General features: G+C 63.8%; 45 protein-coding genes and 3 pseudogenes (1 of these 48 running past the window's edge). 19 read left to right on the plus strand and 29 right to left on the minus strand.

Features of this window, described 5'->3' with window-relative positions:
- Positions 1-34: 34 nt before the first annotated feature.
- The 4 genes and pseudogenes from SIN08_RS14715 to SIN08_RS14730 form a co-directional block, all read right to left on the minus strand.
- Positions 35-337: a hypothetical protein gene (locus SIN08_RS14715; protein WP_322452356.1), complete on the minus strand. Its 303-nt coding sequence runs from the start codon at positions 335-337 to the stop codon at positions 35-37.
- 257 nt (positions 338-594) lie between these two features.
- On the minus strand, positions 595-1,188 hold the full coding sequence (locus SIN08_RS14720) for a TetR/AcrR family transcriptional regulator (RefSeq protein ID WP_322452357.1): 594 nt from the start codon (positions 1,186-1,188) through the stop codon (positions 595-597).
- Positions 1,189-1,332: 144 nt separating this feature from the next.
- Positions 1,333-1,698 (minus strand): hypothetical protein, encoded by a 366-nt coding sequence (locus SIN08_RS14725; RefSeq protein ID WP_322452358.1) that lies wholly within the window; start codon positions 1,696-1,698, stop codon positions 1,333-1,335.
- A 234-nt stretch (positions 1,699-1,932) separates the two neighbouring features.
- A pseudogene (locus tag SIN08_RS14730) lies at positions 1,933-2,043 on the minus strand (IS5/IS1182 family transposase); the annotation flags it as partial.
- A 453-nt stretch (positions 2,044-2,496) separates the two neighbouring features.
- On the opposite strand from SIN08_RS14730, the gene SIN08_RS14735 reads away from it, so the two are divergent.
- Positions 2,497-2,682, plus strand: a complete 186-nt coding sequence (locus SIN08_RS14735) for a hypothetical protein (protein ID WP_322452359.1) — start codon at positions 2,497-2,499, stop codon at positions 2,680-2,682.
- Between the two features lie 38 nt (positions 2,683-2,720).
- Here SIN08_RS14735 and SIN08_RS14740 read toward each other — a convergent pair whose 3' ends face one another.
- Genes SIN08_RS14740 through SIN08_RS14750 form a run of 3 tightly spaced genes read right to left on the minus strand, consistent with a single transcriptional unit; the run spans position 2,721 to position 5,430 of the window.
- Positions 2,721-3,068 (minus strand): TraR/DksA family transcriptional regulator, encoded by a 348-nt coding sequence (locus SIN08_RS14740; RefSeq protein ID WP_322452360.1) that lies wholly within the window; start codon positions 3,066-3,068, stop codon positions 2,721-2,723.
- 20 nt (positions 3,069-3,088) lie between these two features.
- The gene (locus SIN08_RS14745) at positions 3,089-3,937 is read right to left on the minus strand and encodes a universal stress protein (RefSeq protein ID WP_322452361.1); all 849 of its coding nucleotides are present in this window, start codon (positions 3,935-3,937) and stop codon (positions 3,089-3,091) included.
- Between the two features lie 11 nt (positions 3,938-3,948).
- Entirely contained in the window at positions 3,949-5,430 is a 1,482-nt protein-coding gene (locus SIN08_RS14750; RefSeq protein ID WP_322452362.1) for a SulP family inorganic anion transporter, read from the minus strand.
- Positions 5,431-6,122: 692 nt separating this feature from the next.
- Here SIN08_RS14750 and SIN08_RS14755 point away from each other — a divergent pair.
- Positions 6,123-6,854 carry a spermidine synthase gene (locus SIN08_RS14755; RefSeq protein WP_322452363.1) on the plus strand — a complete coding sequence of 244 codons (732 nt, stop codon included), beginning with the start codon at positions 6,123-6,125 and terminating at the stop codon, positions 6,852-6,854.
- A 290-nt stretch (positions 6,855-7,144) separates the two neighbouring features.
- On the opposite strand, the gene SIN08_RS14760 is transcribed toward SIN08_RS14755, so the two are convergent.
- From SIN08_RS14760 to SIN08_RS14770, 3 genes are all read right to left on the minus strand, one after another.
- On the minus strand, positions 7,145-7,870 hold the full coding sequence (locus SIN08_RS14760) for an SDR family oxidoreductase (protein WP_322452364.1): 726 nt from the start codon (positions 7,868-7,870) through the stop codon (positions 7,145-7,147).
- A gap of 10 nt (positions 7,871-7,880) precedes the next feature.
- On the minus strand, positions 7,881-8,957 hold the full coding sequence (locus SIN08_RS14765) for an NAD(P)-dependent alcohol dehydrogenase (protein WP_322452365.1): 1,077 nt from the start codon (positions 8,955-8,957) through the stop codon (positions 7,881-7,883).
- A gap of 122 nt (positions 8,958-9,079) precedes the next feature.
- Complete coding sequence (locus tag SIN08_RS14770) at positions 9,080-9,970, minus strand: AraC family transcriptional regulator (RefSeq protein ID WP_322452366.1); 891 nt, start codon at positions 9,968-9,970, stop codon at positions 9,080-9,082.
- Between the two features lie 261 nt (positions 9,971-10,231).
- Here SIN08_RS14770 and SIN08_RS14775 point away from each other — a divergent pair, with 261 nt between their 5' ends.
- The 3 genes from SIN08_RS14775 to SIN08_RS14785 are packed head-to-tail and all read left to right on the plus strand — an operon-like array spanning position 10,232 to position 13,072.
- Positions 10,232-10,999: an ATP-binding cassette domain-containing protein gene (locus SIN08_RS14775; RefSeq protein ID WP_322452367.1), complete on the plus strand. Its 768-nt coding sequence runs from the start codon at positions 10,232-10,234 to the stop codon at positions 10,997-10,999.
- 15 nt (positions 11,000-11,014) lie between these two features.
- Positions 11,015-12,046 carry an ABC transporter permease gene (locus tag SIN08_RS14780; protein WP_322452368.1) on the plus strand — a complete coding sequence of 344 codons (1,032 nt, stop codon included), beginning with the start codon at positions 11,015-11,017 and terminating at the stop codon, positions 12,044-12,046.
- A 30-nt stretch (positions 12,047-12,076) separates the two neighbouring features.
- Entirely contained in the window at positions 12,077-13,072 is a 996-nt protein-coding gene (locus SIN08_RS14785; RefSeq protein ID WP_322452369.1) for a sugar ABC transporter substrate-binding protein, read from the plus strand.
- Positions 13,073-13,585: 513 nt separating this feature from the next.
- On the opposite strand, the gene SIN08_RS14790 is transcribed toward SIN08_RS14785, so the two are convergent.
- From SIN08_RS14790 to cysK, 5 genes and pseudogenes are all read right to left on the minus strand, one after another.
- Positions 13,586-13,894: a hypothetical protein gene (locus tag SIN08_RS14790; RefSeq protein WP_322452370.1), complete on the minus strand. Its 309-nt coding sequence runs from the start codon at positions 13,892-13,894 to the stop codon at positions 13,586-13,588.
- A gap of 156 nt (positions 13,895-14,050) precedes the next feature.
- Entirely contained in the window at positions 14,051-14,884 is an 834-nt protein-coding gene (locus SIN08_RS14795) for a thiosulfate oxidation carrier protein SoxY (protein ID WP_322452371.1), read from the minus strand.
- Positions 14,878-16,308, minus strand: a complete 1,431-nt coding sequence (locus SIN08_RS14800) for a pyridoxal phosphate-dependent decarboxylase family protein (protein WP_322452372.1) — start codon at positions 16,306-16,308, stop codon at positions 14,878-14,880. The genes SIN08_RS14795 and SIN08_RS14800 overlap by 7 nt, the downstream gene beginning before the upstream one ends.
- Positions 16,290-16,697, minus strand: coding sequence for a glutaredoxin (locus SIN08_RS23665; protein WP_416208082.1), 408 nt, complete (start codon positions 16,695-16,697; stop codon positions 16,290-16,292). Before SIN08_RS23665 ends, SIN08_RS14800 begins: the two co-directional genes overlap by 19 nt.
- Before the next feature lie 36 nt (positions 16,698-16,733).
- Positions 16,734-17,825 (minus strand): annotated as a pseudogene (gene cysK, locus SIN08_RS14805) (cysteine synthase A); the annotation flags it as partial.
- A gap of 684 nt (positions 17,826-18,509) precedes the next feature.
- Between cysK and SIN08_RS14810 the strand changes: the two are divergent.
- From SIN08_RS14810 to SIN08_RS14825, 4 genes are all read left to right on the plus strand, one after another.
- Positions 18,510-21,242 (plus strand): xanthine dehydrogenase family protein molybdopterin-binding subunit, encoded by a 2,733-nt coding sequence (locus tag SIN08_RS14810; RefSeq protein WP_322452374.1) that lies wholly within the window; start codon positions 18,510-18,512, stop codon positions 21,240-21,242.
- Positions 21,239-21,778: a (2Fe-2S)-binding protein gene (locus SIN08_RS14815; protein ID WP_322452375.1), complete on the plus strand. Its 540-nt coding sequence runs from the start codon at positions 21,239-21,241 to the stop codon at positions 21,776-21,778. The genes SIN08_RS14810 and SIN08_RS14815 overlap by 4 nt, the downstream gene beginning before the upstream one ends.
- Positions 21,778-23,043, plus strand: coding sequence for a cytochrome c (locus SIN08_RS14820; RefSeq protein WP_322452376.1), 1,266 nt, complete (start codon positions 21,778-21,780; stop codon positions 23,041-23,043). Before SIN08_RS14815 ends, SIN08_RS14820 begins: the two co-directional genes overlap by 1 nt.
- 78 nt (positions 23,044-23,121) lie before the next feature.
- Entirely contained in the window at positions 23,122-25,116 is a 1,995-nt protein-coding gene (locus tag SIN08_RS14825; protein WP_322452555.1) for a BCCT family transporter, read from the plus strand.
- Between the two features lie 206 nt (positions 25,117-25,322).
- Here SIN08_RS14825 and SIN08_RS14830 read toward each other — a convergent pair whose 3' ends face one another.
- From SIN08_RS14830 to SIN08_RS14840, 3 genes are all read right to left on the minus strand, one after another.
- Positions 25,323-28,544 carry an efflux RND transporter permease subunit gene (locus SIN08_RS14830; RefSeq protein WP_322452377.1) on the minus strand — a complete coding sequence of 1,074 codons (3,222 nt, stop codon included), beginning with the start codon at positions 28,542-28,544 and terminating at the stop codon, positions 25,323-25,325.
- A gap of 130 nt (positions 28,545-28,674) precedes the next feature.
- Positions 28,675-29,892, minus strand: coding sequence for an efflux RND transporter periplasmic adaptor subunit (locus SIN08_RS14835; RefSeq protein WP_322452378.1), 1,218 nt, complete (start codon positions 29,890-29,892; stop codon positions 28,675-28,677).
- 31 nt (positions 29,893-29,923) lie between these two features.
- On the minus strand, positions 29,924-30,751 hold the full coding sequence (locus SIN08_RS14840) for an alpha/beta hydrolase (protein WP_322452556.1): 828 nt from the start codon (positions 30,749-30,751) through the stop codon (positions 29,924-29,926).
- A gap of 183 nt (positions 30,752-30,934) precedes the next feature.
- Between SIN08_RS14840 and SIN08_RS14845 the strand changes: the two genes are divergently transcribed.
- The 8 genes from SIN08_RS14845 (at position 30,935) to SIN08_RS14880 (ending at position 40,900) form a co-directional block, all read left to right on the plus strand.
- Positions 30,935-31,927: a LysR family transcriptional regulator gene (locus SIN08_RS14845; protein ID WP_322452379.1), complete on the plus strand. Its 993-nt coding sequence runs from the start codon at positions 30,935-30,937 to the stop codon at positions 31,925-31,927.
- Between the two features lie 88 nt (positions 31,928-32,015).
- Positions 32,016-32,867: an AraC family transcriptional regulator gene (locus SIN08_RS14850; protein WP_322452380.1), complete on the plus strand. Its 852-nt coding sequence runs from the start codon at positions 32,016-32,018 to the stop codon at positions 32,865-32,867.
- 102 nt (positions 32,868-32,969) lie between these two features.
- The gene (locus SIN08_RS14855; protein WP_322452381.1) at positions 32,970-35,939 is read left to right on the plus strand and encodes a xanthine dehydrogenase family protein molybdopterin-binding subunit; all 2,970 of its coding nucleotides are present in this window, start codon (positions 32,970-32,972) and stop codon (positions 35,937-35,939) included.
- Complete coding sequence (locus SIN08_RS14860) at positions 35,936-36,766, plus strand: FAD binding domain-containing protein (RefSeq protein ID WP_322452382.1); 831 nt, start codon at positions 35,936-35,938, stop codon at positions 36,764-36,766. Before SIN08_RS14855 ends, SIN08_RS14860 begins: the two co-directional genes overlap by 4 nt.
- Complete coding sequence (locus tag SIN08_RS14865) at positions 36,754-37,266, plus strand: (2Fe-2S)-binding protein (protein ID WP_322452383.1); 513 nt, start codon at positions 36,754-36,756, stop codon at positions 37,264-37,266. The genes SIN08_RS14860 and SIN08_RS14865 overlap by 13 nt, the downstream gene beginning before the upstream one ends.
- Positions 37,259-38,788: an AMP-binding protein gene (locus SIN08_RS14870; protein WP_322452384.1), complete on the plus strand. Its 1,530-nt coding sequence runs from the start codon at positions 37,259-37,261 to the stop codon at positions 38,786-38,788. Before SIN08_RS14865 ends, SIN08_RS14870 begins: the two co-directional genes overlap by 8 nt.
- A 26-nt stretch (positions 38,789-38,814) precedes the next feature.
- A complete protein-coding gene (locus SIN08_RS14875) occupies positions 38,815-39,621 on the plus strand; it encodes an enoyl-CoA hydratase/isomerase family protein (RefSeq protein ID WP_322452385.1) in 807 nt (268 codons plus the stop codon).
- 22 nt (positions 39,622-39,643) lie between these two features.
- Positions 39,644-40,900, plus strand: a complete 1,257-nt coding sequence (locus SIN08_RS14880) for a benzoate/H(+) symporter BenE family transporter (protein WP_322452386.1) — start codon at positions 39,644-39,646, stop codon at positions 40,898-40,900.
- A gap of 376 nt (positions 40,901-41,276) precedes the next feature.
- Here the strand turns inward: SIN08_RS14880 and SIN08_RS14885 are convergent, their stop codons facing one another.
- Complete coding sequence (locus tag SIN08_RS14885) at positions 41,277-42,335, minus strand: AraC family transcriptional regulator (protein WP_322452387.1); 1,059 nt, start codon at positions 42,333-42,335, stop codon at positions 41,277-41,279.
- A 121-nt stretch (positions 42,336-42,456) separates the two neighbouring features.
- Here SIN08_RS14885 and SIN08_RS14890 point away from each other — a divergent pair, with 121 nt between their 5' ends.
- Complete coding sequence (locus tag SIN08_RS14890) at positions 42,457-43,254, plus strand: methyltransferase domain-containing protein (protein ID WP_322452388.1); 798 nt, start codon at positions 42,457-42,459, stop codon at positions 43,252-43,254.
- Positions 43,255-43,302: 48 nt separating this feature from the next.
- On the opposite strand, the gene SIN08_RS14895 is transcribed toward SIN08_RS14890, so the two are convergent.
- The 10 genes and pseudogenes from SIN08_RS14895 to SIN08_RS14940 all read right to left on the minus strand — a co-directional run bounded on the left by SIN08_RS14895 (position 43,303) and on the right by SIN08_RS14940 (position 56,894).
- Positions 43,303-44,163, minus strand: a complete 861-nt coding sequence (locus tag SIN08_RS14895) for a VOC family protein (protein WP_322452389.1) — start codon at positions 44,161-44,163, stop codon at positions 43,303-43,305.
- A 148-nt stretch (positions 44,164-44,311) separates the two neighbouring features.
- Positions 44,312-45,457 (minus strand): alpha-hydroxy acid oxidase, encoded by a 1,146-nt coding sequence (locus SIN08_RS14900; protein ID WP_322452390.1) that lies wholly within the window; start codon positions 45,455-45,457, stop codon positions 44,312-44,314.
- Positions 45,458-45,724: 267 nt separating this feature from the next.
- Complete coding sequence (gene ahcY, locus SIN08_RS14905; RefSeq protein WP_322452391.1) at positions 45,725-47,137, minus strand: adenosylhomocysteinase; 1,413 nt, start codon at positions 47,135-47,137, stop codon at positions 45,725-45,727.
- Positions 47,138-47,170: 33 nt separating this feature from the next.
- On the minus strand, positions 47,171-48,355 hold the full coding sequence (metK, locus tag SIN08_RS14910; RefSeq protein ID WP_322452392.1) for a methionine adenosyltransferase: 1,185 nt from the start codon (positions 48,353-48,355) through the stop codon (positions 47,171-47,173).
- 46 nt (positions 48,356-48,401) lie between these two features.
- A pseudogene (gene metH / locus SIN08_RS14915) lies at positions 48,402-52,141 on the minus strand (methionine synthase).
- Between the two features lie 13 nt (positions 52,142-52,154).
- Positions 52,155-53,033 (minus strand): methylenetetrahydrofolate reductase [NAD(P)H], encoded by an 879-nt coding sequence (metF, locus tag SIN08_RS14920; RefSeq protein WP_322452393.1) that lies wholly within the window; start codon positions 53,031-53,033, stop codon positions 52,155-52,157.
- Positions 53,034-53,116: 83 nt separating this feature from the next.
- Positions 53,117-54,805, minus strand: a complete 1,689-nt coding sequence (locus tag SIN08_RS14925; protein WP_322452394.1) for a methyltransferase domain-containing protein — start codon at positions 54,803-54,805, stop codon at positions 53,117-53,119.
- A 1,013-nt stretch (positions 54,806-55,818) separates the two neighbouring features.
- Positions 55,819-56,229: a lysozyme inhibitor LprI family protein gene (locus SIN08_RS14930; RefSeq protein WP_322452395.1), complete on the minus strand. Its 411-nt coding sequence runs from the start codon at positions 56,227-56,229 to the stop codon at positions 55,819-55,821.
- 48 nt (positions 56,230-56,277) lie between these two features.
- Positions 56,278-56,631, minus strand: a complete 354-nt coding sequence (locus tag SIN08_RS14935; RefSeq protein ID WP_322452396.1) for an EF-hand domain-containing protein — start codon at positions 56,629-56,631, stop codon at positions 56,278-56,280.
- Between the two features lie 17 nt (positions 56,632-56,648).
- Positions 56,649-56,894, minus strand: coding sequence for a hypothetical protein (locus tag SIN08_RS14940; RefSeq protein WP_322452397.1), 246 nt, complete (start codon positions 56,892-56,894; stop codon positions 56,649-56,651).
- A gap of 424 nt (positions 56,895-57,318) precedes the next feature.
- Between SIN08_RS14940 and SIN08_RS14945 the strand changes: the two genes are divergently transcribed.
- Positions 57,319-57,671: the start of a helix-turn-helix domain-containing protein gene (locus SIN08_RS14945; RefSeq protein ID WP_322452398.1), read on the plus strand. 535 nt of this gene lie beyond the right edge of the window; 353 of the gene's 888 nt are visible here — the first part of the coding sequence; the start codon lies at positions 57,319-57,321; the stop codon falls past the right edge of the window.

The following is a 57,671-nucleotide window of genomic DNA, read 5'->3' on the forward strand; positions in this document are numbered from 1 at the left end:
CGCGATCCGATGATGTCGCCGGCGACGGCGCCGATCACGACCCCTCTCCCGTCGGGACGGCGACGATGTACTGGGGAAGCTTTGCCTCGAACTCGGGGAAATAGCGGGCGATCACGGTAATATCGAAGCTCGAGAGAATGGCTTCCTTCGGCTCGCGATCCAGCAGGAAGCGAAAGGCGGCTTCCACGCAGTGGTCCGGCAGGCAGGCGCCATTCGTGAGCCGGTCGTAATCCGCGCGCGACATGGTCACCCGGTGGTGCGTCTCACTGCCGGATTCGCGGATCACGACATCGAACGTGAACGGATCCGAATGGCCGGTTTGCTTCACAGCGATCATGATTTCGCCTCCAATACCTCAGCAGTCCACATTTTCCGAGCGCCTTTTGGCCCCCGGAACAGTCCCAACCTCACGGATATCGAGGTCCGGTCGCAACTGAACCGTATAGCTACGCGCTCCGGATCCCGACTGCGCCTTGTCTCGTCGGAATGCCCGAGATAACACAAGGTTCAGATGAGGCAGCTAGAGGCGAACGACATATTTCCGCCCGACTGCGGCATTCCCAACGACACTGCAGATCACCGCGTTCGGGACTTCTACGCCGGTGTGCTGGGCGACGAGGCGACGGAAGCAAAGTAGAAGTCGAGCATGGTATCGAGAGGTGTCGGATCGCGACGCAGCCGGCTGCGCAGGGCGGCCCCCTCCCAGCAATTCACCACTAGGTCGGCCAATAACTGCAGGTCCGAGCCGGAAGGCAGATCGCCCCGGTCGCGCGCCTCCTCCAGGCAGTCCTTGATGCGGCCCGCGATGATGGACAGGCATGACTCGATCTTCTGCTGAAAAACAGGGCTGATCCCGGACAACTCCTGACCCAGGCCGCCGAGCATGCAGCCGAGGTACCCTTCCTCCTGGTACTTGTCTCGTGTCGATTCGAAGAACTTCCGCACACGATCCAGTGGCGGCAGGGAGCGGTCGCCCAAGGAATCGTCCAGCCCATTGTGCACTTCGCTCATATAGAGGTCGATGACCTGAAGGGCGAAATCCTCCTTGCTCTTGAAGTGGTGGTAGAACGACCCTTTCGGCATGCCCGTCTCCTGCAGCACGGCCTGGATGCCGAGATCATTGTAGCCATGGCGCAGGAGCATCCTCAGCCCCGCGTCGAGCATGCGCTCCTTGGTGGAATCGCTCATCGAGAACATCCAGCTCGTGGTCCTTGGGGAGCGAAAATCGGCTCCCGGGCGCCGAAGGTCAAGGCCGCCCCGCTGGTTCGCCGGGCGGCCTTACAGATTGCGGGCCGCGCCGACGCCAAGCGTGAGTATCGGGCGCGCCGCGGGTCAGTGTTGGTGTTCGGGCGGCGCGAAGAGGATCAGTTCCACGCGATCGTCGCCTTCGACATAGGCGTCGTGGCCCGGCGGAATTTCAAAAAAATCGCCGGGCGCGATTTTCGTTTTCGCTCCGGTATCGAGCATGCGGACGACGAGAGTGCCGGCGATGCAATAACCGGTGTGGTGCATCGGACAAGAGTCCGGGTTGCCGAGAAGAGGCTTTTCATCCTTCTCCCAGGTCCAGCCAGGTTCGAATACGGCGTGCATTCCGGTCGCTCCGGTCCCCATCTTGATGATGGCGATACCACCGCATTCTTTCATATCGAGCAGGTCGTCGGGCTTGTCGAAGCGCCGGGTTTCAATGGCTGTGGTCATCACGATATTTCCTTTCTAGCCGAGGGTGAAAGCAGCGGCCTGTTCCGATGCAGCGTTCCGTTCAGTCGGATCGTCGGCGTCGGAGGACAGGCGATGCCGGAGTCGGATGGACTGCTTCGTCATGAGTGCTCTCCCTCGTCGATGTTAAGAATAGACCGGTCGGTCTAATGGAAATGTCACACAAGATGTGACGCGCGTCAATCCCGGCCAGGTCCAAGGTTCGTTCAAACCCAGGAAAGCGATGAGCGCTGCGAGAGCGGCGACGGACAGGGCGTTCCTGACGAATTCGTCGTAGCGGGTGACGATGCGACGGAAATCCTTGAACCTGCGGAACGCGGCTTCGATGCGCCAGCAGTAGCGAAGCCCAATAGTCTCTCTCGGCCGCGCTGCCGGTTGAAGTGTACCGGAGGATGGCTTATTTCTCGCTCATCCCCTTGTATTCATGCAGGGACCGGAGAGACCGGACAGGTCGGCACAGGGCGTTTCGCGCCTGCCATGGCTCCGGTGAGCCAATCCGGATTTTACCGATCGGCGCTCGTGGTCCTTGCCGCCTGAGCGCTCAAAGCCGTGGCTTTGCCGGGCGGCGAACGCGTTCGGATTCTCCTGGCTATTACTCCAACGTGCGGCTCTTCTCGGCCGTAGGCTTCGAGCACCGAGGAACGAGGCGAGGCTATGAAATTCCTTCTGGACCGCGATGCTGGACAGGCTGTCGTTCGCCAGATCGGAAGTTATCTGCGCAGATACGGTTCCGGCCATCAGGCGCGGACGTAGTCCCAATTACCCGACAGGAGTCGAGAGATGTACGATGACATGGATCTTGCCGAAGAGCTGGAGCACATCGCAGACAACGCCGGCCGCTTCACCAAAAAGGAAATGAGTGGGATGATGCGGGTGGCGGCCGTAACGCTCCGGCTGCAGCGGCAACGGCTGAGCGAAGCCGAAGCTATCATCCTGGAGGATCTGGTTCCCGAGGGTACCGCCTAGTTGTTCGCCTTTGCTGCTTATGTTGCGTTTGTTGGGTGTTACGTCGCACACCGCACACAGGCAGCGAAAGTCGGATCGACGTTCAGGCGCCCCGGGGGAATTTCCTCGCCGCATTCCGTGCAGTAGCCGAACTCTCCTTCGTCCATTCGCTTGAGAGCCTGCAGGAGCAGGTGCCGTCGGTGCATGCGGCGGCGCTGAACCGCTTGGGACATCGCCTGCATCTGCATGGCATCGATACGCGAAACCCGACCAACGCTTTGCTGGTCAAGTTCCACGGGAGCACTCCAATTCGCGTTGTCGGTGCTCAGACGATCGATTTCGGCCAGCTCCTGCTCGAGCCGCGGCCGGAACTTCTGCAGCAATTCGGCGTAGGCATTGTCGTCCATGGCCTGTACCTGATCACAGATCAGCGAAACATCAAGACTGGAATTTTGCAGCGCCGCACCATCTCGGTCGTGGTACTTCCGATAATCAAGCTGCGGATCCGGGAATGACCGTAGGCGCCCATGACGAGCAAGCCGATGTTTTCGGCCTCGACCTTTGCGCTGATGACCTCCTCGGGCTCGCCGTTGGAGAGCTGCGCGTCGACGTCGAGGCCGGCGTTCCTGAGCAGCGAGGCCGGTGCCTCGAGCCGGGAGCGGTTCTCCGGCGTCTCCGCCCCGACCGACAGGATGGTGCACCGCAGGCCCTTCAAGAGGGGGCTTGCGGCGACGTAGTCGACGGCACGGCTTGCGCTTTTGCCGCCGTCATAGGCGATGAGAAAATGGTCGAACGGGGTGTAGGCGCGCGCCGCCACCAGGACCGGCACCTTCGCGCTGCGGACCACCCGTTCGAGGTTCGATCCGAGATGCAGCTTGGCGAAATTGGCAGCTTCCCCGCGCTTGCCGATGACGACGATCTGCGCATCGGCTTCCAGATCGGCCAGTGCCTCCAGGAGGTCTCCGCGGCGCAGGGTCGTTTCCACCTTGGCAACGCCGATGCCGTCGAGCGTAGTTTTCGCCGCGTCGAGCAAGGCGCGTCCCTTCTGTTGGGCAAGCTTGCCGTGCTGCTCGTCGAGGCGGGTGTATTCTTCCAGAAGCGCGGAGCGCTGGCCCGGCTCAAGCCCCCCGCTCAGATCGAAACTGCTGGACATGCGGCGCCCGAGGACGTGGACGACCTCGACCGCAAGGCCGGTTCTCAGGGCCGCCCAGCCGGCGATCCCGCAGACGCTGTCGGCATAGATCGACCCGTCGACCAGAGCCAGTATCTTGGACATGCGTTCCTCCCTCAATGGCCCATGAGGCGTTCGAATGCGCCGGGCTTGTCATGGATGGCGAGCTTGTCGACGAGCGTCGCACTCGCTTCGTTCATTCCGGCCAGTTCGACGTCGGTGCCTTCGCGGCGGAACTTCAAGACCACCGTGTCGAGCGCGGCGACGCCGGTCAAGTCCCAGATGTGCGAGCGTCCGACATCGATGCGGACCCGCTCCAGCGCCTCCTTGAAATCGAACGCCTTGACGAACGCGTCCGCCGAGGCGAAGAACACCTGCCCCTCGACCGTATAGACGCGCTCCTTGCGATCGTCCGAGAGGGTTGAGGAGACGCGGAATATCTGCGCCACCTTTGAGGCGAAGAAGAGCCCCGACAGGAGCACACCGACGAGCACGCCGATCGCAAGATTGTGCGTGACGACAACCGCCACCACCGTCGACACCATGACGATCGAGGAGCGACGCGGATGTTCGCGCAAGTTCTTGATCGAGGTCCACGAGAAGGTGCCGATCGACACCATGATCATGATGGCGACGAGCGCCGCCATCGGTATGATGCTGACCCACTCGCCCAGGACCACGATCAGGAACAAGAGGAAAACGCCGGCGGCGAGCGACGAGAGGCGGCCGCGCCCGCCCGACTTGATGTTGATCACGGACTGGCCGATCATCGCGCAGCCCGCCATGCCGCCGAGGAAGCCGGTCGCCACATTGGCGACGCCCTGGCCGACACACTCGCGGTTCTTGTCGCTGGGGCTGTCGGTCAACTCGTCGACAATGGAGGCTGTCATCAGCGATTCGAGCAAGCCGACGATCGCCACCGCCGCCGAATAGGGCAGGATGATCGTCAATGTCTCCAGACTCAAAGGTATGTCGGGAAGGAGGAAGACAGGCAGGGTGGACGGCAGTTCACCCATGTCGCCGACGGTTCTCAAATCCATGCCGAAATAGAGCGCAATGGCCGTGAGCACCACGATACAGACGAGTGGCGAAGGAATCGCCCTGGTCAGGCGCGGAAACAGGTAGATGATCGCCAGCCCGCCCGCGACCATCACATACGTCATCTGCGGGACGCCGACGAGCTCGGGGATCTGCGCCATGAAGATGAGAATGGCGAGCGCATTAACGAAGCCGGTGATCACGGATCGCGACACGAACCGCATCAGGTCGCCGAGTCGGAATAGCCCCGCCGCAACCTGCAGCACACCGGCGAGCACCGTCGCGGCGAGCAGATATTGCAGCCCGTGATCCTTGACGAGCGTGATCATGAGGACGGCGGTGGCCGCCGTTGCCGCCGAAATCATGCCGGGGCGCCCGCCGGTGAAGGCGATGATCACGGCAATCGAAAAGGACGCGTAGAGGCCGACCTTCGGATCGACGCCCGCGATGACGGAGAAGGCGATGGCCTCCGGGATGAGCGCAAGGGCGACGACGAGCCCCGCGAGGAGATCACCACGAACATTGCCGAACCACTCATCGCGGATCCTGGAAAAGAGCATTAAAGAGAAACCTCGATTGTAAAACAGCGCTACACTACAGGGGGCGTGGAACGCGGAGGGATGTCGGAGCGCTCTCAACGCGCCGTCGCCGCTCCAGAGCGTGAGCGGACAGCGCGAATGCGCGACACTTGAGACCGCAGGAGGAGAGTGATGTTGCAGCGCAATATTTCTCCCTTTAGCGATCGAGGCCTCATTTTGAAAGCTATAGATGCCGGCGCATGGCTGCCTTGCAGAAATGCCGTGCGGTTTGGGATTGCGCTGAGCGGGGCTGAGGCCGGACGGATTCTCCCCTACAAAGAACCGAAGAACGATGTTAAGGGGAACACCAGCAGTTGCTGTCTGACTGATCAGGATCGACTTTTCCGGTCTCTGCAGGTTCTCCCGAAACGAGAGGAGACGTGACAGCCCTGTCGACCGGCATTCTCGTCTCACGATCCTGGGACGACGCGTGCAGCGCGCGACGATACACCGTCTGGTGAGCCGCGTGCTCGGTCGAGATGGGGCGGTTCGCGGCCCCACCCACGTCCATCCAACGCACTTTCGGCGTCGATGGAGAATTCGTGCCGCCATCCGGATGGTGGCTGCATCAGGCACCGCCGTTGCCCGGGCCGCGGCTTTGGATGAGCGGGGCCATCGTCGGTTTGTCACGTCGAACTTGTCTGCAGCCCGCATCAAACAGGAAAGGTAGTTGCTTGAGCCGGTACTTCGAAGAACTCGACTATCAGATCACGCCGCTTGGCGCGCTCTCGCTTCGACGGCGGCGAGAGATTGCGACCGGCGAGGATGTCTATGAGATCAAGTTGAACGACGAGTTCCTGATGTCATCGAAATTCACGACATCGGAAAAGGCGCTCGCAACCTTGGCACTTCGCGCGCTCTCCGGAGACGGGCACAAAGTGGCCGTCGGCGGGCTCGGGCTTGGCTACACCGCGGCGGCCGCGCTTGACGATCCCGGGGTGCGATCGCTTATCGTCATCGATGCGCTGAAGCCGGTGATCGAGTGGCATGAGGCGGGTCTGCTGCCGCTTGGCAGGCAGCTTGCCGCGGACAAGAGATGCCGCTTCGTGCATGGTGACTTCTTCGCCATGGCGCGCTCACCCGAAACCGGCTTCGACCCGCTCAACCCGGCTTCCCGCTTCGATGCCATCCTGCTGGATATCGACCATTCGCCCCGCCACGTCCTGAAGTCCGAAAACGCGGTGCTCTACACGTTTCAGGGGCTGAAGAAGCTTTCCGAGCATCTCGTGCCCGGCGGCGTATTCGCATTGTGGTCGAACGAACCGGAGGATCCGGCGTTCACGGAAGTGCTAACGGCCGCCTTTGGGAAGGCCCGTGCCGAACCGGTCGTCTTCTACAACCCCATTCAGGACCGTGAAGCCCGGCAAGCGGTCTATCTCGCCTGGAAGGCGCAAACTTCCTCATGAACCGTTCTGACGGCCACGCGACAAGATCCGCACCTATGAGCGCGGTGCCTTGCTGCCCTTTCCGCGGACCTGCGGATGTTCAAGACGGTCGCCGGGAAGGACTGCTGGCGCTGCGGAGGATGTTTGCCGCCGGCTTGCCGGCAAGCAGATGCTTCAGCACATCTTGCGTTCTCCGCCTCCACACCCGCGGTGAGATTCCGGGCGATTGCCCGGCCGCCGGTCCGCGCCTCGACGCAACCTAGCTTCCCGCACCGGCACAAGGGAGCACCGCAGCGCGGTCGCGTGCCGCATCACCGAACGAGAAAGCCGCCATCGATGGGAATGGCCAGCCCGTTGACCATCGCCGCCGCGTCGCTCAGCAGGAAAGCGATAACTTCGGCGACATCCGGGGTCTCGGCGAACCGGCCGATCGGGATGCGGTTCAAGACCGGTTCGGACTTTGCCGGATCGCTCCATGCCCTTGCTGCCAGCTCCGTCATCGTGACGATCGGATTGATGCAATTGACGCGGATGGAATGCTTGCCGAGTTCGTTCGCCATGACGCGGCTCATGGCGTCCATCGCCCCTTTCGAGGCGCAATAGGAGGCGTGGTCGTCGAAGCCGATCATCGAGGAAATGCTGGAGACGTTGACGATCGCGCCGCCGCCGCCCGCTTCGACGCGGGCGCGCGCATATTCCTGCGCGACGATCATCGCCGCCTTCGTGTTGACCGCATGGACCAGATCGAACGCCTCGTCGGTCACCTCCAGAAAAGACTGGAGAACATTGATGCCCGCACAGTTGACGAGGTAGTCGGCCGGCGCCGCCTCCCGCGCGGCGCTGCGCGCCGCCGCCGCGTCTGCCAGGTCGACGGCCACACACCGGCAATCGATCTCGTCCTTGAGGCTGTCGAGGTCCGCCCGGGTTCGCGAAAGAGCGGTGACCCGGGCGCCTCTGCCGGCGAGCAGCCGCGCCGTCTCTCGTCCGATGCCCTTTCCGGCGCCGGTGATGATGACGGTTTTGCCGGTGAAATCCATTTTCATCCCCCTATCGGTTGCCAAGAACAATCTGCATCTTCACCTCGCCGGCGGGTGCACGGGCGGCAAGTTCGAAGGCTTCGACGCTTTCCTCGAAGGAAAAGGTGCGGGTGATGAGGCGTGTGATATCGAAGGTCTTGGCCGACAGCATTTCTAGGCAGTTCGGGAAGACATGCGCATAGCGGAACACGTGCTCGACACGCGCCTCCTTTATCTGTGCCGCGGCGACGTCATAGGCGATCGGCTCCAGGGGAATGCCGACGAACACGCACACACCGCCGGGCCGCAGGACCTCGAACACCGAAGAAGCGGCCTTCTCGTTGCCCGAGCATTCGTAGACGACGTCGGCACCCCAGCCGCCGGTGATCCTCGAGACCTCGGCTGCCAGATCGCTCTTTGCCACGTTGACGGTGGAGATCCGGCCCAGCGTGCCGGCGATCTCGAGTTTCGTATCGTCGATGTCGCTCACGATCGCGTGGGCGCATCCACCGGCCAGTGCCGCCACGGCCGTCAAGAGGCCGATCGGCCCGGCGCCCATGATGACCGCGGTGTGGCCTGCCGTGCAACGCGCCTTGTTGATGGCGTGGACGCCGACTGCGAACGGCTCGACCATGGCGGCCTCGGCGAAGCTCACATTGTCCGGGATCCTGAAGGTAAAATCGGCCGGGTGGACGACGCTCCTGCGCAGGACGCCGTGTACGGGTGGCGTGGCCCAGAAGCGCACCTCGGGATCGAGATTGTAGAGGCCCAGCCTGGAGGCGCGCGACGTCGGCACCGGAATGCCGGGCTCCATGCACACGCGGTCGCCGACCGCGAGGTGGCGTACGTTTGCCCCGGCCTCGACTACCGTGCCGGAGGCCTCGTGTCCGAGGATCATCGGCTCGCGCACGACAAAGGGCCCGATGGCGCCATGGGTATAGTAGTGCACGTCGGAGCCGCAGATGCCGACAGTATGGACGGCGATCCGTACATCGGTCGGCCCAAGCGCTTCTGCAACTTCGAAGGGCCTGAGCGACAGCCTGCCTTTCTCCTCGAGAACCAGCGCGCGCGTGTCGGCGGCTAGATCGTGAGACGAACCGTGTGCCAAGATGCTCCCCTTTTCACATTGCCTCTGCCGCAGCCTAGGCCGGAGCAGGTGGGGCGGCTACGTCGATCATGGACCAGTTGCAAACATTCATGACATCGTCGCCTGCTCGCCGCCGCCCTCGGTCAGGCGGCCCAGGGCGCGGTCACGGCGCGGCTGCTGCGCCGGTATTCGGATGGCGTCTGGCCGCAGATGGTGGCGAACTGCCTGTTGAAGTTGGCCGTGTTGTTGAAGCCGGAGTCGAAACAGATCTCGGTGACGCTCAGATCGGTTTCGGCAAGCAGCGTGCAGGCGTGGTGCACGCGAAGCTGATTGATGAACCGCACGAAGGTGTGGCCCGTCTGCTTCTTGAAAAAGCGTGAAAAGGTGCTGATCTCCATTCCGCAGAGCTTCGCTGCGTGGTTCATCGGGATCTCGCTGCGGTAGTGCTCGAAGATATAGTTGATGACGTTCTGCAGGCGCTTGGACTGGCTCGTGTAGACGCCGATGGCCGGCGCGCAGCGCGACAGCATGCGCCGCTGCGAAGGCGCGTTCGCCAGCGCCGCCATCAGCTCGATGAAGAGAATGAGTCTGCGTGGGCCACCGGCTTCGCCGATCGCGCCGAGCAGCCGCCGCCCTTCCTCCGCCGCGTCGCCGGTGAACTCGAGCCCGTAGACGGACTCCTCCAGCATCGCCTGGATATCCTTCAGTTCGGCGAAGCCGGAGATCAGCGAACGCGCGAACTCCTCGCTGAACTGGATGAGCATGTCGCGGTCGGTGATGCGCTCGTTCGGGCCGATGTCGCTCACCCAGTTGTGTGGAAGGTTCGGCCCGGTCAGGACCAGTGTGCCGGGCGTGAAGGGACCGACATAGTCGCCGATCATCATCCTGCCGGTGGATCCCTGGATGAGGTGCAATTCGTATTCGGGGTGGTAGTGCCACTTGGCCAGATGATGCGGATAGTCATGCACGTACCAGCGGAACGATTCCGTCGGCGCGCAAACGATAACTTCGTAGGCTGGATTGATCCTGAGCATCCGGGCTCCTCCCTCCCAAACGCAGTGCACGGCGAAATGAAGGTCGAGCAACGCCGGCAAGTCAAGATGCAATGCCGGTGATCTGCAAGATTGTTTGCAAACTTGATTGAATAGACGTCGCGACGGCGACTTTGCTTCAATATCGTTTCATTGTGACAGAACCGGGGGAGGAGTTCCGGGAACGCCGCGGCTTCGGCCGGGCGCGTGGAGGAGCGTGTTCTGACGCTCCCGCGTGTCGCATGTGAACGGGAGGAGCATGAGATGAACCCAGAAGGGCAGCAGGCGCGCGGCTCCCTGCTTACGGCGCGCAACCTCAACAAATACTATGGTGGGCTGCGTGCGCTGCGCGACGTCGACGTCGACGTGCGCAGGGGCGAGATTCTGGCGCTGGTCGGCGACAATGGTGCGGGCAAATCCACGCTGATCAAGGTCCTTTCGGGAGCGATCATCCCCGATGAAGGGGAGATCCGGCTGAAGGGCGAGCCCGTCGCCTTCAAACGACCCACCGACGCCCGCGGCCGGGGAATCGAGACGGTGCATCAGAGTCTCGGCCTCATCGACGAGCTCGACGTGCCGCAGAACGTTTTCCTGGGGCGCGAGCTGACGAAACCGGTCGCCGGCTTCTTCAGGGCACTCGACAAGGCGGAGATGCGGCGCAGAACGCGGGAGCTGCTGCAGAACTTCTCGATCGGCCTGCCGACGCTTAACGAACCCGTGCGCCGCCTTTCGGGTGGCCAGCGCCAGACCATCGCCATCAGCCGGCTGCTTCTTTCGGAGCCGGATCTCCTGATCATGGACGAGCCGATGGCCGCGCTCGGCGTCGATGAAGGGCAGAAAGTCCTCGATCTCGTCGTGCGGCTGAAAGCCAAGGGCATGACGGTGCTGATGATCAGCCACAATCTCGAGCACGTTTTTTCCATCGCCGACCGGATTGCGGTCATGAAGAACGGTGCGATGGTTGGGGTGGTGGAAAGATCCGCCGTCAGCCGCGCGGACATCGTCTCGATGATCACCGTCGGGCACGCTTGAGGAGGGAAGGGGACAATGGCAATGACCTCCACGGAACAGTTCGTGAAGTCCATCGGCCACGCCGACCGCCGGTTCCGCTTCGAGGCGGTCGGCCTGACACTCGCCATCCTGGTGCTTATCGCGGTGTTCGCGCTGATCAACCCGCGCTTTGCCACCTACGCGAACCTGCTGAACGTGCTGACCCAGGCGTCGACCTATGTCATCGTCGCCATGGGCATGACGCTCGTCATTACCAAGGGCGGCATCGATCTTTCGGTGGGCTCGATGATGGCCGTGGTCACATGCGTGGCCTTCGGCATGATCGAGTCGGGCACCCCTTGGCCCCTGGCCGTGCTGGTCATGTTTGCCCTGGCGGCGGCGCTCGGCGCTTTCAACGGCGTTGTCATCGCCTTCCTGGCAGTCCCGGCGCTGATCGCGACGCTCGGGACCATGGTCGGTTTCCGCGGCATCGCGCTCCTACACTCGGAGGGCAAGCTCTATTACGGTCTGCCGCCGGAGCTCATCTGGCTCGGCCAGGGTGAGGTGCTCGGTGTTCCCGTGCCGATTCTGGTGGCCGCCGCCTTTGTCCTGCTGACCCATGTCATCTTCAACCACACGCGCTTCGGCGTGCACATTCGCGCCGTCGGCGGCAACCGCGAGGCGGCGCGGCTCGCCGGAATCGCGGTCAGCCGTGTCGAGGTAGCCGTCTATGCCTTCATGGGTCTTGCGGTGGCGCTCGGGGGACTGCTGTGGATGGCGCGCATCGACGGCACGCAGGCGACGCTGGGGACGGCGATGGAAATCCACATCATCGCCGCGACCATCATCGGCGGCACCAGCCTGTTCGGCGGCAAGGGCACGCTCTACGGCACGCTGCTCGGGGCGATCCTTCTTTCGCTCCTGAACAATGCTCTGGTGATCGCCGGCGTGGAGTTCTTCTGGCAGCTTGTCGCCATCGGCGCGATCGTGATCTGCGCTGTCACCATCAACAACATCAAGGAGAACAGGATCTCCTGGATAGACCGGCTCCGCAATCGCAAGGCGCTGTCGCGGAGCCGCGCTCGCTGATCACGTCAAACCAAAAGGGAGGAAACGAAAATGCTGACGAGAAGAAGCGCACTTCTGGCTGCGGCGATGGGCGCCGTCATGGCGTTGCCTTTGGCCACCGACGCGCGGGCGCAGGAGGAGCCGGTCCAGATCGCCTATCTGTCCCCGTCCTTCGATATCTCTGACGCCTGGGAACGGGTCTACTGGTCGATGCGCGCGCGGCTGGACGAGTTGGGCGTCGAGCACGAAGTACTCCAACTCGCAGTCGCCAACGCCGCCGATCACGCCGGTCAGCTCTCCCAGGTGGAATCGGTCATCCAGCGCGGCGCCGACTATGTCTTCCTCGGGGCGACCGAATACGAGTCGGCCATTCCGGGGCTGCGCAAATTGAAGCAGGCGGGCATTCCGACGGTCGTCTACAACTTCCTGGAGCCGCACGAGGACGAGACGGCGCGGGCCATGCAGTACATCGCCTTCGACCATTACGAGGGCGGGCGCGTGGCCGGCGAATGGTCGGCCGAAAAGCTCGGAGGAAAGGGCAAGGTCGCCATTCTCCAGGGCGTGGCCGGCGTGGTGAGCGATCAGCGGATGAAGGGCTTCAGCGATGTCATGGAAAAACATCCCGACATTGAGGTCATCATCGGTGTGCACACCGATTTCGACCGGGTGAAGGCCTATGAAGCCACGGAGAACCTTTTAGCTGCGCATCCGGATCTCGATCTGATCTATGGTGTGTCGACAGCCGTAGGGCTCGGCATCGGCCAGGCCGTCAAGGCGGCCGGCAGGTCCGACGATATCTATACGCTCGGCTTCGGCGGTACGGGCGACGAGATCCAGGCGATTGAAGAAGGTTGGCTCAGTGCATCGCCCCTGCGCTCCATCGACGACAGCGGCGTTGCGGTCGCCGATGCCTTTTATGCTCATATGAACGGAGAAGAAGTCGAACCGGTCTGGTCAGGACCGTTCGTCATGGTCGACGCAGACACCGACGCCGACGAGGTGGTGGCCCACGCCAACCGCTACTCGAGCAAACTTATGGGCCGCTGAAGCACGCTTGCAGCTTCGACAGCATCCACGTGCCCTATTGGCGGGTGGATGCTGTCGAGTACGCCACCGACCCCCCATGCTCAAAGATGCGGACGGACACGGTCCGCCAATGCTGGTCATAGGATGCCTTGTTCCCTCACGAGCACGTGACAGATTGCGGCGATCGCATGCCACGTCCGTGCTCCATCGGCATCACCATCGAAACTCGCGTTCTCCGCTCTACGCCGCGCCTGCGCAGGGGCGGCCAGCCCGCTTCGCCGCACGAGCTTGCGTGCAGATCTCCACAGGGCGATATCGATGGTCTCCGCTTGAAGAGGCCGCCGCTGAACGCGGGCTGCGGCCCACCTTACGCCTGCACCGTTTCGCAATCGTCGCATGTCTTCATAGCCCGTTGCAGCTTGTCTTCACGGCTACAGTGTCGTCCGCGCGGAGCTGCGCGCGTGGTGATGAGTGGATCGAGGTGGCGCCGCCACGGCTGCGCGGCTGGCATCAGCCACCTCCGATCCAAGGGTATCAGGTTACCGCCCGAAGGACTTCCCAGCGGGTGTTACCGCTGACGAGAAGCGGCTCGATGTCTCTGCCGAACGCCTTGTGATCTTCGCGGGCAGCCAGCTTCTCCCACTGCTCGCTGAGCTCGGTCAGGCTTGCCACCCTCACGTCCACTGTGACGAGGGCTTCCTCGGCGCCGATGCTGCCGGTGTAGATGGCGTAATCGGTCTGGCCGATCTCCTTGCCGATCGTTTCCCACCAATTCCTGATGCGGTCGATGAGCTCCGGCTTCTTGCCGAAGCGGGCATAGCAATACCAACGTGCGATGATCATTTTCTTCCTCCCGTCGTTCGAGGCCGCGCCGCAGCCCGTCCACAGGGGGCTACCCGGCGTCGGCTATCCTGATTACTTGATAGCAGCCCGCCGGAGGGCCGTCTTTGCAATTGGGGAAGCAAGGTTTGGGGAATTGCGCACTCGAGCCCAACGGCGCTAGCGGACCTCGACCCTCAATCGCTCCACGGCGCGCCGACCGGTATCCTCGCGCCATTCGAGCCGCAGCATGCCCGGTGCCCGTGGCGCCAGGTGGAAACGCAGATAGGGATCGGCGGCCACCGAGCGGCCGAAGGTGGCCCTGAGGGCCGGTTCGCCGTCGAGCCGGGCCTCGAAACGCTCGATGATACGTTTGGGCGGGGCGTCCGGCCCCAGCCCGTTCTCCATCGGGTGCTTGATGAGCGTGACCACCTCGCCTGGAACGCCGGCTTCGAAGACGGGCACGCGCACGCGCGTCCGCATCGCCTCCGACCAGTTGCCGTCTGCCGGCGTGATACAGCCCGATGAGGCGATACGGACCGCTCGCTCGGCCACCCGCACCGTGCCGGAACGCATCCGCGCCACGGCAATCACCGTCTGGCTTACGTCGAGGCGGATGCGCGTGGCGATCCGGGCACGGCCGGCAAGGGGCGTGAAGCGGAAGACTGCCACGCGCGGGAAGGGGTTTTCCGGCGCGATCACGTGCACTGTGTCGGGGAAATCGTCCTGGGAATGTTCGACCGAGAGGCGAAGCGGCAAGAACGCGCCGCTGTCGCTGACATTCGGCAGATGAAGGGTGATGCCCTCGGTAACGGGCGCGGCGGCGCCGATGACGGCGCGCGCATTTGTGCTGTCCCGCCAGGCACCGCCGGCCGGCGCGCCCGCCGCAAGCGCCGGCACGACAGCCAGAAGGGCGCCGCCGCCCATCACCAGCACCTGCCGCCGTGTGAAGCAAGACCGGGAGTGCACGGTCGGCAGAAAGGTCCCGCCCCTTCGTGACATGCTGTTCAGCATGCGATCTTCATCCACTCCGCCTCGATGGCGTCCGCGGCGGAGATTGCCGAAGCGATGTCCGTCGCATAGCCGATCACCGAAATCCGCAGAACTCTCCGCCCGCGCCAGTCTGCAGTCCTGAAGAAAAAGCGGCCGCTCTCGTTGAGCGCTGCCGCGAGGGCGTCCGCATGGTCCGGCATCGCGGCATTTGTTTTCTTGCCATGGAACGAAAGCACCACCTGGTTGAGGCAGACCGAATTCTCGATGCAGATGCCCGGCGTGTTCGCGAGACGGTCGGCTATCGCCCGTGCGCACAGGTGATGAGCGCGCACCATCTCCATGATCCCCTGCCGGCCCAGGACCTGCAGCATCGCCCAAGCGGCAAAGCCGCGGGCGCGGCGTGACAGCTCTGGCCCGAAATGGGTGGGATTGCGCCCGTCCTGCGCGTCATGGGAAAGATAGCCGGCGGTGATGTCCATCGCCCGGCGGTGGGCGTCCGCGTCGCGAACGATGGCAAAGCCCGAGTCATACGGCACCTGAAGCCATTTGTGCCCGTCGACGGCCCAGGAGTGGGCGCGCTCGATGCCGCGGCACTGCGCTTTCATTTCCGGCACCGCGCGCGCCCAGAGGCCGAACGCGCCGTCGACGTGCAGCCAGCTCCCGTGCTCGGCGGCGAGATCGGCAAGCGGCTCCAACGGGTCGAAGGCACCGGAGTTTATGTGACCGGCCTGGCAGACGATGATGCCGGGACCGGTTTCGCGCTTCAGCGCCGCCTCAAGCGCGGCGCAATCCAGCACGCCCTCACCGTCGGTCGGAATGCGGATGAAGTTCCGCTCCCCGAAGCCGAGATAGCGCAGAACCGCGAAGTTGGAGGCGTGCGCCTCGTCGCTGATGAAGATGTTGACCTTGGGCACGTCTTGCAGGCCGGCTTCGTTGAGATCGAAGCCCGAGCGGCGCAGAACCTCGCCTCTTGCCGCCGCCAGGCTGATGAAGCCTGCCATTGTCGCGCCGGTAGTGAACCCGACCGAGCTCTCGCGCGGCAGATCAAGGAGCTCCAGCAGCCATTTGGCGGCAATTTCTTCCGCGGTCGCGGCAGCCGGAGAGCACTGATGGATGGCGGCGTTCTGCCCCCAGGCCGAGGTGAGCCAGTCCGCGGCGACGCCGGCGGGATGCGAGCCGCCCATCACCCAGGCGAAAAAGCCGGCCTGCGTGTTGCCCACGAGACCGGGCTCGGCCGCGTTCACCAGATCGTCGATCACGTCGAAGGGATTACGCCCTCGATCCGGCAGGCCGCAGTCGAAGAGCCGGCGCAGACGCTGGACGTCTACCGAGGGATGCAAGGGTGGTAAGCCGTTGCGGTAGCGCCTGGCATGAAAGGCGGCGTGATCGAGAACGGACGCCGCGGCTTCCTGAGCGGCGAGGTGTTTCATCGCGGATGCAGCCATTTCGGGAAGAACTCATAGGGATCGACCGATTTCGATGCATCGAACGACACGCCCTTCGCCTTCAAGAGGTCCTGGAGATGGCCGTCCTTGAAGGCATCCAGAGTTTCGGTGCACCCGCCCACATGCTCGCCGCCGACGAATATCTGCGGGATGGTCGGTGCGCCGGTCTTTTTGCGCAGGGCCACGCGGATATCGCCGCCCCAATTGTTTTCCTGGTAGGCGACCGAATCGAGATCGACGGATCTGAAGGGGATGTCCGACGCCGCGAAGAGCTTGCGCACGGACCAGCAGAACTCGCACCATTCGAGCGCGAAGAGCACGACCGGTTTGTCGGGATCGGAAATCACCTGCTCCACGAAGTCCCGCGCCTCCTCCGTGGGCTCCGGCATGGCCGGGCCGCCGGCGGCGGGCGCGGCCTGCGAGGGCGCATCGAACCTGTAGGACGGGGTGGAGGCGGATATCTCCATCTCCTCGTCGCTCATCGTGTCCGTGATGTCGTCGAAGAGCGGCGTCGACAGGTAGCGTTCGCCGGTGTCGGGGAGCATGGCCAGGATGCGCGAGCCCTTTGGCGCCTCGCGGGCGACCTGAAGGGCCGCCGCGAAGGTCGCGCCCGCCGTGATGCCGCAGAAGATACCTTCCTGCCGCGCCAGGGCACGGGCGTATTCCAGAGCGTCGGCGCCGCTGACCGGCACCAGACGGTCGATGAATCGCGCCTCGAGAACGTCGTTCGTCAGTTTCGGGATGAAGTCGGGGGACCAGCCCTGCATGAGATGCGGGCGGAAGATCGGGTGGCTCGCCGCCGGGCTGCCGTCGTCGCGATAGCTCTGCGTGACCCCGCTGCCGAGCAACGGGGAATTGTCGGGCTCGGTGGCGATGATCCTTGTCCCGGGGCTCTTCTCCTTAAGGACGCGCGCAACCCCCTTGAGCGTGCCGCCGGTGCCGAAGCCGGTGACCCAGTAGTCGAGCCCGTTCTCACCGAAATCGGCGAGAATCTCCATCGCGGTGGTGCGGCTGTGCATGTCGGCATTGGCTTCGTTCTCGAACTGGCGGCACAGGAACCAGCCGTGCTTGTCGGCAAGCTCCCTGGCCTTGTTCAGCATCCCGCTGCCCTTCTCCGCCGCCGGCGTGAGGATGACGCGGGCCCCGAGATAGCGCATGAGGCGCCGGCGCTCGACGCTGAAGTTCTCCGCCATCGTCACGACCAGCGGATAGCCCTTGTGGGCGCAGACCATTGCCAGTCCGATGCCGGTGTTTCCGCTGGTCGCCTCGATGACCGTCTGGCCCGGCTTCAGCGTGCCGTCGCGTTCGGCCGCCTCGATAACGCCGAGCGCCAGCCTGTCCTTCACGGAGCCCAGCGGATTGAACGCCTCGAGCTTCACGTAAACCTCCGCGCCTTCGGGCGCGAGCTTGTTGATCCGCACGACGGGCGTGTTGCCGACGGTGTCCAGTATGGATCCGCAAACGCGTGAGAGGACCGCCGGGCGTTCCTCCCGTGCCTCTGCCTGCCGTCGGCTCACCGGCGGATCATTGCTCGTTTGTTCCCGCGGGAGGGGGCTGGATGAATGTTGCATCGCTCGCTTTCCATTACGCTTGTTGAATTGACTTGTTTCAGGACACCGGTGATGGGCGGCGGCGCTCCCGGTTTGACGTTCGCCGGCTCGACCCCGGCCCGTTCGAACGGTTCTGAAGGTAGTGCAACGGCCGGGCGCGTGTCTTTGCATTATGGGAAGGCAGGCTTTGCGATTTGCGCATTGTGCCCTGCGCGGACCGGGAGCTTTCTCAACGGCCTTGTCTCCCTTGCTGCCGAGAACGGGAAAGAAGGAGAACATGGCCGAGATCGTTCCAGTGCCGGCGGCATACAAGCCTACGATCTACGTGCCGGAAACCTCACGCTCGCCCGGGTCTCCCGCCGTCTGCGTGTTTGTGGATCCGGATTTTCCATGCGAGGCAAGACCTGCAAAGATGTCTTGTCGCACTAGTGCTGTTTATTCAAAAATGATCACGGTTTTTACACCGCGCCAAACGCGGTTCGTGAAAACTGGACATTTTTATGGTTGGTTCCCGGTCGGATCTGCACCTATGCTCGGGCGAAAACCGTCCTGACGGCGGTTGGACATGCCCGCAGCCATCCGTTTCCATCTGCGCGCGCCCGCAAATACATTCTGCGAGATCAGCTCATGCATTCGACCCGCAGAGACTTCTTGAAATTCACCGCCGCCGGCATTGCCGTCACCATCGCCCCGCTCAAATCCGCTCGAGCGGCGCTTCTGGAAAAGAAGATCCAGATGGCGCCCGGAGCGTCGCAGACCGGCCGCCTGAAGCGCCGCATGGACGGTTTGGCCAAGGTGACCGGTGGAAAGGTTTTCGCCCGGGATATCCGCGCGCGCGACATGCCCGACTGGCCGGACGACCAGGCCCATGCATTCATGGTCTTTGCGGACAGGGCGGACGCCTCGTTCATTGGCCTTGATTTCTCCGTCCTGGGAGAGGATCTCCAGCCGGATGTTATCGTCACCGCGGAAGAAACGACAAAAGCCGGCCTCGATTTCTATGACCCTTTCACCTTTGGCGAGCGAATGTTGCTGCCAAAGGGCGAGGTGCCGCTTTTCCTCGGCCATCCGCTCGCCATCCTGATCTACAACGATTTCGCCCGGTTCGCCGTGGCCAAGCGCACGTACCAGGCGAACCGCGACAGGATTGTCCGATTCGGTGAGACCACGGGGCCTGCCACGCGCGACCCTTATGCGAATTTCCGTTTCGTGCGGATCGAAGGCGCCGAAGGTGCCGAGGGCGAGACAGACGTCTTCAATCCGGTCGACGATGGTTATGTTTTCGCCAGCTATAAAGACCACCAGGTCCGGTGGCCGGACCCCGACGCCGGCGGCGACGTGAATGCCCGCGGCATGTTCCACGCGGATGCGATCCGCTCCGAATTGGACAGCCCTCCCTCCGACTGGCACGTCGTCGAACGCGAATATTATTCTCCCTACATCGATGCCGCCGCATTGGAGCCGGATAACTGCAATTGCTGGTTCGACGAGGAGGCTGCCAGGCTGGAGATCGTCATGGCGAGCCAAAGCCCGCACGAGGTGATGACGGGCACGGCGGCGATGCTCGAAAAGAGCACCTTCAAGGTCCAGGAACTTAAGGGTCACCCGGCCTACACGGTCGGCTACGGCACGAAGGAACACAGCCCCTTTCCGTACTATGGCGTTGTTGCGGCGCTCCACGCGCAGGGCCGGCCGGTGCGCCTGGCACTCGATCGGGAGGAGCACTTCCAGACGGCGATCAAGCGCCACCCGGTGCGTATGAGGTACCGGTTGGCGGTGGACCGGCGCAGCCTTAGGCTGCAATCCTTCGTCGGCGATCTCGAGCTCGATGGCGGCGGTCGGCAGAACTATACGACACCTGTCACCCAGGTGGCGGCGGGCGCTGCACAGGGCATCTATTACCTGCCCAAGAACGACATCGTGGCCATCGGCCGTTCATCACGTGCGCCGCACGCGGGTTCGGTGCGCGGATTCGGGTCGCTCGAAGCGCAGATCGGTATGGAAATGCTGGTCGACGAGATCGCCGAGGAACTCGGCGTCGACCCCATGGAACTGCGGCATGTCAACGCGCTCGAAAACGGCCAACGCAATTCCGCCGGTGCGGTGCCGCTCGGCAAGAGCCGCATGAAGGAGATGATCGAGGCCGATCGGCAACACCCGGTCTGGGTCGGTCGGGAGACACGCAAGGCGGACTTCGAAGCGGCCAACCCTGCCCTAAGGTATGGCGTCGGCTATGCGATCGGTAAAAAGGGCTTCGGCAACTCGAATGAAGGCGTCGCCGCCGCCATTTCGCTCACGCGCGACGGCAAGGTGAGGCTGCGCCACATTGCCGTCGAGATCGGCACCGGGGCTGTTTCCACCCAGGCCCTGATTTGCGCGCGCTGGTTCGGCAGACCGGCCGACGAGACCGAGAGCGCCGCCCTGGATTGGTCGCCGCTCGAAATGTTCGTCACCATGAGCCCGTTTGCGATGGACAAGGCTCATCAGGACGAGATGAAGCAGGACCCCCGGTGGACTCCGGCTTTTGCCTCCGCCTCCAGCGCCACCAACAGCGTCTTCTACTTTTCGCACGGCACGCAGGAGGCCGGGCGTTTGATTTTCGAGCGCGGTATTCTTCCCGCCGCCGCAGCACTGTGGGGTTCCTCCATAGATCGTGCCGCCGCAGCCCGCTGGAATGACGGGGTGTTCACTCTGTCCGACGGGCGCCCCTTGACCCTCGCCGAGATTGCCGCAAAAGCCCACGACATGGGCGCTGTCACCGGCGCCATGGTCCATGCCTTCGATCGTTGGGGCTGGTCGGAAGCCGATTTCGACATCCTGGGCGAAACCTCGCGCCGCCCGCTCGACGGGCTCGCAATCCAGACCGGATCCGACCGATGGAGGCGGATCGAGCGGCGCAACGTTCATTACATGGACCCACAGCTCGACAATGCGAGCTGGTCGCGCTTTGCGCCGGTATCGGCGCTTGTGGAACTGACCGTCAACCGTGGTACCGGCGCGGTGAAGCTCCTTTCCCATCATTCCAGTCTCGATTGCGGGCGGATACTCGTGCCTGAATTCGTTTCCGGCCAGCTTCAGGGAGGGATCGGTATGGCTGTTGGCCATGCGCTCTACGAAGGAATGCCCCTTTACGAAGGCGGTCCGGGCCAGGGGCACTGGAACTACAATCGTTATCGGTTGCCGCGCGGAAAGGATGTCGCCGTGTGGAGCCAGACCGCGAATTACCTGCCCGTCTCGCAGGAGGAGGATTTCCCGAAAGGCATTGCGGAAGTGGTGCAGATTCCAACGATCCCCGCCATCGCCAACGCCGTGGCGCATGCCATCGGACGCAGGATGCGCGACTTGCCCCTGACCGAGGACAAAATCAAAGAGGTGCTGATATGAGCATCCCCTCGCGTGACCTCAGCCTGAAGATCAACGGCGAAGAGATCGGCCCGCTCTCCGTGCCCGAAGAGCTGATGATGATCGATTTCCTGCACGAATATGCGGGCCTGACCGGCAGCCGTTTCGGTTGCGGCCAGGGGTTGTGCCGCGCGTGCACGGTCATTGTCGATCAAGAGGACGGGACGAGTCGGGAGATGCGCACCTGCATCACCGGAGCGCACTATTTCAACGGCCGCTCGATCCGCACGATCGAGGGACATGCGAAGCGCGATGAAAACGGTGCGGTCGCGCTCACGCCAGTACAGGAGGCCTTTCTCGACCATTTCTCCTTCCAGTGCTCCTACTGCACCCCGGGGTTCGTGAATGCGGCGACCGTTCTCGTCGAACGCCTGCAGCGTGAGCCCGTGGGTCGCGATCAACTGGAAGCCGTGATCGAGGAAGCGCTGAACGATCACATCTGCCGTTGTACGGGATATGTCCGCTATTACAGCGCCGTGCGCGAGGTCGTGTTGAACACGCCGGGGCTGTTGAAATAATGCGTGTTATCAAATGGTTGCTGGCCCTCGCTTTCGTTGCCGCGGCAGCAGCCGTGTTGGTGGTGTTCTGGCCCGTCAGGTCGGCCTATGACGGTGAAGCTGCAGAGGCCAGGCTTTCACCCGACAGGCAAGCGCTGATCTCCCGGGGAAAATATCTCGCAATCGCGGCCGACTGCGCAGCCTGCCACCAGTCTCCCGATGGCACTCCCTTCGCCGGTGGTTTGCCGATCAACACGCCATTCGGCGTGATCCATGGGACCAATATCACGCCCAACGGGGAGACGGGCATTGGTGATTACAGTTCCAGGGACCTGTTCCATGCGATTGTCGATGGCGTGCGCAAGGATGGGCAAAACCTCTATCCGGCGATGCCGTACACCTCCTATCACGCGATCACCCAGGAAGACAGTGACGCGATCTACGCCTACCTGATGACGCAGACACCCGTAAGGCGCGCGGAGCCCGTAAACGGGCTTGCCTTTCCCTTCGACCAGCGTTGGCTGCTTGCTTTCTGGAATCTCGTCAATCCGAAGGTGTCATTGCCTGAAACGCTCTCGGCTGAAGCGCATGAGGGCGCTTATCTGACCGAGGTTCTCGGGCATTGTCAGGAATGCCACACGCCACGCAATCTGCTGGGCGGGCTGAAGCCGGGACAAGCCTATGAAGGCGGCCAACTCGGGGAGGGAATTCTGGCGCCGAGCCTGACACCCGCCGGACTCGCCGAGCGTGGCTGGACCGCGGAAGACCTGCGCACCTTCCTGAAGGAGGGCATCGCACCCCAGGGCACCATGACGCTCGAGATGTTCCCGGTGCTGAAGCACTCTACGCAGTATCTGCGTGAGGAGGACATCGCCGCGATTCAAAAGCACCTGATGGCCGACACGCCCTTGACGCGTCCCGCAGACAAGGGACAGGTGACCGACCCTGATGCACACGAACGCGGCGGTGACGTCTACGCCGCTGTCTGCGCGGGCTGTCACGGCATCAACGGAGAAGGCAAACCGCACGTAGCGCCGCCGATGACGACGAACACCAGTCTTCGTCTTTCGGATCCGGGCAATCTGCTTCGTGTTGTCATCGATGGCGTGCCCAGGCAGCGATACCCGAACGGCGAAGTGATGCAAGAGATGCCGGGCTTCGCGGATACGCTCTCCAACCAGGAAATGGTCGACCTGGCGAATTTCATGAGAACGGAGTGGGGCGGACAACCTGCCTCGGTGAAACTGGAGCAAGTCGAGAAGCTCACGCAAGAAAGCGATCATTAAATCCGGGAGCGACGCTTGTTATGCCGCGTTGCTGCTCAAGCAGGCGGTCGACGAAATTTGAAGGGGGATCAACGCACAATGCTGAAATCATTCGTCATCAACCCGCCGGTCTTCTTCGGTTCGGTTCTGATCATCGGCTTCTTCCTGGCCATCGGCATCATCATGCCTGAACAGGCCGGCGCGATGTTCGGTGCGCTCCAGTCGGCGATCCTGGATGCTTTCGGTTGGCTTTATCTGTTGTCGGTCGGCATCTTTCTGGCGACCGCTCTCCTGCTGTGCCTGGGGAACTACGGCCAACTGAAACTGGGACCGGATGACTCCACTCCGGATTTCCGGTTCATCTCGTGGATCGCCATGCTGTTCGCGGCAGGCATGGGTATCGGCCTGATGTTCTACGCGGTCGGTGAGCCGATGACCCATTTCATGCGCCCGCCAAAAGCTGAACCGCGCTCGATCGAGGCGACACGCGAGGCGATGTCGGTAACCTTTTTCCACTGGGGTATCCATGCCTGGGGGATTTACGCCGTGGTGGGCCTGTCGCTCGCCTATTTCGGCTACCGTTACAATCTGCCCCTGACGATCCGTTCGGGCCTTTATCCGCTGCTCAAGGAGCGCATCAACGGTCCCATCGGGCATGCGGTCGACATCTTCGCCATCGTCGGCACGATGTTCGGGATCGCCACGTCCCTCGGGCTGGGTGTCAGTCAGATCAACGCCGGCCTCAACTACCTTGTCGGTTTGCCGATGGGGCCTCAAGTCCAGCTGCCCTTGATTGCTCTGGTCACGGCACTGGCGACGGTTTCGGTCGTGACAGGTCTCGACAAGGGCATACGTATCCTCTCCGAGAGCAATCTCGTTGTTGCCGTTCTTCTGATGCTTTTCGTGCTGGTCGTAGGGCCGACCGCCAGCCTCTTCCGCGACTTTGTCCAGAATATCGGCCTCTATCTCGACACTCTGGTACTGCGCACGTTCAACATCTATGCCTACGAACCGACGCCATGGATCGACGGCTGGACGCTCTTCTACTGGGCCTGGTGGATTTCCTGGTCACCGTTCGTCGGGATGTTCATAGCCCGCATATCGCGTGGCCGCACGGTTCGTGAATTCATCGTCGCGGTGTTGTTCATTCCTGCGGGTTTCACCTTCTTCTGGATGACCGTCTTCGGCAACACGGCGATCTATATCGATACGGGTGTTGCCGCTGGCGTGTTGGGCGCGGCAGTTGCCGACGATGTGTCAGTGGGGCTTTTCCAATTTTTCGAATATCTGCCCTTTTCGGGGCTGACGTCGACATTGGCCGTCATTCTGGTGGCTGTCTTTTTCGTAACCTCGTCGGATTCCGGATCCCTGGTGATCGATTCCATTGCGGCCGGCGGAGAGACGGAAACGACAATCGGACAGCGTGTCTTCTGGTGTGTCCTTGAGGGACTGGTCGCGGCGAGCTTGCTGCTGGCGGGTGGACTGGGTGCGTTGCAGTCGGCGACGATTGCCAGTGCGCTGCCGTTCACTTTCGTCGTGCTCACACTCGTCTGGGCATTGGTGGCGGGCATGCGCGCCGACCTGGCCCAGCAGCACGCAAATGCGGTTTCACCTCTGTCTCCGCCTGCGCAGCCTGCTGCAGGTTTGACCTGGCAACGCAGGCTCGCGCTCATGCTCCATGCGCCAAGCCAGAAGGAAGTCGAGCGTTACATTGCCGACGAGGTGCGGCCGGCTCTCGAACAGATCGCCAAGGAACTCTGCAATCGCGGCCGCGAGACCGTTGTGCAGGAGGAAGAAAACGGAGCCGTTGCCCTGCGCTCGCATGCCGATGGGGTTCGCGACTTCGTCTACGGTGTCTTTCCGAACAAGGACCGGCTGCCGTCGTTGTCGGGACATCGCGCCGGCAAACCACAGTTCCGATACGAGGCGAAGACCTACTTCGCAAGCGGCGCGCGCGGATATGACGTCATGGGAATGACCCGCGACCAGTTGATTGCGGATATTCTCGCTCAGTTCGAACGTTACCTCAATCTGGTTCAATCCCACGAATCCCAACTGGTGCAAGCCGCGCCGGAGCATACGGTCGAGGCCTAGGCAATTCCAGGAAAAGTGGAAGCCGGTTTTCCGTCCGGAATTGCGTAGAATCAAACGGTTAGATCAGTTCACCGTTTCCGTGGAACGGTGAACTGATCTGGATCCTACGGACCGGATGCCCGGCTCGAAGAAATGACAATGCGCGCGGACACCCAGTCCGCGCGCATTGTCCGGGGCAGGGTACCCCTCCGACTGGCCACGGCCGGTCAGAGTTGATGTGCGGCCGGCTGGTCGCGAATGTCTTCCTCCTGTCCGCCATGAACGACGGGAATGGTGGCCTCGCCGGTGCGCTTCAGCGGCCGGTTGCCTGAAAGCGCGCGCAACAGAACGTAGAAAACCGGCGTCAGGAAAATGCCGAAGACGGTGACGCCGATCATGCCGGCGAAGACGGCGATGCCCATGGCATTGCGCATCTCCGCGCCCGCGCCGGTGGAGAACACCAGCGGCACCACGCCCATGATGAAGGCCAGCGAGGTCATGAGGATCGGCCTGAGCCGGAGCCTCGCCGCCTCCACCGCCGCGTCCTTGGGCGTCAGCCCGGCGAATTCGAGCTCGCGTGCGAACTCGACGATCAGGATCGCGTTCTTGGCGGAGAGCCCGACCAGCACGATGAGGCCGATCTGGGTGAAGATGTTGTTGTCGCCGCCGGTGAGCCACACGCCCGTCAGCGCAGACAGTATGCCCATCGGCACGATCATGATGATCGCCAGCGGCAGCGCCAGGCTTTCATAGAGTGCCGCGAGCACCAGGAACACCAGGAGAAGGGCCAGCGGGAAGATGATCACTCCCGAATTGCCGGCCAGGATCTGCTGGTAGGTGAGGTCCGTCCACTCGAAGCTGATGCCGGGCGGCAGCGTTTCCGCCGCGATCCGCTCGACGGCGGCCTGCGCCTCGCCGGAGGAATAACCCGGTGCCGGCCCGCCATTGATGTCGGCGGCCAGGAAACCGTTGTAGCGCATCGCCCGTTCCGGCCCGGCGCTCTGCACGACGTCGAGCAGAGCGGAGAGCGGGATCATCTCGCCCGATTGCGACCGCACTTCCAGCCTGCCGATGTCCTCCGCGCGGCCGCGGAAGGGCGCGTCGGCCTGCACGCGCACGGAGTATGTCCGGCCGAACTGGTTGAAGTCGTTGACGTAGAGCGAGCCGAGATAGATTTGCAGCGTGTCGAAAACGTCGGTTACCGCCACGCCGAGCTGGTGCGCCTTGGTGCGGTCGAGATCGGCATAGAGCTGCGGGACGTTGATCTGGTAGCTGGAGAAGAGGCCGGTCAGCTCGGGCGCCTGGTAGGCCTCGGCGAGGAAAGCCTTGGTCGCCGCGTCGAGCGCCTCGTAGCCCAACCCGTTTCGGTCCTCGATCTGCAGCTTGAACCCGCCGATCGTGCCGAGTCCCTGCACCGGCGGCGGCGGGAACATGGCGATGAACGCCTCCTGGATACCGGCGAAGCTCTGGTTGAGCTGCATGGCGATGGCGCCGCCCGAAAGCTCCGGCGTCGTCCGCTCCTCGAAAGGTTTCAGCGACAGGAAGACGATGCCGGCATTCGAGCTGTTGGTGAAGCCGTTGATCGACAGGCCGGGGAAGGCGATGGCGCTTTCCACGCCCGGCTGCTCAAGGGCGACGTCGCCCATGCGCCGGATCACTTCCTCGGTGCGGTCGAGCGTGGCGCCGTCGGGAAGCTGGGCGAAGCCCACGAGATACTGCTTGTCCTGCGCCGGCACGAAACCGCCCGGAACCTTGTTGAAGACGAACACCGTGGCGCCCACCAGCACGAGGTAGAGCCCCATGATCAGTGTCTTGCGCGAAAGGATGCTGTGCACACCGCCGCTATAGGCGCTGGAGCTGGCGCCGAAGGCGCGGTTGAAGCCGCGGAAGAACCAGCCGAAAAGGCGGTCGATGAGACGGGTCAGCCAGTCCTTCGGCGCATCGTGGCCGCGCAGAAGCATGGCCGCCAGCGCCGGCGACAGCGTCAGCGAGTTGAAGGCGGAGATAACGGTCGAAATCGCAATGGTGAGCGCGAACTGCCGGTAGAACTGCCCCGTAAGACCCGAGATGAAGGCGAGCGGCACGAAGACGGCCACCAGCACCAACGCGATGGCGACGATCGGGCCGGAAACCTCCCGCATGGCGCGGTAGGTCGCATCGCGCGGCGACAGCCCTTCCTCGATGTTGCGTTCGACATTCTCCACCACGACGATGGCGTCGTCCACCACGATGCCGATGGCGAGCACCAGGCCGAAGAGGCTGAGCGCGTTGATCGAGAAGCCGAAGACGTAGAGCACCGCGAAGGTGCCGATGATGGAGACGGGGACGGCCACCAGCGGGATGATCGAGGCGCGCCAGGTCTGCAGGAAGACGATGACGACGAGGACCACGAGCGCGATCGCCTCGAGCAGCGTGTGCACCACCGCGTCGATTGAGGCGCGGACGAACTGCGTCGTGTCGTAGACGATGCGGTATTCCACGCCCTCCGGCATGGTCTGCTGCAACTCGTCCATGACCGTCTGGATATCGTCGGAGATCTGGATGGCGTTGGAGTTCGGCGCCTGGAAAATACCGATGGCCACGGCCGGCTTGTTGTCGAGCAGAGAGCGCAGCGCATATTCGGCCGAGCCGAGCTCGATCCGGGCGATGTCGCGCAGCCGTGTGACCTCGCCGTTCTTGCCGGCCTTGACGATGATGTCGCCGAATTGCTCCGGAGTCCTGAGACGTCCCTGCGCGTTGACCGAAAGCTGCAGGTCGACGCCGGGCACGCTGGGCGCGCCGCCCACCACGCCGGCGGCGGCCTGGATATTCTGCTCGCGGATCGCGGCGACCACTTCGTTTGCCGAAAGCCCGCGCTCCGCGATCTTCTGCGGGTCGAGCCAGACGCGCATGGAATAGTCGCCCGAACCGAAGACCTGCACCTGGCCGACACCTTCGATGCGTGCCAGCCGGTCCTTCACCTTGAGCACCGCGTAGTTGCGCAGATAGGTGATGTCGTAGCGGTCGTTGGGCGAGAGCAGGTGCACGACCATGGTGAGATCGGGTGAGCTCTTGACCGTGGTTATGCCGAGCCGCCGCACCTCCTCGGGCAGGCGCGGCTCGGCCTGCGCGACGCGGTTCTGCACGAGCTGCTGCGCCCTGTCGGGATCCGTGCCGAGCTTGAAGGTGACGGTGAGCGTCATCAGCCCGTCCGTCGTGCCCTGGCTCGACATGTAAAGCATATCCTCGACGCCGTTGATGGCCTCCTCGATGGGCGTTGCCACCGTCTCGGCGATCACCTTGGGATTGGCCCCCGGATACTGCGCGCGCACGACGATGGAGGGCGGAACGACTTCCGGGTATTCGGAGATCGGAAGCACCCTCAGGCCCAGCAGGCCGGCGACCAGGATCAGGATCGAAAGCACACCCGCAAAGACCGGGCGGTCGACAAAAAATTGCGAAATATTCATCGGTATCCGCCCTTTCACAAAGCGGGATTGAAAAGTGAACGGGCAAAGCCGGACATCTCATTGCGTCCCCGGTCCAGCTGGGTGGGGGCGCGACAGAACGCCGGCAGTTCCGTGCTTCCAGCTATCGCCGCTACTGCAGCCCCGAATCCGCACCGGCGACGGTTTGCTCGGCGGGTGACATGCCGACTTGCTGTGGATCCACCAGAGCGCCCGGACGAACTCGCTGCAGGCCGTTCACGACGATGCGCTCGCCGGCATCGAGGCCGTCAGCGACTATGCGCAGGCCTTCGGCCGTCTGCCCCAGCGTCACTTGGCGGTAGGCGATCTTGTTCTCGTCATCGACCACCAGCACGAACCTCTTGTCCTGGTCGGTTCCGACAGCGCGCTCGCTGATGACGAGCTCGGGCCGCGGATTCGGCTGGCCGAGGCGCACGCGGACGAACTGGCCCGGGATCAAGCGGCCTTCGGGATTGTCGAAGACGGCCCTGACGCGGATGGTGCCGCTCTCCGTGTCGACCGTGTTGTCGATGAACTGAAGCTTGCCCTGGATCGGCGCGCCCTCGGCCGCGCTGATCTCGACAGGGATCTGTTCGATGTCGGGTACGCCGGAAGGACCGGACGGAAGCTCGGCCAGGACGCGCGAGACGGAATCCTCGTCCACATCGAAGCTTGCATAGATCGGATCGACTGAAACGAGGCTGGTGAGCACCGGGGAATTCGCACCGGCCGCGACCAGGTTGCCCTCCGTGATCTCGAATTTGCCGGCGCGGCCGGAGATCGGCGCACGGATCTCCGTGTAGCCGAGGTCGAGCCGCGCGGCTTGTAATGCGGCTTCGGCCGATCTCAAGCTTGCCTCGGCCTCGTGATAGGCGCTGAGCCTCTGGTCGAGGTCGCTTTGCGAGACGGTACGGTTTTCCGCGAGCTTGCGCCCGCGTTCGAGCTCGAGCCGGGCCAGTTCCACCCGCGCCTTGGCGGCCGCGACCACCGCTTCCGCCTGCGCGACCGCCGCGGCATAGGGTGCAGGGTCGATGGACACGAGGAGGGCGCCTTCCGTGACGAGCGCCCCCTCGCGGAAATGCACGGCCTGGATCGCTCCGGCCACGCGCGAGCGAAGCTGAACACGGTCGACCGCCTCGAGCCGGCCTGAGAATTCCTGCCAGGTCATGACCGCCTGCGGCTCCACGACCGCAACGGAGACGGGCACGGCCTGAGGTGCCTCCGGCGCGGCCGACTCGGCTTTCGCGCCCATCACCTGGAACGAATTGATGGCCAGCACACCAGCCGAAATCGAGACGACAAGGGTCAGGCCGGCGCCCCAGAGGAGCCGGCGAACGGCAATCTTCTTCATCGATAATCTCCTAGAGGCCTATAAGGCCGGATCAGGTTGAGGGCTTCGCTTGAGCGGAGAAGGCTCCTGTTTCTTGGAAGAACTTCGCAAAAAGGGTGCGGATGGCTTGTCTCCACTTTGGCCGGCTCTCCGCCGGTCCCGAATAGGAGGCGGGCCATCCCGTCGGCCCGGGCAACACATGTTCACTGACGCGCACGCCCGCCTGACGCAGGCGGCACGCGTAATTCAGGCTCTCATCGCGCATCGGGTCGTCTTCGGCGGTGACGATGAGCGCCGGAGCAAGGCTTGCCAGGCGCGCACTGAAAGCCGGCACGGCATAGGGGTGACAGGCGTTGGCGGCGAAACCCAAGTAGCGGTTCCAGCCTTCGGTCCAGCGGCAGCCCCTTGGATTGGTGCTTTCCCTGCGGAAGGAGCCCGTGGCCATGCACGGATCGAGCATGGGGGAGAGCAGGATCTGGCCATCAAGACCGCCGACGCACCGGTCGCGCGCCTTCAACGCAAGGCCTGCGGCGAGATTGCCGCCAGCCTCCTCGCCAGCCACATAGAGGGCCGATTTCGGACCCGCCAGTCTCGCACGGAGGCGGTAGAGGGAACCCAACAGCTCGAAGGCCAGTTCGAGCGCCCTTGGAAAAGGATGCTCGGTGGCCCGTGAATAGTCGGGGGCGACGACCACTGCGCCGGCTTCGGCCAGCACAGCGGCCACGCTGTGCCCTTCCGCCGGCGATCCGCCGAGAAAGGTGCCGCCATGCAGATGCAGCACGAGCGGCGGAGCCTTCTCGGGCGATGTGCCGCGATAGATGCGCACCGGCACAGAGCAGGCTTCGCTCTCCAGCACGTCCTCTGTCCAGCTCACATGCATCTGTCCGGCTTCCCTCAATTCGCATCTTCTTGCACACCCCTCCTGACAGCATCCTGTCGGGAGCCGGTGTGCCGGCGCCATGCCCGCGCCACAGATGGGCATCATTCCTCCATGGAAAAAGCCCTTGGTTTATGACTTCACTATTTCTATTTGTGAACAATTGAGCGCCAGCAGGAGATCGCCATGGATCAGCTCGCCGCCATGCGCACGTTCGTCCGGGTCGTCGAGACCGGCAGTTTCACGCGGGCTTCGGAGATGCTCGCCGTACCGAAGGCGACGGTCACCAAGCTGGTCCAGGGGCTCGAGGCGCACCTGCGCACCAAGCTTCTCAACCGGACCACCCGCCGTGTTCTTATTACCCCCGACGGGGCACTCTATTATGACAGGGCCGTGCGCCTGCTGGCCGAAATCGATGAACTCGACAGCAGCATGGCGAGCTCACAGCGCCTGCCCAAGGGAAAGCTCCGGGTGGAGATGTCGGGGGCCATTGCCAACCTGATCCTCATCCCCGAACTCTGCGCATTCCATGACCGGTATCCCGACATCCAGCTCGACCTCGGCATTTCCGACCGGCCGGTGGACATTCTGGGCGAAAATGTCGATTGCGCCGTTCGCGGCGGCGAAATCGCCGACCAGTCGTTGATCGCCCGGCGCGTTTCCGCCATCAGCTTCGTGACCTGCGCTGCGCCCGGTTACCTGGAACGGTTCGGTGCACCGCAACATCCGCTGGATCTGGAGCGGGACCACCACATCGTGAGTTTCTTCCAGGCGCAGACGGGGCGGCAGCAGCCCTTTCTTTTCAGGCGGGGCGACGAGGAGGTGGAGGTGCACGGGCGCTACATCGTCTCGGCAAACGAAGCGATCACCTACATCACCGCGGCAAAGGCCGGCGCAGGCATCGTCCAGGCACCTCTTTTCATGGCCAGGGACGCGTTTGCCGACGGCAGCCTGCAGCCGGTGCTATCCGAATGGACGCGGGAGCCGATGCCGCTTTTCGTCGTCTATCCCCCCAACCGGCATCTGAGCAATAAGCTGCGTGTCTTCGTCGACTGGATCGCCGATCTCCTGGCAAACTCCGGGATTGAGGCCGACCCTGCCGCCGTGCTCGGACAGCCGAGCGAGGACGCATGGAGAGGATTGCACGAGCAGGGCCGGCCGGTGGAGGCGGAGGACTGAAAGGCTGGAAAGAAAGAGGCGGACCGCCGCGGGTCCGCGAATTTTCGTCTCAATTGCATTTTGTGCGATAAAATGGCTAAAACAATCCATGTCGGATGCTCTGCGGATCGCGAGAGGCCCCTTCGGTCGGGTGGCGCTTCTGGATATGGACCGCCCGTTGGTGCGCCATGCGCATCCGCATTGTCATGTCCTGCTGAAGGTGGAGGGGGCGGACACGCAGTTTCAGGTGCGCGACGGCACCGCACCCCTGACGGACGAGAACGCCGTCCTCATCAACGCCTGGGAGCCGCACGCCTACCACCATTATTCCGGGCAGCCGAAAACGGTGATCCTCGCGCTCTATATCCAACCGCACTGGCTCGCGCATTTCCGCCCCAACTGGATGGCCAGCAACGCACCGGATTTCTTCGACAGGAACGCGGGCGCCATTACGCCGGAAATCCGGCGAAAAACGGACCTGCTCGCCGCCACCATGGTCTATGCGCCGGAGGAGACGGGGACGCATGAGAAACTGCTCGGCCAGCTTATGATCGCGGTGATCGAGCAGTTCACCGCCTGGCGAGGGCTGCCGCATTCCGTCCGGAGCCTGGCCGGCAGGATGACCATGGACCACCGGATCAGGAAAGCCGTGAGACGCATCCAGAGTGCGCCCGGCGAAGTCGACGACATGACGGCGCTGGCACGCGATGTCGGTCTTTCACGGGCGCACTTCTTCCGCCTCTTCGAAACGAGCATCGGCGTCAGCCCGCGCGTGTTTCTGAATGTCCAACGCATCGAGCGGGCCGTCGAGCAGGTGGTGGAGAGCGACGCGACATTTGCCTCCATCGGCGAGAGTCTGGGCTTCTCGGTGCCGGCGCATTTCTCCAGGTTCTTCCATGATCACGCGGGTTCCTCGCCCAGCGCCTTCCGCAAGGTGACCCACCTTGCGGCACGAATTTGAGACTCCTCGGTAAGTCGTAAGACTGCGCGGTATCGCGGTTGCGCATCGCCTGCGCGATGAGCGCACAAGGCGCCGTTCGTGCTTGGCGCCGGGGAGGAGTCGATGAACGAAACCGCAAATTTAGCGGGTCTGGTCGGACGTTCCGTGCCGCGTGTGGAGGACGCCGCGCTGCTGACGGGGCGCGGCCGTTATCTCGACGATTTGCCGACGAGCCGGAACACGGCAGAAGCCGCGATCTTGCGCTCCCCTCATGCCCACGCCGAGATCCGTTCGATCGATGCCGCGCGCGCCCGCAAGATGGAAGGCGTCTTGGCGGTCCTGACCGGCGAGGATGTGGCGGCGCTGACGCGCAGCCTCACCGTCGGCGTCAAGGCCAACGTGGACTGCTGGCCGATAGCGCGCGACAGGGTGCGCTATGTGGGCGAGCCGGTGGCGATCGTCGTCGCCGAAAACCGCTATCTCGCCGAAGACGCGCTCGACCTGATCGAGGTCGACTATGAGATCCTGCCGGTGGTGGTCGATCCTGTTGCCGCCCTTTCGGAAGACGCCGCACTGCTTCATCCCTCGCTCGGCAGCAACTGCATCAGCGAGCGGCGCTTCCGCTACGGCGATCCCGAAGCGGCTTTCGCCAGCGCCCCGCACCGCATCGCCGTCGATGTCTCCTATCCGCGTAGTTCCTGCACGCCGATCGAAACCTACGGCGTGATCGCCGAATACGATCCCGGCGAGGATGCCTATGACGTCACGGCCAACTTCCAGGGGCCGTTTTCCATACATGCGGTCATCGCCCGCGCCCTGAAGGTTCCGGGAAACCGCATGCGCCTCAGGACGCCGCCCGATTCCGGCGGTTCCTTCGGCGTCAAGCAGGGCGTGTTCGTCTATGTCGTGCTTGCCGCTGTCGCCGCGCGCGTTGCCGGCCGACCCGTCAAATGGGTCGAGGACAGGCTCGAGCATCTGATGGCCTCGGTCTCGGCGACGGGGCGCGTCACGCGCCTCGAGGCGGCGGTGGAGGCCGACGGCCGGATCACCGCGCTCTCCTGGGACCAGATCGAGGATTGCGGCGCCCATCTGCGCGCGCCTGAGCCGGCAACGCTCTACCGCATGCACGGCAACATGACGGGCGCCTATGCCATTCAAAACGTCGCCATACACAACCGGGTCGTCCTGACCAACAAGACGCCGACCGGCCTCAATCGCGGCTTCGGCGGCCCGCAGGTCTATTATCCGCTGGAACGGCTCGTTCACCGCATCGCTGATGCGCTTGGCCTCGAGCGGCTCGAGGTTATCCGCCGCAATCTGGTGCCGTCGGGCGCCTTTCCCTACCGCACGGCAACGGGGGCGCTGCTCGATTCCGGCGACTATCCGGCCGCGCTCGAGGCGGCGGTGGTTGACGGCGGCTATGCCGCGCTTGTCGAAAAGCGCGACCGTGCCCGCGCGGAGGGCAGGCTCTACGGCATCGGCCTTGCCGCGGCGGTCGAGCCCAGTGTCTCCAACATGGGCTACATCACCACCGCTCTCACGCCCGAGGAGCGCGCCAAGGCCGGCCCCAAGAACGGCGCGCAGGCGGTCGCCACCGTCGGCATCGATCCCCTCGGTTCGGTCACGGTCAAGGTGGCCTCCACCCCACAAGGGCAGGGGCACCGCACGGTGCTTGCCCAGGTGGTGGCCGAGCGTCTGGGTCTGCCGCTCGAAGCCGTCCGCGTGAACACGGAGCTCGATACGGGGCGGGATGCCTGGTCCATTGCCTCCGGCAACTATTCGAGCCGCTTTGCGGCCGCCGTCGCCGGCACAGCGAAAATGGCCGCCGATCGGCTCCGCGCGCGGCTTGCCGCCATTGCCGCGAGCCAGCTCAATATCGAGGCCGGCCAGGTCGAATTTGCCGGAGGGCGCATTTTCGACCGCAACAATCCCGACAACGGGATTTCCTTCAGCCGTGTCGCCGCCGCAAGCCACTGGGCGCCCGGCACGCTGCCGGACGGTGTCGGCCACACGATCAGCGAAACGGTGTTCTGGACGCCGGAGCAGCTCGAGGCGCCGACGCCCGAGGACGGGATCAACTCCTCCCTCTGCCACGGCTTCATCTTCGATTTCTGCGGCGTCGAGATCGACCGCGTCACGGGTGCGGTCCGCATCGACAAATACGTCACCATGCACGACTGCGGCCGCATCCTGCATCCCGGCATGGTTGAGGGGCAGGTGAGGGGGGCTTTCGCCCAGGGGCTCGGTGCCGCGCTTTTCGAGGAATACGCCTACGGCGATGACGGCGCGTTCCTATCCGGCACGCTGGCTGACTACCTGATGCCGACGGTGATGGAGACGCCGGAGCCGCTGATCCTGCACTACGAGAGCCCGTCGCCCTTTACGCCGCTCGGTGCGAAGGGCGTGGGCGAGGGCAACTGCATGTCGACGCCCGTTTGCATCGCCAATGCGATCGCCGACGCCACCGGAGCTGCCGACCTCACGCTGCCGCTCTCACCTGGCCGGATCGGCGAATTGATCTTTGGCGAGGAGAAGCAGTCCCCGGCTCCCGAGGCGGTGCAGGCGCAAGAACCAGGGCGACCGGGCGAGCGGCAATTGACCGGTGAGGGCAGCGCCACGGTGGCCGCATCCCGCGAGGCGGTCTGGCGGATGCTGCTCGATCCCGGCACGCTCGAAGCGATCATTCCCGGCGCTCATGGCGTCGAGAAGGTCAGTGACACGCATTTTCGCGCCGACGTCACGCTCGGGGTCGGGCCGGTCAAGGGGCGCTATGAGGCCGAGATCAAGCTCTCCGACATGGTCGAGCCCGAATCCGTGACGCTGAGCGGCTCCACCAGGGGCGCGCTCGGCTCCGGCAACGGTGTCGGGCACATCACCCTTGCGGAAGATGAGGGGCGGACCATCGTGTCCTACCGGTACGAGGCCGGGATCGGCGGCAAGGTCGCATCCGTCGGCGGTCGCCTGCTCGACGGTGCGGCGCGCGTGGTCATCGGACAGTTCTTCCAGGCGCTGGCACGCCATGCCGACGGCGGTTCTGCCGGCCGTCAAGGCCTGCTTGCCCGTCTCAAGGCCTATCTCGGAGGGCGCGCATGAAGCCGGCCGCCTTCGATTTCCTGCGTCCGGACAGCCTCGAGGAAGCGCTGGAGGCGCTCGCCAGGTTCGGCGCCGATGCGCGCGTGATCGCCGGCGGGCAATCGCTCGTGCCGATGCTCAACATGCGCCTTGCGCGCCCAGCGGTACTGATCGACATCATGCGGCTCGATGCCTTGCGCTCCATCCGCGAGGAGGGGGCCGAGATCGTGGTCGGCGCGGGCGTGCGGCAGGCCGCACTCGAGGCATGGCCGCAACTTGCCGAAAAGCTGCCGCTTCTGGCGAAGGTGATCGGCTGGGTCGGCCATGTGCAGACGCGCGCCCGCGGAACGGTGTGCGGATCGATCGCCCATGCCGATCCCAGCGCGGAACTGCCGCTGTCGCTCATGGCGCTCGGCGGTTGGGTGCGGCTGCGCGGCAAAAGGAAGGCACGTTCGGTGCCCGCCTCGGACTTTTTTGTCGGCATGATGACGACCGCGATCGCCGAGGGCGAAATGATCGAGGCCGTTTCCTTTCCTCTCGCGGCTTCCGGGACGGGTTTTGCCTTCCGCGAGATCGGACGCCGGCACGGCGACTTTGCCATTGTGGCCTGCGTCGCGGTTGCCGATGCGGCTGGCACGCGCCTCGCAATTGCCGGTGTCGACGACCAGCCGCGCTGCTTTGCGGTACCCACCGGGGACGGCGACGCCCTCGACGATGCGCTCAACGACATCGCCTGGTCGCTCAACGCGCGCGACGATCTCCATGCAAGCGCGCGCTACCGGCGCGAACTGGTGCGGCGGCTCGGTCGGGAAACGATCACGGAGGCCCGCGCAGCATGCCGCAGTTGACCGCCCGCGAGAGACACCGCGTCACCTTCCGCCTCAATGGACGGAAGGTGGAGGTTGATGCTGAGAACCGAACGCTTCTGACCGATCTGCTGCGCCATGAGATCGGCGCGACCGGGACGCATGTGGGCTGCGAGCACGGTGTGTGCGGCGCCTGCACTGTCCAGGTGGACGGTGCGCCGGCGCGCGCCTGCCTGATTCTTGCCGCGCAGATCGAGGGGACCGACGTGCGCACCGTCGAGGCCCTGGCGCCGGAACCCGGACGGCTGTCCACCCTCCAGGCGGCCTTCAGGGAGCAATACGGTCTGCAGTGCGGCTTCTGCACGCCGGGCATCCTGATGACGCTCGACGCATTGCTGACGGCCAAGCCCGATGCGGATCGGGAGGACATTCGCGAGCACCTGTCGGGACATCTGTGCCGCTGTACCGGCTACGTCACGATCGTGGCGGCTGCACTCGCGGCCGTGGAGGAGTTGAGGAAGGAGCAAGACGACAATGCTTGATCTGGGAGCGAGTTTTCTGGCCAGCGTGAGCCGGGATCCGGCTGCACTGGCCGTGGTCGACGGCGACACGCGGCTCACCTACGCCGAGTGGTACCGCAAGATTTCCGCGCTCGTCGCCGGGCTGGACGGGCTCGGCCTGAAGCCCGGAGATCACGTTCTGACCCTGATGATGAACCGTTGGGAAAACGCTTCCCTGCACTGGGCCTGCCAGTTCGCCGGCCTGATCGTCACGCCGCTCAACTGGCGGGCCAAGGGCGATGAGGTGGACTATGTCGTCCAGGACGCCGAGATCAAGGGCATCTTCTATGAGGAGATCACCCGGGAGGCCGTCGAGAACGCGCCGTCCGCAGTCGGACTGCCGGCTGTTTCCGCCGCCGAACTCGTTTCCATGATGAAAGCCGACGCACCCGAGGTCGCGCCGAGGGCGAGCGCGGAGGACTGGTCGCTGATGCTCTATACCTCCGGCACCACCTCGCGCCCCAAGGGCGTGCCGCGCCGTCACCGTGCCGAGCGGGCGGGGGCCATCGCCCATGTGGCGCAGAACCTCTACCGGCACGGGGAACGCACACTCGGTGTCATGCCGCTCTACCACACGATGGGCGTGCGCTCCCTGATTGCTTCGTCGCTGACGGGCGGCGCCTTCATCTGCCTGCCGCGGTTCAGTGCCGCGCGTGCCATCGAGCTGATCGAAGGGGAGAAGATCACCAACCTCTACCTGGTGCCGACGCTCTATCACGATCTCATCCACGATGCGGGCTTTTCGCCCGAGCGCGTCGAAAGCGTCACCAAGCTCGGCTTTGCCGGGGCCTCCATGACGGACGGTCTCCTCAAGAAGCTCGATGCGCTGTTCCGGCCGGAGCTGTTCGTCAACCACTACGGCTCGTCCGAGATCTACACCTTCACCATCGAACAGAACGCGGTCGCCAAGCCCGGTTCGGCCGGGCGCGCCGGCATCAACCAGATGATCCGCGTCGTGAAGCTCGGCGCGGGCTCGCCGGACGAGCGCGCCGGGGTTGGCGAGGAAGGCGAAATCATCGCCTACCTCAAGGGCGACGAATCCTTCGAAGGATACTGGAAACGGCCCGATGCCGACGCCAAGGCGCTGCGCCAGGGCTGGTATTTCACCGGCGATACCGGCTTCTTCGACGCGGACGGCGATCTCTTCGTCACGGGCCGAGTGGACGACATGATCATCACCGGCGGCGAGAACGTGTCGCCGGTCGAGGTGGAGAGCTGTCTTTCCCTTCATGAGCAGGTGGCCGAGGTCGCGGTGGTGGGCCTGCCCGACGAGCGCTGGGGCAAGATCGTCACCGCCTTCGTCAAGCGCAGGGGTAACGTCTCGGAGGAGGAGCTCGACGCTCACTGCCGGACGTCCGGGTTGGCGAATTTCCGCCGCCCGCGCCGTTTCGTCTTCGTGAACGAAATCCCCAAATCGCCGGTCGGAAAGATCCTGCGCCGCATGCTGGTGGCGGGCGAATACAGCCTCGAGCGCACGCGCGAAGCCGATAAAGAGACCCAATAGGCAAGACCGAAAGGACACCATTCGTCATGGCCCAGAAAATGCAATTCGATGATCCGCGCCTGGCCGAGCTCGACGGCTTCACCGTCACCGTGGACCCGGAGCGCCAGCATGCCGACATCACGCTCGACCGTCCGCCCTACAATGTCGTGTCGATGGCCGAGCGCGATCAACTCCGCCTCGTCTTCGAGGCGCTGGACGCCGACGAGCGCATCCGTGTCATCGTCGTTGCGGGCGCCGGCGCGCATTTCTCCTCGGGCGGCAACATCAAGGGCTTCCTCGAGGCAAGTCCCGAGCACGTGGCTCATCTCGCCTGGAACATCGCCGCGCCGGCGCGCTGTTCCAAGCCGGTCATCGCGGCCAACCGCGGCTACTGCTTCGGCGTCGGCTTCGAGCTGTCGCTCGCCTGCGATTTCCGCATCGCCAGCGAGACCACGCTTTACGCGCTGCCCGAGCAGAAGCTGGGCCAGATTCCGGGCTCCGGCGGATCGGCACGCCTTCAGAAGATGGTCGGCATCACCCGCACCAAGAACATCGTGATGCGCTCGAAGCGCATCACCGGCCAGCAGGCCTATGATTGGGGCATCGCCACGGAAGTGGTCCCCGACGGGGAACTCGAGAGCACCGTCGATGCGCTGGTGGAAGAACTGATCGCCTTCTCGCCACTCGCCCAGCGCACGGCCAAGAAGCTGCTCAACGACACCGACGACGCGAACCTGTCCATTGCCATCGATCTCGAGGGGCATTGCTACAGCCGCCTGCGCTCGTCCGACGATTTCCGCGAGGGCGTAAACGCCTTCCACGAAAAACGCGCGCCGAAATTCATCGGCAGCTAACGGCCTAAAGGGAGGAAATGATATGGAAAAGCGACAGGTCGTAGAAGCGGGGCCCGGGATCGCCGGCGGCTTCGGTGACCTCCTCAAGCATCTTAATCTCAAGACCGCCAGCGCTGGTCTCGTGGCGGCCGTCTTCGGCTGCTCCGGTCCTGCGCTGATCGTCATTGGCGGGGCCAACAAGGCCGGTCTCAGCAACGGTCAGACGGTCGCATGGCTGTTTGCGATCTACTTTCTGGGCGGCCTTATCAGCCTCTTCCTCGCGTTGCGCTACAAGCAGCCGATCACGGGTGCCTATTCAATTCCAGGTGCCGCACTCGTCGCCGGGTCGCTTGCCACCTTTTCCTTCGACCAGGCCGTCGGCGCCTTCATCATGGCCGGGATCATCGTCTTCCTGCTGGGCATCAGCGGCCTTATCGGCAGGGTCATGCGGTGGTTGCCGATGCCGATCGTCATGGCGATGATCGCCGGCGCATTGATCCGCTTCGCCACGGGTGCGGTCTCCGCACTCGGCACTGCGCCGATTATCGCGGGCTCGGCGATCGTGGCTTTCTTCGTCTCGATGCGGTTCCTGAAGTCGGTGCCCCCGGTCCTGGCCGCCTTCGTCGTGGGCCTGATCGCGGCTTTCGCCACCGGCTCCATCGGCGGCGGCAGCGCGGAAATCGCTTTCGTTCTGCCCGAATTCACGGCACCGACCTTCACGCTTGACGCCTTCCTGGCGATTTCCGTTCCGCTGGCGCTGCTGGTCATCGGTGCCGAGAACGCGCAGGCTACCGGCGTTCTGATGGCCGAAGGCTATCGCCCGCCCGTCAACATGATGACGATCATTTCCGGCATTGGCGGCATCGTAGCCGGTTTCCTTGGCGGGCATAACGCGAACATCGCCGGCCCGATGACCGCCATCTGCTCATCGGAGCAGGCAGGCGAGGACAAGGAGGGCCGCTACGCGGCGACCGTCGTCAACGGGATCCTCTTCGGAGCCTTCGGTCTCGTGGCCGGCGCCGCGGTGCCGGTGGTAATGTCCCTGCCGGGCGCCCTCATCGGGACCGTCGCCGGCCTCGCCATGATCGGCGTGCTTCTGGCGGCATTTCAGAATGCCTTCGGAAAATCGCTCGGCAACCAGACCGGCGCCTTCGTGGCCCTCGCGGTAGCGATGTCCAATGTTTCGTTGCTCGGCATCAGCGCTCCGTTCTGGGCCCTTGTGGCTGGCGTCGCGGTGTCGTTCATCGTCGAGCGAAAGGCGCTCCTCGTCGGCGAACAGCAACGCTCGACGGCGTCCTGACGGGCGAAAGCCCAACCGCTGCGGTATCATCACGACGTCCTGTCGCAACCATGCACAGGATTGTCTGTGGTGATGCCGCCGATCATGTGTGGTGATCGGCCGCGAACACCGTCATTCGCCGATCCGCCGCGGCTTTGCGCGATGAGAACCGATGCTTGCCTTCAAGGTTCATTCTTCCTCTTGCGTTGGATCATGGACGCAGAAGGGTCCGCAGGCAATTCGCTTCGTCTGATGGCTGCGATCACGCAGGCCTATGCCCCTTCGGACGAAGGGCTGAAGCGGCGCCGGGTGTCATGCGGCACCTTGCAAGCGTGATCCATGAAGAAAAAAGCGGGAGCGGATCTGATCGACTGCCTCCGCCGACTTCGACGGCATGTCAGCAAGTGCTGCCGGCGCTGCCGCGCCAGGCGGCGGGTGACATGCCGACGATCTTCTTGAAGGCACGGCTGAAAGCCGCTTCCGAGTCGTAGCCGATCTCGCGCCCCACCGCGGATACCTTCGTCGCGCTGTCGGCAAGCAGACGCGCGGCGATCTGCATGCGCCAGAGCGCCAGATACTGCATCGGGGCATGGCCGATGAGATGCGTGAAGCGAGCGGCCAGCGCGGCGCGCGACATGCCGGCCTGCCGAGCCAGTTCGTTCAGCGTCCAGGGGTAGGCGGGACGCTCGTGCAGGATGGCCAGGACCTTGCCGACCGCCGGGTCTCGCAGGCCGGAGAGCCAACCCGTCTCATGCGCCGGCAGGGATTCAAGGCACAGGCGGACCACCTCCACGAAGATCAGCTCGCTGAGCCTCAGGCGGATGGACTCTCCGCCCACGCGCGGCAGGCGCGCATCGGCGAGCGCCAGGTCGATCAGTCGGTTCAAGAGATCGTCCCGCCCTCTTTGTGCCCGTTTGACCCGCAAGAGGCGCGGAAGAGTGGATAGCACCGGGTTGAAGGGCCGCATGTCGCAACCGAGAAAACCGCACACATACTCGGCCCCGCCCGGCCCCCCACCTCCCTCGCGGGTCACGAAGGGAAGCTTGCCGGCCATCCACTCCCGGAAGAACGCGATGGTCGCCTCCGCATCGTATTCGGGCGCCTGCCCCGGTGTGCTGAGCAGACTATACCGGTCGCCATGCGCCAGCACCAGAATGTCGCCGGCTTCGAACCATGTCGACGCGCCGTCGGGGATTCCGGCCCAGCCCGAGCCTTTCAGAATGATGTGGTAGGAAATGATATGCTGTGCACCCGGCAGGATGATGGGGGCATACGCGCTGGGGGCGGGCACTTCCACGCCCCAGGGGAAGGACGCGTCCACCAGGTGGAACACCGCGCCCGTCAGCTTCACCATGCGCAGCACGTCGGACAAGGGATCCGTGCCGCATGCCTGGCAAAGGATCGGCAGATCGTCCGCGTGCCCTCCGTCCCGAGGTGAATCCTGTAGCTCCATCATGGACGATCCGGCAAGCGATAAAGACTTGCGGTCATGGGATTGCGCCATGCAGCGAGGATAACCTGAGCGCGTCGGCTTGGCCACCGACCATGCCGGGAACGCCCCATCAGGATGGAGAGAGATGATGAGCACCCTCGATGAAGGACACAAGCCCGCGGAAATCTACGATGCACACTTCGTACCGGCGCTTTTCGCCCAATGGGGACCGGTCGTCGCGGCCGAAGCCCAGGTGCACGAAGGAGACCGCGTGCTCGATGTCGCTTGCGGGACCGGTGCATTGGCGCTCGCCGTGGACGAAATCACCGGTCCTGCCGGTTCCGTCGTCGCAGTGGACGCCAATCCGGAGATGCTCGCGGTGGCGCGCAGCAAACCGGCACGGATCGAATGGCTGGAAGGAAGAGCCGAGGCGCTGCCGCTGCCGGACAACAGCTTCGACGCCGTCGTCAGCCAGTTCGGCTTCATGTTCTTCGACGACAAGCCGCAGGCGCTGCGTGAGATGGTCCGGGTTCTAAGACCCGGCGGCAGGTTGGCGGTCGCAGTCTGCGATGCGGTGGAGAATTCGCCGGGCTATGGCGCCTTCGCGCGGTTGCTCGATCGGCTCTTCGGCAGACAGGTGGGCGAGGCTTTCCGCGCGCCCTTCAGCCTCGGCGATGCCGGGCGGCTGCGTGAGCTCTGCGATGAAGCCGGTATCGAGGATGCGGAGATCGTCGAGCGCAACGGAAAGGTGCGCTTCAAGTCGATCGACGCGCTCGTATCGACCGAACGCGCCTGCGTGTGGACTCTTGGCGGCGTACTTACCGACGAGCAGTTCGAGCGGCTCCTGAAAGAGTCGAGGACGGTGCTTGCGCCGTTCGTCATCAAGGGCGGCGTCATTGAATTCGACATGCCGTCGCTCATCATAAGGGCGCGTAAGCCTTGACGTGCAGTGGGCGAGGTCTGTGGAGGGGGCTGCGCGCCGGAAGCCGCTTCACTGGGTCAGAATGACCCGCGTGCCCCAGGGATCCTGCAGGGTCAGGCGATCGGCCTCCCGTTCGAGCGGAAGGGCGGCTTGCTCGGCACGCCGGCCGATTGCGTCGCGTCTCGTGTGGTCCCGTACCACGATCTCCACCGCGTCGAGGCCCGCCATTCCTGCCGGGCGCAGGCCCGCACCGCGGCTGTTCCAGACATTGCCGGCAAGCTGGTGATGGTAGCCGCCGCTGCCGTAGAAGCTGGCGCCCGGGTAGCGCGCGGCGATGTCGAAGCCGAGGACATCGCGATAGAAGCCGTCGGCTGTATCGGTCTCGCCCACCTGCAGGTGGACGTGGCCGATGCTCCCGCCCTCGGGAAAGCCGGACCACCTGGCACGGCCGGCGGCCTTCAGCAGGTCATGAAGGTCGAGCGGCTCAGTCGTCATCTGCACCTCGCCCTGGGGCGTCCGCCAGCGCGAGGTGGGCCGGTCGGCATAAACCTCGACCCCGTTGCCCTCGGGGTCGGAGAGATAGATCGCCTCGCTCACGGTATGGTCGGACGCGCCCTGCAGCGGCACGCCGGCCTCGCCGACGGCGGCAAGCCAGCGGGCGAGATCGCCGCGCGAGGGCATGAGAAACGCCGTGTGGAAGAGGCCGGCCTGCCGTGGGGCGCGCGGCGTGAGCGACGGATCCCCCGCGAGTTCGAGAAGCGGCGTCTCGCCGGTGCCGAGCACGACGCGTCCCTCGTCGCTTTCCATCGGACGCAGTCCGAGGATGTTCCGGTAGAAAGCGGAGATAGTCTCAAGGTCACGCACCTTGAGCCGGACGGTTCCGATGCGCATCGGCGCGGCGTTCATGTCAAAGAAGTCGGTTGCGGTCATGACGGATCTCCGGAGATGGAAGCCGCGGGTTTCCCGCGACTGGATATATAGGTCACACGCGCGTCCACTTTAGCACGAAAGCGCTCCGCCAGATGGTCTGTCAGAACCGCGCTTTCACGCCGTTGCCGCACTTTTCGATCGTCGTCTCTCACCGGAAACGCAGGTTCTGCCGCGTGAGTTGCTCGACCGAGGAACATCCCATCAGTCTCATGCCGCGTTCGATTTCCATGCGCATCAATTCAAGAGCGCGTTCGACTCCGGCCTGTCCGGCGGCCGCGAGCGGGAACAGATAGTAGCGGCCGAGCCCGACCGCCTTTGCTCCCAGCGAGAGTGCCTTGAGCACATGGGTGCCGCGCTGCACGCCGCCGTCCATCATGACGTCGATCCGGTCCCCAACGGCGTCGACCACCTCGGCCAGCTGGTCGAATGCGGTTCGGGAGCCGTCGAGCTGACGGCCGCCATGGTTGGAAAGCACAATCCCGGTGCAGCCGATTTCCACCGCGCGCTTGGCGTCCTCGACCGACATTACCCCTTTCAGGCAGAATTGACCGTCCCAATACTGCACCATCTCGGCGACGTCGTCCCACGACATCGAGGGGTCCAGCATCTCCGTAAAATACTTGCTGATCGACATCACGCCGCCGCCCATGTCGACGTGGTTTTCGAGCTGCGGCAGCCTGAAACGCTCGTGCAGAAAATAATTGATCGCCCATGACGGCTTCACGGCGAATTGGGTGATGCCGGCGGGATTGAGCTTGAAGGGGATGGCGAAGCCCGTTCGCTTGTCACGTTCGCGATTGCCGCCGGTGATGCTGTCCACCGTCAGCATCATCACGTCTATGCCCGCCTGCTTGGCGCGCGCCATCATTTCACGATTCAGGCCGCGATCCTTGTGGAAGTAGAACTGGTAGACCTGCGGCCCGCCGCTGATGCGGCGCGCCTCTTCAAGGCTGACGGTCCCGAGCGAGGAGACGCCGAACATCGTGTCGAACCTGGCGGCAGCCGCCGCGACGGCGCGTTCGCCCTCGTGGTGGAACAGGCGCTGGAGCGCCGTCGGCGAGCAATAGACCGGCATGCCCAGTTTCTGGCCCATGACGGTCACCGACATGTCGATACCGTTCACGCCGCGCAGGACGTTGGGCACCAGGTCGCAGCTTTCGAAAGCGGCCGTATTGCGGCGATGGGTGACCTCGTCGTCGGCCGCGCCGTCGATGTAATTGAAGATGGGTCCTGGCAGCCGCTGCTTCGCCATCCGGCGGAAGTCATGGAAGTTGTGGCAGTTCCTCAGATGCATCCGTGCCTCTATTCGCTTGAAGAGAACCGGCACTAGCACATCGACGGCGAATGTTCAGGCGGGGCCGGTGGCAAAACGCAATGTGCGGGTTTTACGATCAGCATGATCGCCCCGCGCACATACACAAACACCGGCCGGATATATCCGGCCGGTGTTTGTGGGTCGGAGCGGGGCCGTGTCGCCCCGCTCTGTCGTCGTCTCAGGCTGTGGGCAGTGAGATCGCCCGGGCGACGGCGCCTTTACCAGCCCGGTTCAGTCACCGGTCTCTCAATACCGATACTGGTCGGGCTTGTAGGGGCCGTCGACGGTGACGCCGATGTAGTCGGCCTGTTCGGGGGCGAGCTCGGTGAGCTTGACGCCGACGCGGTCGAGATGCAGCCGCGCCACCTTCTCGTCGAGATGCTTGGGCAGGACGTAGACCTTGTTCTCGTAACTCTCGCCCTTGGTCCACAGCTCCATCTGCGCCAGGACCTGGTTGGTGAACGACGCCGACATCACGAAGGAGGGGTGCCCGGTGGCATTGCCCAGGTTCAAGAGCCGCCCCTCGGACAGAAGAACGATCCGGTTCCCCGAGGGCATCTCGACCATGTCCACCTGGTCCTTGATGTTGGTCCATTTGTGGTTCTTCAGCGCGGCCACCTGGATCTCGTTGTCGAAGTGGCCGATATTGCCGAGGATCGCCATGTCCTTCATCTCGCGCACGTGCTCGACGCGGATGACGTCGCGATTTCCGGTCGTGGTGATGAAGATGTCGGCGGTCTTCACCTCGTCCTCGAGCCGGACCACCTCGAAGCCGTCCATCGCCGCCTGCAGCGCACAGATCGGGTCGATCTCGGTGACCTTCACCCGCGCGCCCGCGCCCCGCAGCGATGCGGCCGACCCCTTGCCGACGTCGCCATAGCCGCAGACCACCGCGACCTTGCCGGCCATCATCGTGTCGGTGGCCCGGCGAATCCCGTCGACCAGGCTTTCCTTGCAGCCGTACTTGTTGTCGAACTTCGACTTGGTCACGCTGTCGTTGACGTTGATCGCGGGGAACGGGAGCTCACCCTTCTCCATCATCTTGTAGAGCCGGTGCACGCCGGTCGTGGTCTCTTCACTGACGCCGCGGATCCGGTCGCGCTGCTTCACGAACCAGCCGGGGCTCGCGGCCATTCGCTTCTTGATCTGCGCAAAGAGCGCCTCCTCCTCTTCCGAGCCCGGCTCGGCGATGAGGTCGGTCTCGCCTTGCTCGACCCGGGCTCCCAAAAGGACGTAGAGGGTCGCGTCGCCGCCGTCGTCAAGGATCATGTTGGCGCCGTCTTCGAACAGGAAGATGCGGTCGCAATAGTCCCAGTACTCTTCCAGCGTCTCGCCCTTGACCGCGAAGACCGGCGTGCCTCCCGCCGCGATCGCCGCCGCGGCGTGGTCCTGCGTCGAGAAGATGTTGCACGATGCCCAGCGAACCTCGGCGCCCAGTGCGACCAGCGTCTCGATCAGCACCGCCGTCTGGATCGTCATGTGCAGGGAGCCGGCAATCCGCGCCCCCTTCAGCGGTTTCGAGGCGCCGTACTCCGCCCGAAGTGCCATCAGCCCGGGCATCTCCGTCTCTGCGATGTCAATCTCGCGACGCCCGTAGTCGGCAAGCGAGATGTCACGGATCGCGCAATCCTCCGGGGTGAATGTCTCGGGTTTGTTCATATCTGTTTGCCTTTCCGTTTGGGGTCGTTTTGCCTACTCGGCCGCCTGGGAAGCACCGAAGGTGCGGGCCAACTCGTCGGCCAGATCCGTCTTCTCCCAGGAGAAGCCGCCGTCGGAGTCCGGCTCGCGCCCGAAATGGCCGTAGGCCGCGGTGCGGGCGTAGACGGGCTTGAGAAGCCCCAGGTGCTCGCGAATGCCGCGCGGGGTCAGCCGCACCATTTCGCGCAGGACCGACGACAGCTTGTCCGTATCCACGCGCCCCGTACCGAGGGTCTCGACATAGAGCGCGACCGGCTCCGGCATGCCGATGGCATAGGCGAGCTGGATTTGGCACTTGTCTGCAAGTCCCGCAGCCACGACGTTCTTGGCGAGATAGCGGGCGGCGTAGGCGGCCGAACGGTCCACCTTGGTCGGGTCCTTGCCCGAGAAGGCGCCGCCGCCATGGGGGGCCGCACCGCCATAGGTGTCGACGATGATCTTGCGGCCGGTCAGCCCGGCGTCGCCGTCCGGCCCGCCGATCACGAACTTGCCGGTGGGGTTCACGATCAGCCGGTCGTCGGGCACCGACCAGCCTTCGGGGAAGACCGCGGCGATATACGGTTTGACGATCTCGCGCACTTCTTCCTGGCTGATGTCCTCGGCGTGCTGGGTGGACACGACGACGGTGTCGAGCCCGACGGGTTTGCCGTCGCGGTATTTGAGCGTCACCTGGCTCTTGGCGTCGGGGCCGAGATTGGGCTGCTTGCCCGACTTCCGGTCTTCGGCCATCAGCCGCAGGATGCGGTGCGAGAACTGGATCGGAGCCGGCATCAATTCGTCGGTCTCGTCGCAGGCATAGCCGAACATGATGCCCTGATCGCCGGCACCTTCCTCGCCCTTGTCGCCTTCGTCGACACCCATGGCGATGTCGGCCGACTGCTCGTGCAGCAGGTTGTTGACGGCGCAGGTCCTCCAGGAGAAGCCCTTCTGCTCGTAGCCGATGTCCTTAATCGCCTGGCGCGCGATCTCCTCGATATGCTGGCGCACCTCGTCGGGGCCGCGCACCTCGCCGGCGATGGTCACATGGTCGGTCGTGGCCAGCGTTTCGCAGGCGACGCGGCAGTTGGGGTCGGCGGACAGATAGGCATCCAGCACGGCGTCCGAAATCCTGTCGCAGACCTTGTCGGGGTGCCCCTCGGACACCGATTCACTGGTGAAAAGCCAGGTCTTGTCGCTCATCTCGTTCCTCTCCTTGCGTTGAAATGGGATGATTGCTGTTTCGCGGTCAGGCGATCTTGCGCCCGTCCTCGTCTGCGGCGCTGTGGTCGGGCACATAGGCCAGGTTCGGCGCCAGCCAGCGCTCGATCTCGGCCAGTTCCATGCTCTTTCGCCGGGCATAGTCAGCCGCCTGGTCGGGGCCGATCCGGCCGATTCCGAAATAGCGGGCCTCGGGGTGGGCGAAGTAGAAGCCGGACACCGCGGCCGCCGGCCACATCGCACAGCTTTCGGTCAGTTCGATCCCCGTATGGCGAGGCGCCTCGAGCATCGAAAACAGCGTACGCTTTTCGGTATGGTCCGGGCAGGCGGGATAGCCTGGCGCGGGGCGGATGCCGCGATACCGCTCGGCGATCAGCGCTTCGTTGTCGAGCTTCTCATCCGAGGCATAGCCCCAGAGCGAGCGGCGCACACGGGCATGCAGGGCCTCGGCGAAAGCCTCGGCGATGCGGTCGCCGAGCGCCTGGACCATGATCGAGTCGTAGTCGTTGCCGTCCGCCTTGAAACGCTGGGACAGGTCGTGAACCTCGGAACCTGCGGTCACGGCAAAGCCGCCGATCCAATCGTCAATGCCTTTCGGCGCCACGAAATCGGCCAGGCACATATTCGGCCTGTCGGCCGATTTCCGGCCCTGCTGGCGAAGCTGCGGCAGGCGTGCCGCCTCCGACTTGCGGTCCTCGCCCGTCCACACGACCACGTCATCGCCGTCGCGGTTGGCGGGCCAGAGGCCGACCACTGCGCGGGGCGTGAACCAGCCCTCGGCCATGATCCGCTCGAGCATCGCCGTGGCGTTGTCGTAGAGTTCGCGCGCCGTGGGTCCCCTGTCGGGATCCTCAAGGATGGCGGGAAACTTGCCGCGCATTTCCCAGGTGCTGAAGAAGGGCGTCCAATCGATGTAGCCGACGAGCGCTTCGAGCGGCATGTCGTCGATGACGGACAGGCCGGGCGTCTGCGGGGCCGGCGGACTGTACTTGTCCCACCCTCCGTCGAAGGCGTTCGCGCGGGCTTCCGCGATCGGTATCGTCGGACGGTCGCCGCCGCGGCCCGCCGCCGCGCGCAGCCGCTCCTGCTCGGTCGCGACGTCGGCCAGATAGTCGGGACGGGCCGATTTCGACAGCAGGCGTGAGACCACGCCGACCGCCTTCGAGGCATCGTCGACATGGATCACGCCGTGCGCGTATTCCGGGGCGATCCTCAGCGCGGTGTGCTTCTTCGACGTGGTCGCGCCGCCGATCAAAAGTGGTAAGTCGAAATCCTGCCGCTTCATCTCGGATGCGACTTCGACCATGCGGTCGAGCGAGGGGGTGATGAGACCGGAAAGCCCGATGATGTCAGCCTTCTCCTCGCGCGCCCTGGCGAGGATATCCTCCGTGGGAACCATCACGCCCAGATCGACAACGTCGTAGTTGTTGCACTGCAATACGACGCCGACGATATTCTTGCCGATGTCGTGGACATCGCCTTTGACGGTGGCCATCAGCACCTTGCCCTTGGCGGAGGTGTCGCCGACCCTCTTTTTCTCCTCCTCCATGTAGGGCAGGAGATGCGCCACGGCGGTCTTCATCACCCGGGCCGACTTCACCACCTGCGGCAGGAACATCTTGCCGGCGCCGAAGAGGTCGCCGACGACGTTCATGCCGTCCATGAGCGGCCCTTCGATCACATCGAGCGGCTTGTCCGCCCGCTGGCGGCATTCCTCGGTGTCGTCGACGACGAAATCGGTGATCCCGTGGACGAGCGCGTGCTCCAGCCGCTTCTCGACCGGCAGCTCGCGCCACTTGGGATCTTCCTTCTTGGCCGCCTCGCCGGAGCCTTTGTACTTGTCGGCGATCTCCAGCAACCGCTCGGTCGCGTCGTCGCGACGATTCAAAAGCACATCCTCGACCCGCTCGCGCAACTCGTCGGGAATGTCGTCATAGACGGTGATCTGGCCGGCATTCACGATGGCCATGTCCATGCCCAGCGGGATCGCGTGGTAGAGGAAGGCCGAATGCATCGCCTCGCGCACCGCGTTGTTGCCGCGGAAGCTGAACGAGACGTTCGACAGCCCGCCCGAAACGTGGCAGTGCGGCATCGCCTCCTTGATCATGCGGGTGGCTTCGAAGAAGGCCACCGCGTAATCGTTGTGCTCTTCGATTCCCGTCGCCACGGCGAAGATGTTGGGGTCGAAGATGATGTCCCAAGGGTCGAAGCCGGCCTTCTCGGTCAGGAGGTCGTAGCAGCGCTTGCAAATGTCGAACTTGTGTTGGGCGGTCTCGGCCTGGCCGTTCTCGTCGAAGGCCATGACGACCACGGCGGCACCGTAGCGGCGCACGGTCCGGGCCTGCTCGAGGAACGCCTTTTCACCCTCCTTGAGCGAGATCGAGTTGACGACCGAGCGGCCCTGGACACATTTGAGCCCGGCTTCGATCACCTCGAATTTCGAGCTGTCGATCATCACCGGGACACGCGAGATGTCGGGCTCCGAGGCGATGAGGTTGAGAAAGGTCGTCATCGCCTCGGCCGAGTCGAGCAGCCCCTCATCCATGTTCACGTCGATGATCTGGGCGCCGTTCTCGACCTGCTGGCGCGCCACTTCGAGCGCGGCGGCATAGTCGCCGGCCATGATCAGCTTCTTGAACTTCGCCGAGCCGGTGACGTTGGTCCGCTCGCCGATATTGATGAAATTTGCGATCCCGGTCATGCGGCGCTCTCGTGCTGGGCCTCGGCACCCGACACCTCGAACAGCTCAAGCCCGCTGAGGCGCATCCGCTTCACTTTCGGTGGAACGGCGCGCGGTGCCTTGTTCTTCACCGCCTCGGCGATGGCCGCGATGTGCTCGGGCGTGGTGCCGCAGCAGCCGCCGACGATGTTGACAAGACCGGACTCGGCCCATTCGCCGAGATGCTGCGCGGTCTCCTCGGGTGTCTCGTCGTAGCCGCCCATCTCGTTGGGCAGGCCCGCGTTGGGATAGGCGCTGACGCGGGTGTCGACGACCTGTGACAGCGTGCGGATATGCTGGCGCATCTCGCCGGCGCCCAGTGCGCAGTTGAGCCCGATGGAGAATGGGCGCGCATGGCTCATCGACGCCCAGAACGCCTCGGGCGTCTGGCCGGTCAGCGTGCGGCCCGAACGATCCGTGATGGTGCCCGAGATCATCAGCGGGGGTACCGCAAGACCTTCCTCGCGCAGCGATTCGACGGCGTAGATGGCGGCCTTGGCGTTCAGCGTGTCGAAGATCGTCTCGATCAGAAGCAGATCCGCCCCCGCCTCGATCAGCGCCCGCGCCGCCTCGCCATAGGCGTGGGCGAGGTCGTCGAAGGTGACGCTGCGGAAGCCCGGATCGTTCACGTCCGGACTGATCGAGGCGGTCTGGTTGGTGGGCCCGATCCCGCCGGCGACCCAGCGCGGACGGTCGGGCGTGGCCACGGCATCGGCCGCCTCCCGCGCCAGCCGCACGCTCTCGGCGTTCATCTCGGCCACCAGATGCTGCATGGAATAGTCGGCCTGGCTGATGGCGTTGGCGCCGAAGGTGTTGGTGCACAGGATATCTGCGCCGGCCTCGAGGAAGGCGGCGTGGATGCCGCGGATCATCTCGGGTGCGGTCAGGCTGAGAAGCTCGTTGTTTCCGCCGACGTCTACAGGATGATCCTTAAAGCGGTCGCCGCGATAGACGGCTTCGTCCGGCTTTTCCCGTTGGATCATCGTTCCCATGGCGCCATCGAGCACAAGGATGCGCTCGGCTGCGTGTCTTTCTATATCGTCTGTCATCGGCTCTGTCCTCTTACGCGGCCCGTTCGGCGCTGATCCGCGCAGGCAGACCCAGCGCGCGGCAGATCGCCAGACTTACATCGGGCTTGTTCAGGGTATAGATATGAAAGTCCCTAACGCCCTCGGCAGCAAGACGACGGCACTGTTCGCCGGCGAGGCTCGCCGCCACCATTGCGCGTATGTCGGGCGCATCGTCCAGCCCGTCGAACATAGTCTCCATCCAGTCGGGAATCGAGGCCCCGCAGCCTTCCGAGAACCGCTTGAGGCTGGCGAAATTGGCGACCGGCATGATCCCCGGCACGATGGGCGCCTCAATGCCTGCGGCACGGGCGCGGTCGATGAAGCGCAGGATCGTGTCGGTGTCGAAGACATATTGCGTGATCGCCCGCGATGCGCCGGCGTCGAGCTTGCGCTTGAGGTGGTCGAGATCGCTTTGCGCGCTGGCCGCTTCGGGATGCACTTCCGGATAGGCGGCAACGGCGATGTCGAAATCGGCCACCTGTCTTAGGCCAGCCACCAGTTCGGCCGCATCGCGATAGCCGTCGGCGGCAAGGACCTGGCCTTCGGGCAGGTCGCCGCGCAGCGCCACGATCTTGCGCACGCCCGATTCCCAAAGGCGTTCAGCCTGGGCGTCGAGTTCGGCGCGGCTTGCACCGACACAGGTCAGATGATGGGCGACGGGTAGGCCGGTACGCCGGCGCACCATCTCGACCACGTGTGCCGTGCGGTCGCGCGTGGTCCCCCCGGCGCCGTAGGTAACCGAGAAGTATTTGGGTCCGGCACTGGCGAGCCGGGTGACCGTGTGGGCGAGATTGTCGATGCCGCGCTCGGTCTTCGGCGGGAACAGTTCGAACGATACGGCGATGGGGTGTTCGGCGAGAGGTCCGCCCATGCGGATTGCTCCGTGTTTGCTCTGTGACCTGAAAAGCGATGTGGCGGGGCGGCGTGCACCGGGCACGCCGCCCTCCACCTTGATCACGCGGGCTTGCGGAACAGCTGGATGCCCCAGGCCAGATGGCCGTCGTCGGCCGCTTTGACCCAGTTCGCGAGTCCGACAGCCATCTTGTCGAGATACCTGGTCGAAACGCCGCTTTCGCGCAGCTTGTCGTAGTTGGCCAGCAGCTCCTCGCGCACCCGGTCGTAGTGGGTACGCAACTGGGCAGTCATGTCCTCCTGGCCCAGCACCTCGAAGCCGCGCGCCTCCGCGGCCTCGCGGTAGAAGCGGAACGAGCCGAGGCTGTTGAGCTGCAGCCGGTCGTAGACCGGTTGCAGAACGCCCTCGGGCACGTTGTCTGCCTGGCAGGGGTCGGTGAAGACGAAGTAGCCGCCCGGCTTGAGCACGCGCCAGACCTCGTCGAGCACCGTCTCACGCTGGTCGGAATGCAGGATCGCATCCTGGCTCCACACGACGTCATAGCTGGCGTCGGCCTGGGGGATATCCTCGAAGACGCCGTGCACGACGTCGATCTTGTCGGCAAGACCGGCACCACGGGTCTTGGCGCGGTTATAGTCGTTCTGGGTCTCGGAGATGTTCAGGCACGTCGCCGTGCACCCGTACGTTTTGCAGACCCGGCGCATCGCCCCGCCATAGCCCGCGCCGATATCGAGGATGCGCGTGGATTCATTCAGGCCGGGAACGGTGGCCGCCATGCGATCGACGGTCTCGTCGCTCGCCGCGCGGATGTTCCGGGTGTTCCCGTAGATGCCGATATGCAGATCTTCGCCACCCCAGATGGTCGAATAGAAGGTGTCTGCGTCGTCGCTGTCGTAATAGCCTTCGGCAATGTCGCGCACGTCCGTCTCGCCCGGCTGGCGCTTGCCACTGCCCCAGCGCACGAGGTGCATTGTCGATTTCTCGGCGACATGGACGAAGAAATCCGGATCGTTCTCCGCATAGGTTTCCTGAAAGTCGCCATAGGTGCGCACGCGCTGGAAGCCGGCCTCGGACAGGAGGCGGCGGACGTAGTTCTTGCGGATCGGGCACAGGTTCAGCGTGTACTGAGCCCCGTCGGGGAAGCTGTAGAGCATCCGCGCCAGACCTTCATCGATGTAGGAAGGCTCCGCGCTGACCTTGTCGCCGCAGTAGTAGTATTTGTGCTTTGAGGAGAAGCCCTCGTCGAGCATCGTGTCGTAGTTGCGCTGATCGAGAATCAAGACGCCGTCATGCTTCAGCGCGGCGTAGAACTCGGCGAGCGCACGGCGGCGGTCCGCCTCTTCATACAGATGGGTGAAAGAGTTGCCGAGGCAGATGATCGCATCGTACTTGCCCTGGATGTCGCGGTTGAGCCAGCGCCAGTCGGCCTGCACGGTCTTGAGGATCAGGCCGCGTGCCTGGCCGTTCTCGAAAGCCTTGGCAAGCATCGCCGCCGAGCCGTCGGCGGAGGTCACGTTGAAGCCGGCCTCCGTCAGGCGCACCGAATGGAAACCGGTGCCGGTCGCCACGTCGAGCACGGTCTCCTTGCCGCGGGCCCTCAGCACGTCGATGAAGAACTGACCCTCGCTTTCGGCGCGCGCCCGCCAGTCGATCAGTTCGTCCCACTTCTCGACGAAACTCATCACATACTCGTTGCGATACTGATCGGTCTCGCGATCCTGAAGCGGGTCGCCGCTGTACACTTGGTCGGTCAGCTTAAGTTCCGTGTTCATCGCACTCGAATCGGACATGCCGTCTCCTCTCTTCATTGTCATGTTTGCATCTCCGGATCGCTCCGACTCGGCTTGCAGCGAATGCAGGCGCCAGAGGCACAGTTTCAGATCGGCGGTAGCCGGATGGTCAGCGGGGCAGGACGCCCATGATGCAGTCCGAGACGTTCCCGCCGCGGAAGATGCTGCCATCGATTAGTTCGATTTGCTAAGCGTCGCGTTTGCAGACGCTGGCTGATATCGAATGGATACAGGAAAGGGGGGCCAAAACTCAAGGCCTGTGGACGAAGTTCATGAAAATAATATAATTCGTCTTCCGAATTAAAATGTTTTGCGCGGTGTCCAGTCGCCCCCGCGAGCCCGGGTCGGGCCGCGCAAGCGCCCGGTTCGTCACCGATGTTTCCGGTGCTCGGAAGGCGGTCACAGTTCCTCTCGCTGACCGCCCTTGGAGCGCGCCGCCGGCCGATCAGCCGTAGCCGAACAACTGCGCCACGGGACCGGTATGGTCGCCGACGCAGCGGCCCTTCCTCCCACGCGGCAAAGCGCCGTTGCTGCTTTGCCGGCGAGGCGATGTGCCACACGGGATCGCGGGTCGGCACGATGAAGCGAGCATCGCGGAAGAGCGTCTTCAGATAGCGTAGGCGGGTGACGAACCAGTTCCAGAGCCACGGTATGTGAACGAGGGGGAAGTCAGGGCTGTCGTCTCGGGATGGCGGCGACGAACTCGAGCAGGATGATGCCTGGTCTGACAAGGCCGGCAATGTAGATTGGCCGCTTAACCGCCGTTGCCGCGATCCGTACCGGAAGTGGGCGGCGGCCACCTCATCGTGGCTGTCAAAGTCCTATTTCAGAATAACCGGCGCTCTTGGCCAGCGCATGCCTGCGCGTTCCGCCTCCCACCACGACATCGTCCCCGCGAGGGCGCGGCAATACGTTCCGCCATGCGATGATGCTGCCCCTTCACCTCTCATAGGTCCGCCGGCGAACGTCGTGCTCGCCGGCGGCTTATCTCAATTCAAACCGATCCTGGAGTGTCAGTTCGCGGCCGGGACGGGGCAGCTCAGGTCGCCTTCCTCGCAATTCAGGTAGACCTCGAAATCCTTGACACGGGATTGCGTCAGGTCGTCCATGCACTGCGCGACAAGCATCGGCATTATGCTTCCTCCGGTCGCACCTGCAGTCTGGAAACTGCACTCCGCATCCCGGAACTTGATCCAATCGCGCTGTGCTTGAACGAGGAGCTTCTTGGTGTCTGCATCATCCGACAGTCGGGCTTCAATCTGCTTGTAAAGCCTATTGAGACTCTTGTCGGATTTCTTGAAGGCGGCATCGGCGCATTCGGTCATGGCGGCCTGACTCTCGGCGTTGTCGTAACACTTGTCCTGAGCGAATGCGAAAGCCGGCGCTGCCAGAACGATGGCGGCAGTCAGCGTTGTGGTTTTCATCGATTGCCTCCGTCCAGAATCCAACCATCGACGGGCCGGCGCCCCTTCTTACCTAAGGTGTCCGTCACCGCCGCGGTCGGCTGCCGCGAAATCTCTCATGACCTGGTTCAGGAATTCATCGCGGCTGGCGCGGCCGTCGCCGTTGGCGTCGATGGCTGCGAACTGCTCCGGCGTCAGCACCTCGGTCACTTCAGCTTCGACAAGAAAACCGTCCCCGTTGCTGTCGAGCCTGGCGAAGCTTTCCGTCATAAATATCCTGTATTCCTCCTGGCTGACGCCGCCGTCACTATTGGTGTCGAGCTGGTCGAGATGGCCTTCATGCATCGCCGGGGCCTGTTGCGCCGCCGCCAAGCCGGCGCCGGTCAGGAGGGTTATTGCGGCAGCAAGAATCATCTTATGCATCGGATATCCTCCTTGTCTTAGCGACAGGCCAAACGGTTGCCGAGAAGGCCGCCGCCGCCAATACCGACGGCCTCGCCGATGACGCGACCTGTGCCGCCACCGATCGTGCTGCCGATCAGCCCGCCGACAATGGCGCCGCCGACGGTGCCGGCGATACACCCGAACTCGTGGTTGCGCGCCTGCACTTGCGGATCCGGGCTGGCCTGACAGCCCGCCAACAGCAGGGCCGCGCCAGCGAAGCCGATTACATTTCGCTTAATCATTCCCTCACCTGTCGTTTCATGTTTCGCCCCCGTGCGCCTCGTTGTTCGCCAGTGCACAGAGGCACTTAGCCAAACATACCACATGTAGGATGAAACACATAAACAAGGTGGATTCACCGATGGCGGCAGAGAAAATGATCAGTTTCTGAAAAATAATGGATTTTTGATATTTCACCAGACTAACGCGAAGAGTGACATCGTTAATTCACGTAACGTTATGAAATACAAATTGAAATATGTGTATTTACGTCAACTTCTTAGCCATATGATGGATAAAACGTTGCCGGCTTCTTGAATTCTGAAGACGATTGTTAAAAAATGCTCACGGCGAGGGATGTTGGAATATTGCTTCGAACCGGGGGCTCGTGATCGGCTTTGGAACAAAGCCGTCTCGTTGAGAAACGAACCTATGGAGGGGGCGACGTTGACCGAATCCGCTGGCAGCTTGTTGAGTAGCGTTCCGGATGAATGGGGACCCAAGTTCGAGACGACCAGCGGTGCCGTCACGCGCACGCGCACAGGGCCCAATTCGATCAATTTCAACGCACCTTCCCATATGGCGCTGGTGATGCTGACGCCACAACCCGGACGGGAGGTTGCACTCAATTCAGATGCGAGATCACAATTTCTGGCTCCGGTTGGCACGGTTGAGATTGTTCCTTGCAACGCCGAGCTTTTTGCGCGCTGGAAGGTTCCGAAAGAAAACCTGCTGTTGGCCTTGGCACCCGAACAACTCAACCAACTGGCAGGTCTGGAATTCGAGAGGGACGATTTTGA

The sequence above is a fragment of the Chelativorans sp. M5D2P16 genome (assembly GCF_034427935.1).
Lineage (GTDB): Bacteria > Pseudomonadota > Alphaproteobacteria > Rhizobiales > Rhizobiaceae > Chelativorans.

Excerpts from the sequence above, each read along its gene's own strand:
- SIN08_RS14715 (WP_322452356.1), bottom strand. The coding sequence starts at position 337 with ATGATCGCTGTGAAGCAAACCGGCCATTCGGATCCGTTCACGTTCGAT.
- SIN08_RS14720 (WP_322452357.1), bottom strand. The coding sequence starts at position 1,188 with ATGAGCGATTCCACCAAGGAGCGCATGCTCGACGCGGGGCTGAGGATG.
- SIN08_RS14725 (WP_322452358.1), bottom strand. The coding sequence starts at position 1,698 with ATGACCACAGCCATTGAAACCCGGCGCTTCGACAAGCCCGACGACCTG.
- SIN08_RS14735 (WP_322452359.1), top strand. The coding sequence starts at position 2,497 with ATGTACGATGACATGGATCTTGCCGAAGAGCTGGAGCACATCGCAGAC.
- SIN08_RS14740 (WP_322452360.1), bottom strand. The coding sequence starts at position 3,068 with ATGGACGACAATGCCTACGCCGAATTGCTGCAGAAGTTCCGGCCGCGG.
- SIN08_RS14745 (WP_322452361.1), bottom strand. The coding sequence starts at position 3,937 with ATGTCCAAGATACTGGCTCTGGTCGACGGGTCGATCTATGCCGACAGC.
- SIN08_RS14750 (WP_322452362.1), bottom strand. The coding sequence starts at position 5,430 with ATGCTCTTTTCCAGGATCCGCGATGAGTGGTTCGGCAATGTTCGTGGT.
- SIN08_RS14760 (WP_322452364.1), bottom strand. The coding sequence starts at position 7,870 with ATGGATTTCACCGGCAAAACCGTCATCATCACCGGCGCCGGAAAGGGC.
- SIN08_RS14770 (WP_322452366.1), bottom strand. The coding sequence starts at position 9,970 with ATGCTCAGGATCAATCCAGCCTACGAAGTTATCGTTTGCGCGCCGACG.
- SIN08_RS14775 (WP_322452367.1), top strand. The coding sequence starts at position 10,232 with ATGAACCCAGAAGGGCAGCAGGCGCGCGGCTCCCTGCTTACGGCGCGC.
- SIN08_RS14780 (WP_322452368.1), top strand. The coding sequence starts at position 11,015 with ATGGCAATGACCTCCACGGAACAGTTCGTGAAGTCCATCGGCCACGCC.
- SIN08_RS14785 (WP_322452369.1), top strand. The coding sequence starts at position 12,077 with ATGCTGACGAGAAGAAGCGCACTTCTGGCTGCGGCGATGGGCGCCGTC.
- SIN08_RS14790 (WP_322452370.1), bottom strand. The coding sequence starts at position 13,894 with ATGATCATCGCACGTTGGTATTGCTATGCCCGCTTCGGCAAGAAGCCG.
- SIN08_RS14795 (WP_322452371.1), bottom strand. The coding sequence starts at position 14,884 with ATGCTGAACAGCATGTCACGAAGGGGCGGGACCTTTCTGCCGACCGTG.
- SIN08_RS14800 (WP_322452372.1), bottom strand. The coding sequence starts at position 16,308 with ATGGCTGCATCCGCGATGAAACACCTCGCCGCTCAGGAAGCCGCGGCG.
- SIN08_RS23665 (WP_416208082.1), bottom strand. The coding sequence starts at position 16,697 with ATGCCGGAGCCCACGGAGGAGGCGCGGGACTTCGTGGAGCAGGTGATT.
- SIN08_RS14815 (WP_322452375.1), top strand. The coding sequence starts at position 21,239 with ATGAGCATCCCCTCGCGTGACCTCAGCCTGAAGATCAACGGCGAAGAG.
- SIN08_RS14820 (WP_322452376.1), top strand. The coding sequence starts at position 21,778 with ATGCGTGTTATCAAATGGTTGCTGGCCCTCGCTTTCGTTGCCGCGGCA.
- SIN08_RS14825 (WP_322452555.1), top strand. The coding sequence starts at position 23,122 with ATGCTGAAATCATTCGTCATCAACCCGCCGGTCTTCTTCGGTTCGGTT.
- SIN08_RS14830 (WP_322452377.1), bottom strand. The coding sequence starts at position 28,544 with ATGAATATTTCGCAATTTTTTGTCGACCGCCCGGTCTTTGCGGGTGTG.
- SIN08_RS14835 (WP_322452378.1), bottom strand. The coding sequence starts at position 29,892 with ATGAAGAAGATTGCCGTTCGCCGGCTCCTCTGGGGCGCCGGCCTGACC.
- SIN08_RS14840 (WP_322452556.1), bottom strand. The coding sequence starts at position 30,751 with ATGCATGTGAGCTGGACAGAGGACGTGCTGGAGAGCGAAGCCTGCTCT.
- SIN08_RS14845 (WP_322452379.1), top strand. The coding sequence starts at position 30,935 with ATGGATCAGCTCGCCGCCATGCGCACGTTCGTCCGGGTCGTCGAGACC.
- SIN08_RS14850 (WP_322452380.1), top strand. The coding sequence starts at position 32,016 with ATGTCGGATGCTCTGCGGATCGCGAGAGGCCCCTTCGGTCGGGTGGCG.
- SIN08_RS14855 (WP_322452381.1), top strand. The coding sequence starts at position 32,970 with ATGAACGAAACCGCAAATTTAGCGGGTCTGGTCGGACGTTCCGTGCCG.
- SIN08_RS14860 (WP_322452382.1), top strand. The coding sequence starts at position 35,936 with ATGAAGCCGGCCGCCTTCGATTTCCTGCGTCCGGACAGCCTCGAGGAA.
- SIN08_RS14865 (WP_322452383.1), top strand. The coding sequence starts at position 36,754 with ATGCCGCAGTTGACCGCCCGCGAGAGACACCGCGTCACCTTCCGCCTC.
- SIN08_RS14870 (WP_322452384.1), top strand. The coding sequence starts at position 37,259 with ATGCTTGATCTGGGAGCGAGTTTTCTGGCCAGCGTGAGCCGGGATCCG.
- SIN08_RS14875 (WP_322452385.1), top strand. The coding sequence starts at position 38,815 with ATGGCCCAGAAAATGCAATTCGATGATCCGCGCCTGGCCGAGCTCGAC.
- SIN08_RS14880 (WP_322452386.1), top strand. The coding sequence starts at position 39,644 with ATGGAAAAGCGACAGGTCGTAGAAGCGGGGCCCGGGATCGCCGGCGGC.
- SIN08_RS14885 (WP_322452387.1), bottom strand. The coding sequence starts at position 42,335 with ATGATGGAGCTACAGGATTCACCTCGGGACGGAGGGCACGCGGACGAT.
- SIN08_RS14890 (WP_322452388.1), top strand. The coding sequence starts at position 42,457 with ATGATGAGCACCCTCGATGAAGGACACAAGCCCGCGGAAATCTACGAT.
- SIN08_RS14895 (WP_322452389.1), bottom strand. The coding sequence starts at position 44,163 with ATGACCGCAACCGACTTCTTTGACATGAACGCCGCGCCGATGCGCATC.
- SIN08_RS14900 (WP_322452390.1), bottom strand. The coding sequence starts at position 45,457 with ATGCATCTGAGGAACTGCCACAACTTCCATGACTTCCGCCGGATGGCG.
- ahcY (WP_322452391.1), bottom strand. The coding sequence starts at position 47,137 with ATGAACAAACCCGAGACATTCACCCCGGAGGATTGCGCGATCCGTGAC.
- metK (WP_322452392.1), bottom strand. The coding sequence starts at position 48,355 with ATGAGCGACAAGACCTGGCTTTTCACCAGTGAATCGGTGTCCGAGGGG.
- metF (WP_322452393.1), bottom strand. The coding sequence starts at position 53,033 with ATGGGCGGACCTCTCGCCGAACACCCCATCGCCGTATCGTTCGAACTG.
- SIN08_RS14925 (WP_322452394.1), bottom strand. The coding sequence starts at position 54,805 with ATGTCCGATTCGAGTGCGATGAACACGGAACTTAAGCTGACCGACCAA.
- SIN08_RS14930 (WP_322452395.1), bottom strand. The coding sequence starts at position 56,229 with ATGAAAACCACAACGCTGACTGCCGCCATCGTTCTGGCAGCGCCGGCT.
- SIN08_RS14935 (WP_322452396.1), bottom strand. The coding sequence starts at position 56,631 with ATGCATAAGATGATTCTTGCTGCCGCAATAACCCTCCTGACCGGCGCC.
- SIN08_RS14940 (WP_322452397.1), bottom strand. The coding sequence starts at position 56,894 with ATGATTAAGCGAAATGTAATCGGCTTCGCTGGCGCGGCCCTGCTGTTG.